A 56,068-nucleotide genomic window follows, 5' to 3' on the forward strand; every position below is an offset into this window, starting at 1 on the left:
TCGACCAGGTAGTGATCGGTCAGGATGATCGCGCCGTCGGCACCGACGGACTTGGAATGGGCGTCGGAAGTGACGGGGGCGCCGGACTGTGTCGTTGAAATGGCAGTCATTGTTCTCCTATTTTCGATTTCTTGAGTCGGACGATTGGAAAGCATTCGTTGGATTGCTGGCGGTCCCCACCCATTCCACAGTGCCGTCACTGAAAAATTGTTCTTTCCAGATGGGCACACGGGCCTTGATGCGGTCCACGAGGTCTGAACAAACTTCGAATGCCTGGCCTCGGTGGGCTGCCGAGACGGCACAGACGAGTGCGGAATCACCGACGCGGAGCACGCCAATGCGATGGGCTACCCAGATACGGATGGGGTGTTCGGTCCACATTCCATGCTCTGCGGCAAGCCCTGCCATTACATCGTTCAGGACTTGCTGTGCTGTGGGGTGTGCAGAGTAGCTGAGCCTGTCTACGGCTTTCCCGTCATCATGGTTGCGGACTACTCCGCTAAAGCTGACCACGGCACCGGCCTCGTTGCCCTCGACGGCTGATATCGCGCGGTCAACAGAGATGGGGTCTGCGCTAAGCCCGGCGAGGACAACATCAAAGCCGGGCATAGTTCTCCTCACGGCTCGACTTGCGCGGAGGGGCCAACCGCTCGCGTCCGGCGTAGACATTCAGGCTGTGTCCCCGGCTGAACCCGACCAACGTCACTCCGGTCTCAGCAGCCAGGTCAACGGCAAGACTTGAAGGTGCGCTCACCGCTGCCAGGGCGGGAATGCCGGCCAGCGCTGCCTTCTGGACAAGCTCGAAAGAAGCCCGTCCGGAGACTTGGAGTACGGTGCCGGTCAGCGGCAACAGGTCTTGGCGCAGAGCCCAGCCCACCACCTTATCGACAGCATTGTGGCGGCCTACGTCCTCACGAAGACAAAGCATTTCCGGGCTCGGGCCATCCACCCTAAACAGGCCCGCTGCATGAACACCTCCGGTCTTCTCGAACAGAGCTTGGGCCCCGCGAAGCCGCTCCGGCAGTTCGGCGAGTACATCCAAGGGAATCTGCAGCTCGTCCTGGGAAGGGTCGAAATGGAGTGTCTTGCGAACGGCCTCGATCGAGTCAGTTCCGCAGATGCCGCAGGAGCTTGAGGTGTAAACGTGGCGCATGGTGTCCGGCATGACCACATCCGACCGCAATTGTGCCTCGATCACGTTGAACGTCTGTGTGCCTCCGGTGTCCCCGGCACAGAAGCGAAGCGAGACGAGCTCGGACTGACTTCTGATGATGCCTTCGGAAACAAGGAACCCCGCTACCAAGTCAAAATCGTCCCCTGGGGTCCTCATGGTGACAGCGAAGGACTTGCCGCCGATGCGGATTTCCAGTGGCTCCTCGGCGGCCAGTACGTCTTCCTTGAACCGTATTGGGTGTTCGGTGCGTGAACCGTCGATACGAAAGCGATGAATCTTCCTACGCTGAGTCATTCGTGCCATGCGATGCTCCGTACTCGAGACTTTATGGAAGCGATGTTCTCGTTCGACTGTGTCCAGGGCAGCGGGAGCACCGGAATGGGTTCACCGGACAGGACGCCCTCGGGGGGAACGGCCATGACGCCGTCCGCCCAGGCAAGACCACGCATCATGCCCGGTCCTGTATGTGAGACAGGAAATGCCAGACCGTGGCTAAACGTGCAGGGGATGAGGCGCGTACGCCCCGGGTAGGGATCAACGTCAGCGCCCGAAATCACATGTCCAACTGCCCTCATGGACTTGTTTCCGAGCGCTGCCAGAAGCGGCTCTGCGAGTGTGGTTAGCGCCACCATTGCAGCGAGGGGGTTTCCGGGAAGGCCGAGGAGGAACCGACCGTCGGGGAGTTCGGCCAAGACAGCGGGGTGGCCAGGGCGCATGGCGACGCCGTCCAGCAACAGCCGGCCGCCCAGTGCGGCTACGGCGGCGCGGAAATGGTCTGTGCCGGAACGGCCGGTTCCCCCGGTGGTTATGGTTACATCCGGTCGCTGCCCGGTCAGGGATCCAGAATCTCCGAGGGCCGAGAGCCAGTCGTGGTAGGAGTCGCCAATGCGGAAGGGGCTGCCGGGCGTGGCTCCAAGGAGGGAAATGACCGACTCAAGTTGCGGACCGAACGTGTCCCTGACCTGTCCCGGGGCCGGAACGCCGGAGGTGACGACCTCAGAACCAGTCAGAACGATCGCTACCTTCGGTCTTCCGTGGACCTGCAGTTCGTCGTGGCCGGCCACGGCAGCGAGGGCAATGTGGGCGGGGTTCAGTAATGTACCCGCTGGGATCAACACCTCACCCGCCGTGGCCTCTTCGCCCGCATGGCGGATGTGCTGACCGAGCAGTGGCTCACCGTGCTTCGCGTGGTGGTTGAGCGTCAGCACTAGCTCGCCTTCCGCGTTGCGGGTGAGCTGGCCACTTTCTGTGCGGAGTATTGAGTCGGCGCCCGGCGGTACCAGTCCACCGGTGGCAATGGTGCTGGCTTCGTCGGGTGACAATGCGCGTCCCTGTTGGGAAAGACTCCAGGGACCGGTGCCATTGACGGCCCAACCGTCCATTGCCGAGGAAGCGTAGTGGGGAATGTTCTGCCGCGCGATGACGTCGCGGGTCAGTGTTCGGCCTGGTGCTGAAGAGAGCGGGACGCTCACGGGCGGGAGTGCTGATGCGCAAGCAAAGGCAATCTGGCGGGCTTCGGACCAGGTTGGGGCTGGCCTTCCGGCATGCTGGCGGGTAGGAGGCGACGCGGAAGCGCGACCGTCTGTGGCGATTTCATGAGTTGGCATCGCGGGCCTTTCTGACTGTCTGATGCGCTGGGGTGTGCGGTACATCGTGTGTCCGGAGATTTCTTAGCGCCCATGTATCAGGCTCAGCGCCTCAGCCCGGGCCGCCGGTAGACGGAGCTCCCCGCGGACGGCCGAAGTGATGGTCTTGGCCCCGGGCTTGCGGACACCGCGCATCGACATGCAGAGGTGCTCGCACTCCACTACCACAATGGCCCCCAGGGGCCGCAGCGAACTGACGAGCGCATCAACGACCTGGGTTGTCAGCCGTTCCTGGACCTGTGGCCTGCGTGCAAAGACATCGACCAGCCGGGCCAGCTTGCTCAGTCCCGTGACGAGACCCTCAGCCGATGGGATGTAGCCAACGTGGGCTACGCCGTGGAACGGCACCAGGTGGTGCTCGCAGGTGGAGTAGAAGGGGATGTCTTTGACGATGACCATTTCTCCGTGCCCAAGGTCAAAGGTCTTATCCAGCACGGCAAGGGGGTCCTCATGAAGCCCGCCAAATATCTCCGCAGCCGCGCGGGCTACCCGCGCGGGCGTATCCACGAGCCCTGGCCTGTCCGGGTCCTCTCCGATCGCAAGTAGATATTCGCGGACGGCCTGTTCAACCCGCGGCCCGTCCACACGTGTGGACGCTGTTGCCGTCGTCATGTCGGCGCTCACGCTTCGGCCCGTTCCAGCCGCACGATGACGGACTTGGATGTCGGCGTACCGCTGGTGTCGGCTACCGAATCGAGCGGCACGAGCACGTTGGTCTCCGGGTAGTAGGCTGCCGCACAGCCCTTCGGTGTCGAGTACGAAACGATCCGGAAGTTGTCCGCCCGCCGCTCTGTCCCGCGGAACTCGGAAATCAGATGAACCATGTCACCGTCCTTAAAGCCGAGCTCAGCGATGTCAGCCTCGTTGACAAGAACCACCCGACGGCCACCGTGGATGCCGCGGTAACGGTCATCCTTGCCATAGATGGTGGTGTTGTACTGGTCGTGGGAGCGAAGTGTTTGAAGGACCAGCCGCCCCTCGGGGATTGTGATGAATTCCAGCTCATTGCCGGTGAAGTGGGCCTTGCCCGACGCGGTCGCGAACTGTCTGGCGTCCCGCGGAGGGTGGGGGAGGACAAAGCCGCCAGGGTGCTGGATCCGCTCCTCGAAATTTTCGAAGCCGTCGATGACCGCCTCGATGTGTTTCCGGATCAGGGAGTAGTCGTCTTTCATCGAGAGCCAGGCGGCTTTAGGCGTGTTGGGCAGTGGGAGGTTGTCACTGTCGGTGAAGAGCTTTTGGGCGAGGTTGCACACTATGGCCACTTCCGAGTGGAGGTGCTCGCTTGCCGGCCTAATGCGTCCGCGGGACGCATGGACGGCGCTCATGGAGTCTTCCACCGTCACTCTCTGGTCGCCGGTGCGCTGCGCGTCCTTTTCGGTCCGACCCAGCGTCGGGAGGATCAGCGCGCGTCGACCCGTGGACACGTGGGAATGGTTCAGCTTCGTGGAGATCTGTACTGTCAGGTCTGTGTTGGCCAATGCCCGCTCCGTGACCTCGGAATCCGGGGCAGCCCGGACGAAGTTTCCACCCATTCCAATGAAGACGCGGACTTTGCCGTCCCGCATGGCACGAATCGCCGCAACGGTGTCGTAGCCGTGCTTGCGAGGGGAAAGGAACTTGAACTCCTGGTCCAGCCTGTCGTGGAACGCCTCTGGCATTTTTTCGAAGATGCCCATGGTGCGGTCGCCCTGGACGTTCGAGTGGCCGCGGACGGGGCATACTCCTGCTCCGGGCTTGCCGATGTTGCCTTGGAGAAGCAGCACGTTGACGACGTCCCGGAGCGTGGGAACCGAGTGTTTGTGCTGGGTTAGGCCCATGGCCCAGCAGACGATGGTGGCATTGGAGGCCAGCAGGCGTTCGCCCGTGGTCTTGATCTGCTCCAAGCTCAGGCCCGTGGCTTCGACTATTTCACTCCACTGGACCTTTTCGAGGTGCCGCAGGTATTCGTTGATGCCCACGGTGTGGTCATTTATGAATTCGTGGTCCAGGACCGTAGTCAGTCCCGGGGTTTTCCTCCCCTGCGCCTCCGCCTCGAGGAGGTATTTGCCAAGCCCCTGGAAGAGGGCCTGATCCCCGCCGGCCCGGATCTGCAGGAAGTCGTCAGTCAGCTGCGTGCCCACGAGCGTTCCGGAGATCGTCTGTGGATTCTCGAACCGGAGGAGCCCGGCCTCGGGAAGTGGGTTGACGGAGACGATGACGGCGCCGTTCTTCTTCGCTTTTTCCAGGGCGCTGAGCATGCGCGGGTGGTTAGTACCTGGATTCTGCCCGGCAACGAAGATCAGCGAGGCTGTCTCCAGGTCGACGAGGCTGACCGAGCCCTTGCCGATGCCGATGGTTTCAACGAGGGCTGAACCCGTGGACTCGTGGCACATGTTGGAGCAATCGGGGAGATTGTTCGTGCCCAGTCCCCGCACGAGGAGCTGGTAGAGGAAGGCGGCTTCATTCGAGGTCCGCCCGGAAGTGTAAAAAACTGCTTGGTCGGGATGGTCCATCTCTTTCATCTCCTGGGCGATCAGCTCATAGGCTGCGTCCCATTCGATGGGTGTGTAGTGTGTGGCTCCCTCGGCCAAAAGCATCGGGTGGGTCAGCCGGCCCTGCTGACCCAGCCAGTAGTCGTCCCGCGTTTTCAGGTCCTCGATGGAGTGTTTGGCGAAGAACTCGGGGGTGAGGCGGCGGCGGGTGCCCTCCTCGGCCACTGCCTTCGCGCCATTTTCGCAGAACTCGGCTGCGTTGCGCTTTTCGTGTTCGGGCCATGCGCAGCCCATGCAGTCGAACCCGTCAAGCTGGTTGACTGCCAGCAGCGTTTGGACACTGCGCAGCGGACCCATCTGCTCGAGGGAGATCTTCAGCGAGTTCACCACCGCGGGGATTCCGACGGCCTTGGTCTTGGGTTTGGTGACCGTCAGCTTTGACTCGTCGATGTTATGTAGGGGGGCTTTTGAAGCCATGTGATCTTCCCTTCAGATCTTGGCAGGAAACAGGGGGTGGGCGGCGACACTCTGGGGCAAATTGCTCTGCTGCTGCTGCGTCGGCAGGCTGGCCAAGAGGCGCGGAAGGCGCACCAGGTCGTTGAAGGTGTAAACGTGGAACCCGGCAAAGAGCGGATCCCCGCCCAGCTCGTGGTGAACTTGGCGGATCAGCTGGGCACTGTCGTAGTTAAAGTCACCGCCTCCCCATAGGGCCCCCGCCATTCCTGTTCCCCGGGCAAGCTTTAGCGAGCGGCCTACGCCGAGGCGGGCTCCCATCGACACCAGCTTCTTGATGGAGACCGGACCCGGGACGCCAACCCACACAGGAAGGTTGATGTCCCCTTCGCGGATCGTCCGGAGGTATCGGCTGATTGCCTGCGCTGAAAAGCACATCTGAGTAACCAGTGAGGAGGCCATTGGTGCCTTGGCCTGGAGGCTGCTCATCAGCTGCTCCTGGCTCAGCTCCGGGTGGCCTTCGGGGTATCCGGCAATGCCCAAGGAGAGCTCAGGTGAGTACGCCCTGATTGCCTCCAGGAGTTGTCCGCTCCATGAGTAGGGACCAGCAGGCGTGCGCCGGTCACCGGCAACGAGAAACAGCTCGGAGACTCCCGCGCCCTGCAGTTGCCGCAGCAGGGCATGCAGCTCGGCCTGGCTGGTAATGCTCCGGGCGGCGAGGTGGGGAACTGCGTGGTAGCCCAGTCCCGCGAGATTTGCGGATGCTTCTACGGTCCTTGCGGGACCGTGATGCGGAAGGCAGGTCACACTGACGGAACCCGGAGTGTCGAAGGCCAGGGGGAGTTGGGTGAGCAGATCGGCAGACGGCACAACTTCCAGCCGCACCCTTGCAGCAGCGTGCTTGCTCATTGCGCTCCGTTCTTTGGCGTACCCATGCAATGCCCGTGGGGAGGGCAGCATCCATTTCGGAATCCGTGGAAAGATTGACATTCCTATGCCCATATAGTGATATATCAGTTCTAGGAATACTATGTACGTGGAGCCTTCACGTCAAGGCTCAGTCGTACGGCGGGAGGGGGCTTGGAAATGGCAAGTGGCGGTGAATTATCGGTGGAGGCGGGGGGATCGTACCTGCCGGGGAGGCAGGAGGACGAGTCCTTCGCCGACTTCGCCTATAGGGTCTTGTGCGACGAATTGATCGTTCTGGACATCAAACCTGGTGAACCCCTCAACGATGAAGTCATTTCACGGCGCCTCGGTGTTGGCAGAACGCCGATCCGGGAAGCTATGAAGCGGCTCGAGAGCGACCATTTGGTGGTGGCCTATCCCCGGCGGGGAACATTCGCCGCTGGCGTGGACATCACTGATCTGGCTGAAATTTCCGAGATACGCCAACTTCTGGAGCCTGCAGCAGCAGCGCGCGCTGCGCGGATGGCGTCACCGCAGCTTCGGCAGGAGCTTCGGGACTTTGCCCGGGAAGTCGGGCAGCTTCTGCCGGTGATGCACTCGCAACGGGAACTCATGCGTCTGGACATGCGGGTCCACCGGATGATCTACCGGGCCACTGGAAGTCGGCACCTTGAAGAAGTCCTGATTCGATACGACAACCTGGCAACCCGGATTTGGAGCCTTGTGCTGGAAAAGCTTCCGCCAGTGTCGGAGCATATTGCCCAGCATATTGAGCTTCTCGAATGCATCGCGGATGGGGACTCCGATGCAGCTGCACGGCTGACCACCCAGCACGTCGCCGACTTCGAGAACCTGATCAGGGCTGTCCTGTAAACCCTCTGGCCTGGAGCTGCACGGCATGAGCTCAACCAGGAAAAGACGCGCCTAGAACGCCAAGGATGGCCTTGGCTTTAGTGTGGGTCTCTGCGAGCTCGTCGTCGGGGTCGGAGTCGGCTGTGATGGCCCCACCGATACCCACGGACAGCCGCTGCCGTTCCGCAGGAGGGGTGTGTACGACGGCGCTGCGAATGGTGACCGAAAGGTCCGCGGCGCCGTTGGGGGAAAAATAGCCGACCACACCTGAATAGGGTCCGCGCGGTTGGGATTCCAATTCGTCGAGGATGTCCATGCTGCTGATCTTGGGTGCCCCGGTCATGGAGCCGGGAGGGTAGGCAGCCGCAACAACAGCCGTCCTGGACCGGTCAGGGGCAATTGTGGCCTCTATGGTGCTGACCAGCTGGTGCACCGTCATGTAGGTCTCCACGTCGCAGAGCCGTGTCACGGAAACTGTTCCCGGTTCGGCATGGCGGGACAGGTCGTTTCGCATCAGATCCACGATCATGATGTTTTCCGCCCTGTCCTTTGCCGAGGTCATCAGGTCATGCTTCAGCGCCCTGTCTGCCCGAGGTGACGCGTCCCGCCGTCGGGTCCCCTTGATGGGTTCGGCACGGATGTGACCGCCCGCGGTGATACTGAGGAAGCGCTCCGGGGAGGAACTCGCGATGGTTACTGCACCAAGCTGGACGAGGCTTGCGAACGGCGCCGGGCTGGCCCGGCGGAGTCTGCGGTATAAGTCCCACGGATCCATGCTCTCGTGGAGGTTGGTGAAGATTTGGGTCGTGAGGCAAACCTCGTAGGAGTTTCCCTGCATGATTTCGTTCTGGGATGCGGCGATTTTTTGGAGGTAGGACTGGCCGGAGTCCGCTGCGCTGAACTGTACGGCCGGCAACCGGCTGTTGAGGCGCCCTGGCACAGGAGGCAGGCGCCGGATGCGTCGGACGACGTTCCTGCACCATTGCTGGCCTTCTGCGCCGGCTTCGGCAAGAAGGTACAGGCAACGTGCCTCATGGTCGAACACCACGGCCCGGCTGCAACGGATCAGTGAGGCATCTGGCAGGGGTGATTCCACCGCGTTGCCGCCACACTCGCGTTTGAGCTCGTAACCCAGGTAGCCCAGCCAGCCGAGGGCGAACCCCAGGCCCGTGGGAAGAGTGGGAACCGGTGCCTGGCTGCTGTCCCAATTCCTGTCCAGCCAACTGAAGAAGGGACCCCGAAACCTCGCTACCACCAGCTTTGATTCCATGATGGTCACGCCGTTCAGGTGCTGTGCCCTCATGCCGCGGCTGCCGGAATCGTCAGCCATGATGCTGTAGCGGTTGCGTCCGGCCACGGGGTCCATGGCCGCGTTCGAGCTGTCCAGCCAGACGCGGTGGCTGGACAGCCCGTAGAGCTCGTGGAAGGCTGCTTCCGGATCCGGGTACGCCGCAAGCGGCACACAGTGGAGGGCAGGGGTGGCGGGCAGCGTCCGGAGACCGCGAACTGCGGCCAGAGCGGGAAGCTGCGCCAGGGCCTCGGCAGCGTGAACGGGTGCTTCAGGATGCGAGGGGTCCAAGACTGTGATTTCAGCAGGCACCCCGGCCCTGCCGTTATTCGGCCCGGCGACTATGCGGAGCAGGCAGTTCCGGGGCCGCCCCGGCTGGTTACGAGGACAACTTCGGGGCATTCGCCGGGGGCGTGCCGCACATCCCGGTCGGTTTGAGTTCGCACCGTGCAGAAGGAACTCAGTACCCGTTCGAGCGCGGAAACGAAGGCTAGCCCATCAGGGGTATCCAGGCCTTCGACGGCCACGACAACGGATTCCCGGTGCTGGCAGGTGGGCCTGCCGTGGATCATCCGGCAGTTCCAGGGACCAAGGTACGCGACTGTTTCCGCGCGGCCTCGGTTGTGTGCAGGAGAAGCAGGGATGTGGTGACGGAGCCGACGCCGCCGGGGACAGGTGTCAGTGCCGCGGCAACGCCGCGCACGCTGGCTTCGTCGACATCCCCCACGAGGGAGCCGTCGGGAAGGACGTTGGTGCCGACGTCGATCACTACGGCAGCGGAAGAAACGTGGTCGCCGTTTAGCAGGCCGGTCCGCCCGGCAGCGACGACCACGACGTCGGCGGTCTTGGTGTATTTCTCCAGCGGACCTGACCTGGAGTGGCAGACCGTAATGGCGGCGTCGCGTTCCAGCAACAGCAGGGACAGTGGCTTTCCCACGACGGCGGAACGGCCAATGACGACGACGTTCCGGCCAGCAAGTGGGATGTCAAAGTGGTCAAGGATCTCGATTACGGCCCGGGCCGTGGCGGGTGCGAATGCGGACTGGCCGACGGCCAGTCGGCCAAGACTCAACGGGTTCGCGCCATCGATGTCCTTCTCCGGGGCAATGTGCCCGACCAGCTCATCCGTCTGGACGCCGGGAGGCAGAGGCGTCTGGAGGATGATGCCGTTCACTGAAGCATCTGTGCTGAGGTCCTTCAGTGCAGCGGCCAAGACCTCCCCGGTGGCATCGTGGCCAAGGTCCACAATCCGGCAACTGATCCCGGCCCTTTCTGCGGCCCGTTCGATGGACCGGACATACCAATGCGTGGAGCCGTCGTCGGTGGCCACCACCACTGCGAGCATTGGGTGCAGCCCGTCAGCCTCGAGGCCCCGGGCCTCGTCATGGGCTTTCTGCTGAATGGTCTTTGCCAGTGTCTTTCCGGAGAGGAGTAAGGTGCTCAACCGAGGATCCTTCCGCGCACGCGCCCTACGAGGGAGTCCGCTGCCAGGATGACCTTTTCCTCAACGCCGTCGGTCTGGTCAGCCAGCCGTGAACGGGCCGCGGCGTCTTTGACGGCCACCACGTTAATGTCGATGTTCACCCGGGCGGTCGTGGCGGCTGCGCGGGCTGCGTCGGCGGCAGCAGCGATGTCGCTGATCACATTGGCGTTCGCGACCTCGAAAAGTTCCGTGGCAAGATCCACGACGGCGCCGGCGAGCTTGATGAGCTGTGCGGGGGGTTGCGCGGCCAGGATGAGGGCTTCCTGGATGGCTGCCGTTCGTGCGGCCCTGAGATCTTCCGTTCCGGACGGAAGTTTGTACGAATCGATGACGCCTTGGAAAGCTTCTTGGTCGGCATCGGCCAGGCGCAGGGCCTCGACTACCAGTCCGTCGGCGGCACTGATGACCCTTTGAACGAGTTCGGCGTGCTGCTCGTATTTCGCACCGGTGGTGTATCTGGCAACCATGGCGACGAGCGCTGCCCCCTGAGCGGCGTGGAGGGCCGCGGCTGCGCCGCCGCCTGGGGTGGGTTCGCGTGAGGCAAGGCGGGCGAGGTATTCGGTGATTGTTTCTGAACTGATCATGTGTCTTCCTGGGCTGAAGCTCGAGTCGACTGGGCGGGGTAGGGGACGAGCCAGGGAAGAGCGGCGGCCCGGACTCTGGTTCGAGGCCATGAGTCCGGGCCGCGTGCTCTTTAATGGTCCGGCGCGTGGTTAGCCGCGGAGCCTGGTCATCGTGGGGTCGTAAAGCGGATCTGCGGTGACTGTGGCCTGGATGCGCCGTCCGAAGTACTCGATCTCGACTGAGTCACCAACGGAGACAGCGGCCGGGAGGTACGCGTAGGCGATCGGTTTGGCGACGGTGTAGCCGTAGGCGGCACTGGTGACATAGCCGACCGCCTGGTCTTTGTAGAACACCGGTTCCTTGCCCAGCACGATGCTGCGGCCGTCGTCGACCGTCAGGCAGCGCAGGCGGCGGGCGGAGCTTTCCTCGGTGCGGCCTTCCAAAGCAGCCTTTCCGACGAAGTTTTCCTTGGTCATCTTGACGGCGAACCCGAGGCCGGCTTCCAGGGGGTCGTGCTCGGTGGTCATGTCAGTGCCCCACGAGCGGTAGCCCTTTTCGAGACGCAGCGAACTAAAGGCGGCCCGGCCTGCGGCGATAACGCCGTGAGGCTGTCCGGCCTTCCACAGGGCATCCCAGAGGCGCTGTCCATTGTCCGCACTGGTGTAGAGCTCCCAGCCAAGCTCGCCGACGTAGGACAGGCGCATCGCGGTGACGGTGACGCCGCCGATGACCACCTTTTTGGCACGGAAGTAACGGAGGCCATCGTTGGAGAAATCGTCGCTGCTCACGGTGCTGATGAGGTCCCGTGCCAGGGGGCCCCACAGGCCGATGCAGCAGGTGCCGCCTGTCGTGTCGCGCACCTGCACCCAGTCGCTGGCGGTTCCGCTTTCTGTCTGGTGGCGTGCCGCCCGCTCAAAGTAAGCAGTATCGATGTTTCCGTTGGCTCCGAGCTGGAAGGTGTCTTCGCTCAGGCGGGCAACGGTGATGTCGCTTCGGATGCCGCCTGCGTGGTCCAACAGGAGGGTGTATGTGACTGCGCCGGGCTTCTTTGCCATGTCCGCGGTGGTGAGTTCCTGCAGCAGCTTCAATGCTCCCGGGCCGGAGACCTCGAGGCGCTTGAGCGGAGTCATGTCGTACATGGCCACTGCCGTGCGGGTCTTCCAAGCTTCCGCGGCGGCAATGGGCGAGCTGAACATCCCCGACCAGGCATCACGGGCCGGGGGCTGCCACTCAGCCGGCATCTCCTTCAGCAGTTCCGCGTTGGCTTCGAACCAGTAGGGGCGTTCCCATCCGCCGCCCTCGAGGAAGAATCCTCCCAAGGCCTTGTGGCGGGCGTAAAAGGGGCTGACTCGGAGGTTGCGGGGGGAGAGCTTGGACTGGAGCGGGTGGAGGACGTCGTAGATTTCAACGAAATTCTGCTGTGACGTTTCGCTGACGTATTCCGGGGTCAGCTGGACCTCTTCAAAGCGGTGAATATCGCAATCACCCAGATCGATCTCCGACCTGCCGGTGGTCAGCAGTTCGGCAACGGCGCGGGCGATACCGGCCGAGTGGGTCACCCAGACGGCTTCGGCGACGAAGAAGCCGTCCAACTCCTTGGACTCGCCCACCAGGGATCCGCCGTCGGGGGTGAAGGAGAAGATGCCGTTGAAGCCGTCCTCGATGTCGCTTTCCCGCAGCGCGGGCAGCATGCGCTTGGTGGCTTCCCATGCCGGGACGAAGTCTTCCAGGGTGAAATCGAGCCGGGAGGGCATGTTGTGTTCGCTGATCGCGGCCGGCTCGTAGGTGGCCAGGTCCGCAAGGTCCACGGGCATGGGGCGGTGGGCGTAGGAGCCGATTCCGTAGCGTTCGCCGTGCTCGCGGTAGTAAAGGTCCTGGTCCTGGTGCCGCAGGATGGGCAAGGAGGCGCCGTTGGGCAGGTCGTTCTTGCCCTTCAATGCCGGCACCGGCGTGGTCTTGACGTACTGGTGGGCCAAGGGCAGAAGGGGGACGGACATGCCGATCATTTCGCCGATCTTGGCCCCCCAGAAGCCTGCGCAGGAAACCACGATGTCCGCGGGGACAACACCTTCGGTCGTCTGGACGCCCGTGACGCGCCGGCCGGACTGTTCAATACCCGTGACCGTGGTGTTGCCCCGGTACTTGACGCCCGCGGCTTCTGTACGCTTGATCAGCAGCTGAACGGCGCGGGCGGCGTTGGCGAGGCCGTCGCTGGGGACATGGAGCCCTCCCAGGATGTCTTCCTCGTTCAGGAGCGGGTAGAGTTCCACGCACTCTTCACGCGAAAGGATCTTGCCGCTAATTCCATACGATGCGGCGTATCCGAGCTTCCGCTTCAGGTCCGCGAGACGGGTCTCGGTGGTGGCGACCTCGAGCCCGCCGACCTGGTTGAAGCAGTTGACGCCGTCCTCGGATAAGGACAGAAGCTTCTCCACCGTGTACTTGGCGAAGAGCGCCATGGATTTTGAGGGGTTGGTCTGGAAGACGAGACCGGGGGCGTGGGACGTGGAGCCCCCGGGCATGTTCAGCGGTCCCTGGTCCAGGACGGTGATGTTGTTCCAACCCCGGGTGACCAGTTCGTCGGCCAGGTTCGTGCCGACGATTCCAGCTCCAATAATGACGATGCTTGGCGTCGATGCCATGTGGTTTCTCCTGCTGAGTTTCGTGTGTCTTCGTTGCTGGTTTGGTGGTCGTGCTTAGCGGAACACGACGGTGCTGGTTTGGTGGTCGTGTTTAGCGGAACACGACAGTGCTGGTTTGGTCCAGCAGCACACGGTGTTCGCAGTGCCACCGCACGGCGCGGGACAGAGCCAATGCCTCGGCGTCCCGTCCGACTGTTGAAAGGGCGGTCGGTCCGTAGCTGTGGTCGACCCTGATGACTTCCTGTTCGATGATTGGCCCCTCATCCAGTTCCGCGGTTACGTAGTGGGCCGTGGCGCCCACCAGCTTGACTCCACGGTCGTAGGCCTGGTGGTAAGGGCGTGCACCCTTGAACCCGGGGAGGAAGGAGTGGTGGATGTTGATAGCCCGGCCTTCCAAGGAACGGCAGAGGTCGTCGGACAGCACCTGCATGTACCGGGCGAGCACGACGAGGTCGATGTCATGCTCATCCACCAGTTCCAGGAGGCGACGCTCGGCATCTGACTTTGTCTCAGGGGTCACCGGGAGGTAGATGAAGGGGAGGCCCGCGGCCTCGGCCATGGCCCTGTGGGTTTCATGGTTGGAAACGATAAGGGCGATGTCGCCACCGAGGCTTCCGCCCCGCCAGCGGAAGAGCAGGTCGTTAAGGCAGTGGCCGAACTTGGACACCATCACAAGGATGCGTTGCTTGGTCTGGTCATGGAAGCTGAATTTCATGTCGAACCGGTCAGCGATCAAACGGAATTCTTCCTGGAGCCTCTCCGGGGTGTGGTCCGCCGAGCCGGAGAAGGCGGTCCGCAGATGCAGCGTCTGGCGGAGGCCGTCGTCGAACTGCTGGTGTTCGTCGATGTTGAAGCCACGCTCAAAGAGAAAGGTGGTGACCGCCTGGACGATGCCCGCGCGTTCGCCGCACGACAGTGTGAGCACGAATTTCTGCGTTTGGTCTTCCACACGTTCCTCTGACTGAGTCAGCGTGCTGGTAGATGAGTCTGCCGCCACTAGGGTCATGTCTCCTCCTTAGATATATTTCAAGATTCACTACTGATATATTAGCGTGGCATTCAGCGTATACTGGTCAATGGGTGGGGTCAATAGCCTTCTTGGCTTGAATGAAAAGGGGACCACGTTATGGCTTTTGAAGTTCTGGCAACCGCCGACGATGCGGCAAAGAGGTCGTTGGCTGACGTAGCCTACGAGCGCATCCGGGACAGGCTGCTGATGCTTGACATCAGGCCCGGCGATCTCGTCAATGACGACGACCTCGCCAAGGACCTCGGCGTCGGGCGGACTCCGGTACGTGAGGCCTTGAAGCGGCTGGAGCTCGATCGCCTGGTAGTTTCCTATCCGCGAAGGGGAACTTTCGCGACGCGAGTGGAGGTCACCGACCTTGCGTTCATCTCCGAAATACGCACCCAGCTCGAACCCCTTGCCGCCTCCCGGGCTGCGCGGGTGGCGACGGAGTCGACGAGGGAGCGATTGCGGGATGTTATGCGCGCTGTCGAGTCTTTCGACACCAGTACGGCATCCGTGGTCGAAACCCTGCGGCTGGATGCTCGGGTGCACCGGGGCATTTACGCCGCCGCCGGCAATCCCCACCTCGAGGACGTTCTGATTCGCTACGACAACCTCGCGATACGAATCTGGTGCATGGTCCTGGATCGCCTTCCCGACCTTTCGCGCCACGTGCATGAGCACGTGGACCTGCTCCGTGCGGTTATCGACGGGGATGAGACCCAGGCGGCGGAGCTCGCGCGCATCCACGTCAGCGGCTTCGAGCACGCTGTACGCGAAGCTCTTTTCGCCGTCTAGGCCAGATCTCCAGCGGCCTGGAGCTGAAGCGCAGCCCGAGGGGCTGCGCTTCAGGCGCTTAAGGCCCCTTGGCCCGATTGCGGCCCTTGGCTCAGCCGGCCAAAACCGGTCGGAAAATCTGTTGACACCCACCGGAGCGGATAGCATACTTGAACCACGAAACTAATATATCAACAGGATATTAGATAGCTGACTTAGGAGAAATGATGGTCGACGTTCTGACCCGCTCGCTCGCAGAGACGGATCCGCTGGTCCACGCCGCTATACAGCAGGAACTGCTGCGCCAGCAGGGGACCCTGGAGATGATCGCCTCCGAAAACTTTGCGCCGACTGCCGTCATGGAAGCGCAGGGTTCTGTGCTGACCAACAAGTACGCCGAGGGCTACCCGGGCAAGCGCTATTACGGCGGCTGCGAGCACGTCGACGTCGTAGAGCAGTTGGCAATCGACCGCCTCAAATCACTCTTCGGTTCCGAATTCGCTAATGTCCAGCCCCACTCCGGCGCTCAGGCCAATGCAGCGGCGATGTTCGCCCTCATCCAGCCCGGTGACACCATCCTGGGGCTGAATCTCGCGCACGGCGGCCATCTAACCCACGGTATGCGCATCAACTTCTCCGGCAAGCTCTACAAGGTAATCCCGTACGGCGTTCGCGAAGACACCATGCAGATCGACATGGCCGAGGTGGAGCGCCTCGCCGTCGAGAACAAGCCGCGCCTGATCGTGGCCGGCTGGTCCGCCTACTCCCGGCAGCTGGACTTCGCGGAATTCCGCCGGATCGCGGATCTGGTCGGCGCGTACCTGATGGTGGACATGGCGCATTTCGCCGGTCTGGTGGCAGCCGGGCTGCACCCGAACCCGGTGCCGCACGCTCACATCGTAACGAGCACCACGCACAAGACCCTTGGCGGCCCTCGTGGTGGTGTGATCCTGACAAATGACGGCGACATCGCCAAGAAGATTAACTCCGCGGTTTTCCCCGGCCAGCAGGGTGGACCGCTGGAACATGTGATCGCGGCGAAGGCTGTCGCTTTCAAACTCGCGGCGGAGCCCGAATTCCGGGAACGCCAGGGACGCACCCTGGAAGGTGCCAGCATCATCGCCGAACGCCTGCTGGCGGCAGACGTCGCCGCATCCGGCGCGACTGTAGTCAGCGGCGGCACCGATGTGCACCTGGTCCTGGTGGACCTGCGAAACTCGGACCTCGACGGCCAGCAGGGCGAAGACCGCCTGCACCGGATCGGCATCACGGTCAACCGCAATGCTGTCCCGTTTGACCCCCGCCCGCCCATGGTCTCTTCCGGTCTTCGGATCGGCACCCCGGCCCTTGCCACACGTGGCTTTGGCAAAGCCGAGTTCACCGAAGTGGCCGACATTATTGCCGCAGCCCTAAAACGCGAGTTCAGCGAGGAGACGGCAGCCGAACTTCGGCAGCGGGTCGAAAACCTCGCCGAGAAATTCCCCCTTTACCCGAATCTCGCGGACAAGGATGGAGGCCAGTAATGACCACGGAACACCTGCCGGAGCACCCGGACTTCCTCTGGCGCAATCCGGATCCCAAGTCCTCCTACGACGCCGTGATTGTCGGCGGCGGCGGACACGGACTGGCCACGGCGTACTACCTGGCCAAGAACCACGGGATGACCAATATCGCCATCCTGGAAAAAGGCTGGCTCGCCGGCGGCAACATGGCCCGGAACACCACCATCATCCGCTCCAACTACCTCTGGGACGAGAGCGCGGCGATCTACGAGCACGCTTTGAAGCTGTGGGAGATCCTGCCGGAGGAACTCGAATACGACTTCCTGTTCAGCCAGCGCGGGGTCATGAACCTGGCCCACACCCTGGGCGACGTGCGCGAGAGCATCCGCCGCGTCGGCGCCAACAAGCTCAACGGCGTGGATGCCGAGTGGCTGGACCCGCAGCAGGTCAAGGAACTCTGCCCCATCCTGAACATCAACGACAACATCCGCTACCCGGTCATGGGCGCCACCTACCAGCCGCGCGCCGGCATCGCCAAGCACGACCACGTCGCCTGGGCGTTCGCCCGCAAGTGCGATGAGCTCGGCGTGGACATCATCCAGAACTGCGAAGTCACCGGCTTCGTGAAGGACGGCAACAAGGTGGTGGGCGTCAAGACCAACCGCGGCACCATCAACACCGAAAAAGTCGGCCTCTGCGCCGCCGGGCACAGCTCGGTGCTGGCGGAAATGGCCGGATTCCGGCTCCCCATCCAGTCCCACCCCCTCCAGGCACTGGTGTCCGAGCTCCACGAGCCCGTCCACCCCACCGTCGTCATGTCCAACCACGTCCACGTCTACGTCTCCCAGGCGCACAAGGGCGAACTGGTCATGGGCGCCGGCGTGGACTCCTACAACGGCTACGGCCAGCGCGGATCCTTCCACGTAATCGAGCACCAGATGGCCGCAGCCGTCGAACTCTTCCCGATCTTCGCCAGGGCCCACGTGCTCCGGACGTGGGGCGGGATTGTGGACACCACCCTGGATGCCTCCCCGATCGTGGGCACCACCCCGGTGGAGAACATGTTCGTCAACTGCGGCTGGGGAACCGGCGGGTTCAAGGGCACACCGGCGGCCGGACTGACGTTCGCGCACACCATCGCCACCGGAACACCGCACAAACTCAACCAGCCCTTCGCCCTCGAGCGCTTCGAAACAGGCGCCCTGATCGATGAACACGGCGCCGCCGCCGTTGCCCACTAGAAAGAGGTTGGACATGCTCCTGATTTCCTGCCCCAACTGCGGTCCCCGCGACGAGACCGAATTCCACTACGGCGGCCAGGCCCACGTGCCCTACCCGGAAAACCCGGCAGAGCTCACGGACCGCGAATGGGCCGAGTACCTGTTCTACCGCGACAACACCAAGGGCGCCTTCGCCGAACGCTGGCTGCACAGCACGGGGTGCCGGCAATGGTTCAACATGCTCCGCGACACCGTCAGCTACGACATCCAGGCCGTCTACCCGATGGGCGCGCCCCGGCCTGCAACTGCCATTCCTCCGGCGGCCGAAGCCGGAACTGCCAGCCTCGCCGCGGACAGCACCACCACTGGCAGCTCCGCACCCAGCATCTCCGCAACCAGCACAGCCTCCAGCACCACCGCCCCGGAAGGAGCAATCAAGTGACTTCCCAGAACGCCCGCCTCGACGCCGGCGGACGCATCGACCGCACCGTCTCCTGGCGCTTCACCCTGGACGGCGAGGAATTCACGGGACACCCCGGCGACACCCTCGCCTCGGCTCTGCTCGCCAACGGCCGGATCACCGCCGGCAACTCGCTCTACGAGGGCCGGCCCCGCGGCATCATGTCCGCCGGCGTGGAGGAATCCAACGCGCTGGTCAAGGTCGCCGCCCGGTTCCCGGGCCACGTGGCCGAGTCCATGCTCCCCGCCACCACGGTGACCCTCGTGGACGGCCTCAGCGCCGAATACCTCAACGGACTGGGAAAGCTGGACCCGGACGAGGACCGCGCCGAATACGACAAGAAGTACGTCCACACCGACGTCCTGGTCATCGGCGGTGGACCCGCCGGCCTGGCCGCCGCGCGCGAAGCGGTCCGCACCGGCGCCCGCGTGATCCTGATGGATGACCAGCCCGAACTGGGCGGATCGCTCCTGTCCGGACCCAGTGCATCCGGACTCGCTGGGTCCATCGAGGGCAAGCCTGCCCTGGAATGGGTGGCGGACGTCGAAGCGGAACTCGTCTCGGGCGCCGAATCCACTGTCCTGAACCGCACCACCGCGTTCGGCGCCTACGACTCCAACTACGTTATCGCCGTCCAGAACCGCACCGACCACCTCTCCACCCCGGCCGCCCCCGGCGTGTCCCGGCAGCGGATCTGGCACGTGCGTGCCAAGCAGGTGGTGCTGGCTCCCGGCGCCCACGAACGGCCGCTGGTCTTCGAGAACAACGACCGGCCCGGCATCATGCTCGCCTCCGCGGTGCGCAGCTACCTCAACCGCTACGCTGTCGCCGCCGGGCGCCGCGTGGTCATCGGCACCACCAATGACAGCGCTTACGACCTCGCCGCGGACCTCCGTGCCGCCGGCGTCAAGGTCGCAGCCGTCGTGGACGCACGCCCCCGGCTCACCAAGGCGGCGGCCGCCGCTGTCGAAGCCGGCACCCGGGTGCTGATCGGCAGCGCTGTGGCCGACACGGCTTCCGGCAGCTCCGACGGGCGGGTTGAGAGCGTCACCGTCCGCAGCATCAACGACGCCGGCGAGCTCACCTCGGGCGTCGAAGAGATCGCCTGTGACTTGCTGGCCGTCTCCGGCGGCTGGAGCCCGCTGGTGCACCTGCACTCCCAGCGCCAGGGAAAGCTTCGCTGGGACGAGGACCTGGCAGCGTTTGTGCCGAGCACCGTCGTTCCCAACCAGCAGAGCATCGGCTCCGGCCGCGGCAGCTTCGAACTCGCCGACTGCCTCGCCGAAGGCGTCTCCGCCGGGGCCGCGGCATCCATCGCCGCCGGCTTCAAGTCCGCTACGCAGCCGTCCGCCATTGGCGAACCGAAGGCGTCGGGGCCCACCCGCCAGCTGTGGCTGGTCCCCGGCCAGGCCGGGACACCGGATGACTGGCACCACCACTTCGTGGATTTCCAGCGGGACCAGTCCGTGGCCGACGTGCTGCGGTCCACCGGGGCGGGTATGCGCTCCGTGGAGCACGTCAAGCGCTACACCTCGATCAGCACCGCCAACGACCAGGGCAAGACTTCCGGGGTGAACGCGATCGGCGTCATCGCCGCCGCGCTCCGGACAGCCGGGGAAGCGTCCCGCGGGATCGGCGACATCGGCACCACCACCTACCGGGCTCCCTTTACCCCGGTGGCGTTCGCGGCACTCGCCGGACGCCAGCGCGGAGAACTCTTCGACCCCGCCCGCGTCACCTCGATCAACCCGTGGCACGTGGCACAGGGTGCGCTGTTCGAAGACGTGGGCCAGTGGAAGCGGCCCTGGTACTACCCGCAGGACGGCGAGGACATGGACACCGCCGTGCTCCGCGAGTGCGCCGCCGTCCGGGAATCCGTGGGCTTCATGGACGCCACCACCCTGGGCAAGATCGAAATCCGCGGCAAGGACGCCGGTGAATTCCTCAACCGGATCTACACCAACGCGTTCAAGAAGCTCGCCCCGGGTTCCGCCCGCTACGGCGTCATGTGCATGGCGGACGGCATGATCTTCGACGACGGCGTCACGCTCCGCCTCGACGAGGACCGGTTCTTCATGACCACCACCACCGGCGGCGCCGCGAAGGTCCTGGACTGGCTGGAGGAATGGCTGCAGACTGAATGGCCCGAACTTGACGTGCACTGCACGTCGGTGACCGAACAGTGGACCACCATCGCCGTCGTCGGGCCCAAATCCCGTGCGGTCATCGCCAAGGTGGCACCCGAACTCGCCGCTGGCGGCGGGCTGGACGCGGAAGCCTTCCCGTTCATGACGTTCCGCGAAACCACCCTGGCCTCCGGCGTGCAGGCGCGGATCTGTCGGATCTCGTTCTCCGGCGAACTGGCCTACGAAATCAACGTGCCGTCCTGGTACGGGCTGAACACTTGGGAAGCCGTGGCCGCCGCCGGGGCTGAATACAACATCACCCCCTACGGCACCGAAACCATGCACGTGCTCCGGGCCGAAAAGGGCTACCCGATCGTCGGCCAGGACACCGACGGCACTGTCACCCCGCAGGACGCCGGCATGGAATGGGTGGTGTCCAAGGCCAAGGACTTCATCGGCAAGCGCTCCTATGCCCGGGCCGACGCCCGGCGCGAGGACCGTAAGCACCTGGTAAGTGTCCTCCCCGTGGACGGCAGCATCCGGCTCCCCGAGGGCACCCAGCTGGTGGAAAAGGGAATCACGACGAACCCCGCCGACGGGCCCGTCCCGATGCAGGGCTTCGTGACCTCGAGCTACCACAGCGCGGCGCTGGGCAGGTCGTTCGCCCTGGCCCTGATCAAGAACGGCCGCAACCGCATCGGCGAAACTTTGGTGGCCGCTGCCGGGGACCAGCTGGTTGATGTTGTCGTTGCCGAAACCGTACTTTTTGACCCCGAAGGGACCCGCAAAGATGGCTAACACAGCAGCACTCAATGGCATCAATGGACTCCGGGCAATTCGCCGCAGCCCCGCCTCCCACCTGGCCGCCGCAGTGGAAGCCGGCTCCATCCAAGGAAAAGTGGTCCTGAGCGAGGGCCCGTTCCAGACCATGGCGGGCGTCCGCGTGGACCCCCGCTCCGAGGAAGGCTCACGGATCGCCGCCGTGGCCGGCAGCCTGCCGGCCCGCAGCGGCGAGGTGGGCGGCGGCAACGGCGTCAGTGTCCTCTGGCTGGGGCCGTCCGAATTCCTGGTGGTCGCACCGGAAAATGCCCACGATTCCCTGGGCGGAGACCTCATCGGCTCCCTCGTGGAGGCGCTGGGTGACGCGCCGGGCCAGGTCGTGGACCTGTCCGCCAACCGCACCACGTTCGAGCTCACCGGCCCGCGCGCCCGCGCGGTCCTGGAGAAGGGGTGCGCCCTTGACCTGCACCCCCGCAGCTTCATTCCGGGAACGGCCGTAAACACCGAGGTGGGCAACATCCCGGTGGTCCTCCAGAAGACCGGGGACGAAAGCTTCCGGCTCTTCCCCCGTGCCTCGTTCGCCGAGTTCCTGGGCCGGTGGCTTCTGGACGCAATGAGGGAGTTCGCTTCCCCTGAGGTGCCCTGATGGCCCTTAGCGTCCTTGACCTCTTCTCCGTTGGCATCGGGCCGTCTTCCTCCCACACGGTCGGCCCGATGCGGGCGGCCAAACTGTTCGCCGACGGGCTCAAGGGCGGCGGGCTCCTGAGCTCTACGACGAGGGTGCAGGCCGAACTGTTCGGCTCGCTCGGTGCCACCGGCCGGGGCCACGGTTCGGACAAGGCGGTGGTACTGGGCCTGCAGGGCCTGGACCCGGAAACCGTGGACACCTCCACGGCCGACGACCAGGTGGCGGCCGCCGCGCTCGACGCCGAACTCCTCATCGGCGGGCACCACCGGGTGGACTTCAACTGGGACGAGGATGTGGTTCTGCACCGCCGCAAGTCCCTGCCGGCCCACCCCAACGGAATGACGTTCCGGGCCCTGGACCACACCGGTGCCGTACTCAACGAACGGAGCTACTATTCGATCGGCGGCGGCTTTGTGGTGGACGGCGATGCCGACGCCGACGACCGCGTGGTGGCCGACACCACGGTGCTGCCCCACCCGTTCACAACAGCGGACGAGCTCCTGGAAATCTGCAGGCGCGAAGGAATGAGCATCTCCGACGTCATGCTGGCCAACGAGCTCACCTGGCGCAGCGAAGCGGACCTCCGCGAAAAGCTGCTGGCGCTCTGGGCCGTCATGCGCGAATGCGTGGACAATGGCTGTGCCGCCGAAGGGATCCTTCCCGGCGGACTGAACGTCAGGCGGCGCGCACCGTCGTTATTCCAGACCCTGACCGCGGACACGGGCGTCACCGACCCCCTGCGGGCGATGGAGTGGGTGAACCTCTTTGCCTTGGCCGTCAACGAGGAAAACGCCGCCGGCGGGCGCATCGTCACTGCCCCCACCAACGGCGCAGCGGGAATCGTCCCCGCCGTCCTGCACTACTACGTCAAGTTTGTGCCCGGAGCCGACGACGACGGCGTGGTCCGCTTCCTGCTGACCGCGGCCGCCGTCGGGATCCTGTTCAAGATCAACGCCTCCATCTCCGGCGCCGAAGTAGGCTGCCAGGGCGAGGTGGGCTCTGCCTGCTCGATGGCAGCCGCTGGCCTGTGCGAGGTACTCGGCGGGACACCTGAACAGGTGGAAAACGCCGCCGAAGTGGGGATAGAACACAACCTCGGCCTGACCTGCGACCCGGTGGGCGGCCTGGTGCAGATTCCCTGCATCGAGCGCAATGCCATTGCCAGCGTCAAAGCCATCAACGCCGCGCGGCTGTCCCTGCACGGGGACGGCTCGCACAAGGTCTCCCTCGACAAAGCCATCAAGACGATGAAGGAAACCGGTGCGGACATGAAAAGCAAATACAAAGAAACCTCCCGCGGGGGGCTTGCGGTCAACGTCATCGAGTGCTGACCCGGTGAAGTACCCGTGGCTCCAGGTGCGAACGGAAATCCAGGGTTCATCCCATTAGTAAAACGCCTGACTTCGCAGGCAGCGCGCCCCATTGGAGCAAAAAGTGTCCCATAGACCACTCCCGTACGAACACGTCACAGTCACGGGCAGCAACCGCGTGAAGCGCGGCATGGCGGAGATGCTCAAGGGCGGCGTCATCATGGACGTCGTCAACGCCGAGCAGGCCCGCATCGCCGAAGACGCCGGTGCCGTGGCCGTGATGGCGCTGGAACGCGTTCCGGCCGATATCCGCGCCCAGGGCGGCGTGTCCCGCATGTCCGATCCGGACATGATCGACAAGATCATCGCGGCCGTGTCCGTGCCGGTCATGGCCAAGGCCCGGATCGGCCACTTCGTCGAGGCGCAGGTCCTGCAGTCCCTCGGCGTGGACTACATCGACGAGTCCGAGGTCCTGACCCCGGCCGACTACACCAACCACATCGACAAGTGGAAGTTCACCGTTCCGTTCGTCTGCGGTGCGACCAATCTCGGTGAGGCCCTGCGCCGCATCAACGAGGGCGCGGCGATGATCCGGTCCAAGGGCGAGGCCGGCACCGGCGATGTCTCCAACGCCACCACGCACATGCGCCAGATCCGCGCCGAGATCCTCAAGCTCGCGGCCCTGCCCGAGGACGAGCTCTACGTCGCGGCCAAGGAACTGCAGGCCCCGTACGAACTGGTCAAGGAAGTCGCCGCCATAGGCAAGCTCCCGGTGGTGCTGTTCACCGCCGGCGGCATCGCCACCCCGGCCGACGCCGCGATGATGATGCAGCTCGGCGCCGACGGCGTGTTTGTCGGCTCCGGCATCTTCAAGTCCGGCAACCCGGCCCAGCGTGCCGCCGCCGTCGTCAGAGCAACCGCGTACTTCGATGACCGGGACGAGATCGCCAAGGCCTCCCGCGGCCTGGGCGAGGCCATGGTCGGGATCAACGTCGACGAGATCCCGCGGCCGCACCGCCTCGCCGAGCGCGGCTGGTAAAGCGGATCATGGTGGGTATGAGCCCAAGCCAGACCTCGGCCGGGCGTGGGCCGCGAAGCGACTGGGCCCGGCTGACGGGTCACACGGTGGAGGTGTGGCTTTCGGGGGAGCACATCATGACCGGCGTGGTGGAACAAGCAGCTGATGACGACTCCGTCCTCTGGATTGCGGCCGCCGGAAACAGCACACGAAGGCTCTTCGATAAGCCGACGGGATACCGGATCCGGGCCTAGCCGCCCCGTCCGGCGGGAACACCGGCCCGACGATGTCGTTCAGCTGCCAGGCCGATTCGAAGTGGTGCCCGAACGGATTTTCAATCACCATGCGGCCAGTTGTCGCCCGGGGCCTGGGCCAGACCGTGCTTGGAGAGCTGGCGGCAGACCTGCTCGAACGCCTTCGGCGGAATCGAAAAGTCGAACGCGTGGTTTCCCCGCGTCCCACGGTGCTCGTCGAGCTCATCGATCGTCTCGCCACCGCTAGAACGCGTCGTCGTCGAACTCGCCGTGCACGAACCGGATGGCCTCGGAGAGCTGCTTCCAGACCGTTTCATCGAACGGGTGCGCACGCAGGCCTTGACCGACTCCTTGCGCGGCGAAGCCCTCCTTCTCCCACTGCCGGCGGGCAATGCCAACCAGGGCAAAGCTCGGCGGCCGGAACACGCCGCGGTTCGCAAGGTCGTACACGGCCGGCATGAGCTTCTTGCGGGCGAGGTCACCGGTTACCCCGAACAGGACCAGCCCTGGCCGCCCGACAATACGGTTTGGACGCCGGTCCTGCGGATCCCGGAGCGGATTGCGCCCCCGACGTGACCGGATGAAGGCACCTTGCATGGGCCGCTTTCAGGAGGGCAATCAGGATCTGTCAGGAGGCGCCACGACCACCGCATCTGCCAAGACTGCGAGGCGGGACCCGGGGTTGGTGGTCTCAGCGGCCACCTTGGCGCCCGCTGAGGGGCTGTTTCAGCAGCCTTGCCGACGCCGGACGTGGTGCCTGTGCCAGATGCCACCTAGAGCAGATCGCCCGCACGATTTGCGGGGTTGTGGTGTCACCGGCTACGTGTACGTTCAGGCCAAAATGCATCAGTCGCAGCGCTGCCATCCGCAGGACCAGCCCGCTCCGGCGAGATTCGAGGCGGAATTATCTTGCAGCGGGGCTTTGTGGGTAGGCCACGAAGCGCCAGATCGGACTCATCCGAGTGGATCAGGCGGTCTCCTTCTGGGCCGTCACGAGTGCGTGTGCCTCAGCCATCGTGTCCACGCTGGGCATTGAGCCGGGGAGCGCACGGCGCGCCGACTCGGGCAGGAAGTAAATGGCGATCGCACCTATCACCGAAGTGCCGATCAGATAGTATGCCGGAGCCATGTCATCGCCGGTAGCATCGATCAGCCCCTGCACGATGAAGGGAGTCGTGCCACCGAAGATGGCCACGGAGAAGTTGTAGGCGATGCCCATGCAGCTGTAGCGGCTCGAGGTCGGAAACAGCGCCGGGAGCGCCGAAGCGAGATTGGCCACGTAAAACGTCACGGGGAAGGCCACCAGGGCAAGGCCGGCCAGAGTGGACCATATGCCTCCCATGCCGATCAACATGAATGCCGGGACGGCGAACAGGATGGTGCTCCCGGCACCGATCCAGAGGACCGGCCGGCGACCGATGAGGTCGGACAGCCTGCCGGTCAAGGGAATGCAAAGGGCCATCACCACGAGCACGGGAATGGTGAGCAGCGTCCCATGGACGGGGTCATACCCTTTGGAATCGGTGAGGTACGTCGGCATGTACGACGTCAGTGCATAACCTACGGTATTGGCAGCGGCGGCGAGGATCATAGCCAGCACGATGGGGCGCCAGTAAGCCTTTACAGCGGACAGGGGGCCCTTGGCCACGGCTTTGTCAGCGTTAGCCGCGTCCGCGGCAACGGCCCCTTGGGCATCCAAGGTGGCCTGAAACTGCGGTGATTCCTCGATCTTGTTCCGGAAGTAGATAGCAATCAGGCCGAGCGGTCCAGCGATCAGGAAGGGCAGCCTCCAGCCCCATTCCTCCATGGCAGCCTGGCCGAGCGTCAGTTGGAGCACGGAGACTACCGCGGCTCCCAAGGCGAAGCCGAGGTACGAGCCCATGTCCAGGAAGCTTGCGAAGAAGCCGCGCCGCTTGTCGGGTGCATACTCACAGACGAAGGTGGTGGCGCCGGCGTACTCGCCACCGGTGGAAAAGCCTTGGACAAGCTTCAGAAGCACCAGGAGCACCGCCGCCCATATGCCAATCTGCGCGTAGCCGGGTAGGAGACCGACGACGAACGTGCTTGCGGCCATCAGCATCAACGTGGCTGCCAGCACTTTCTGGCGGCCGATCCTGTCACCGAGCCAACCGAACACAACGCCGCCCAAGGGACGGGCGACGAACGTTGCGGCAAACGTGCCGAGCAGGAAGAGTGTCTGCACGGACCTGTCGGCTTCTGGGAGGAAGACGGGGCCCATGGTGGTAATGAGGTAGCCGAACACACCGACGTCGTACCACTCCATTGTGTTGCCCACAATCGTCCCGCCGAGGGCTTTCTTGAGCATCGGCTTGTCGACGACGTTTATGTCGGAGACCTTGAGCCTACGCCGTAGCAGGTTTGGTCTCTCCGCGCCCGGCGGTGTGATGGACGTTTCGAAGGCGTTACTGGCGCCTGCTGGAGAGTCGGTCAGGCTTCTGTGCGGGGACATTTGGGATTCTCCCAGGGGTATTGGTTTGTTCGCCTTTGTTTTGCCGGCGAGGGGTTCACATGGCCATCGGCCAGTGAGGCGTCTCGGTGGGTATGCGATTCGGGACACGGACAGGAAAGCCACTCTCGCAAGGATTTTTAGCTCGTTACGCGTGCTTGGCTAAAGCTACTGGTCGGTCGACGCACTCGCGTGGCATGCATCACACTGTTGCACATAACGATACATGTTGCGTGTCAGGCAATTCAAGAGTGGTTAACCAATGCATGCGCCTGCGAACGCTGCCAGCCCGCCGTGGGATCAAAGACCTGCGCGAAGGACGGGAGTACTGGGAATCCAACACCCCTGCTTCAAGGCCAGGGCGGTCCGGAATGAGGGCCACCCACCCACGGGTGACCCGTGGGTGGGTGAGTTTACCGGACCCGTACCTGAAATAAGTGAGACAGCACCGGGAGGACCTGCCGTCGCATAATCTCGACGGACTGGCCTAGGTGAGCCAGGCGTTCACAGCATCCTGGTGGGCGTCCACCCACTTCTTGGCCGCAGCCTCGGGCGTCATGCCGCCCTGGATGTCCGTGGCAACCGCGTTCTGGTCCTCGTTGGTCCATTTGAAGGATTTCGCCAGCTTGGCTGCGGGTGAGCCGCTGTCGGCGAACTTCTTGGAAATGATCTTGTTCAGCGTGTATGTCGGGTAGTCGCAGGCTACCTTTTCCGCGTTCGCGTCGCAGCCCTTGGTCCACTCCGGAAGTTTGACTTTCTTGAGCGGGACTTGGGAGAGGAACCACTGCGGCTCGTAGAAGTAGCCCAGCAGCGGCGTCTTGTTTTGCTCCGCTGTCCGGAATGACTGGATCAGGGCGGCCTCTGAACCGGAGAACACCACCTTGTAGTCCAGGTTGAGGTTCTTTACCAGGGCCTCGTCGTTGGTGACGAAGGCGGGATCGCCGTCGAGTACCTGGCCTTTGCCTCCGGATTCGGAGGTGGCGAGCATGGAGGCGTACTTGTTCAAGTTCTTCCCGTCGGTGATGTCGGGGTACTTTTCCGCCATCCAGGGCGCCACGTACCAGCCGATGTGGCCTACGTTACCGGTGGGTCCGGCGTCGACGGCGACTTTCTGATCGGTGATGTATTGCTTGGCCAGATCATCGTGGCCCCAGTTTTCGATGATGACGTCCACTTCGCCGGAGGCAAAGCCCTGCCAGGAGATCTGCTCGTTCAGGTCCTTCTGCACCACGGTGCAGCCCAGCTTGTTCTTCGCCACGTAGCTGTATACGGCGGCATCGGCCGTATACCCCACCCAGGCGTTCATCGCGACGTTGACACTTCCGCAGGGCGCCTCGGCGGTCCCGGAGGCGGCAGCCACCTGGTTCACCGAGGCGCCGCCGCAGCCTGCGAGCAGCAGGGCGGTGGCGGCAGCTCCAGCAACTGCCGGGACAGTTCGTTTCAACAGCAGTCCAGCTTTTTTCATGGTTAGGTCTCCTTGTTGGGGGAAATGCGGGGGTCCTCCGTGCCGTGCGCGGGCGCAGGGCGGTCATGCGGTTAGGTTGTCGAGGTTTTGGGCGAGGGGATTTTCCGCGCCGGGGTGGCTGCGGCAGCCTGGGTCATCCTGTCCAGCAGGATGCCAAGGAAGACAATGGCAACGCCTGCGGCCAGGCCCTTGCCAAAGAGTGCGCTTTGGACAAAGCCGGCCACGACGTCGTACCCGAGGCCGCCTGCGCCCACAAGCGCACCGACCACCACCATGGCCAGGACATAGATCAGGCCCTGGTTGGCAGCGAGGGCCAGGGTCTGCCTGGCCATCGGCAGCTGGACCTTCGTGATGACCTGCCAGGGAGTGGAGCCACTGGCGACGGCGGCTTCGACCACGGTGGGGGAGATCGCCCCGATGCCGTCAGCCGTGATCTTGATGGCTACGGGGGCGGCGTAGATGATACCGGCGATGATCGCGGTGAAGCGGGTGGCGCCGAAGAGTCCCAGGAACGGGACCAGGTACACAAAGGCCGGCATGGTCTGCCCTGCGTCCAGCATCGGCCGCACGATCTGGTCTACCCGCCCGGACCGGCCCATGGCCACTCCGAAGATGATGCCCAAGACCATGACCACTGCTGTGGCCACCAGGGTTCCGGCCAGCGTGACCATGGAGTCGCTCCAGAGGCCGAGGTAGATGATCACACCCAGGCAGGCCGTGGTCAGGACCGCGAGCTTCCAGCCGCCGAGGGCGTAGGCGGCGATGGCTATGACGGCGACGAGGATGTAGAAGGGAGTGTCCGTGAGCAGGGACTGGAACGGGTTGAGGATCCCCGTGGTGATGGCTTCCCGGAAGGATACGGTGAACAGCGACAGGTTGGCCTGCATCCATTGACTGGCCGAGCTGACGGCCTGGACGATCGCCGGGCCGATGTTGAGCTCTTTCGGGAACGCCGCAGCCCACAGCTGGGTCCGGGAGAACTGCACCATGGCCAGGGCCAGTACCAGGGTGGCGCCGAGGAGGATGTGCCTGGTTCTGCGGGGTACCGCGCGGTTCCGGGCCGCCCCCGGTTCCGCGCGGCGGCTGGCGGCGGTGGTCACCCGGTCCAGCATGATCGCGAGCAGGACGATGGAGAGCCCGGCGTTGACGGCCGTGCCGACGTCCAGCGATTGCAGCGCGCGGACCACCACCTGGCCAAGCCCGGGAGCCGCGATGAGTGCCGCGATGGTGACCATGGACAGGGCCGCCATGGTGCTCTGGTTGATTCCCATGACGATGGTCCGGCGGGCCATGGGCAACTGCAGGGTGAGGAGCCGTTGCAGGCCTGTCGTGCCTAGCGAATCGGAGGCTTCGCGGGTGTTCTCCGGGATGCCCCGGATGCCGTGCGCCGTCAGCCGGATCACGGGCGGTGCCGCGTAGATGACGGTGGCGATGACGGCCGATGCCGGGCCGATGAGGAAGATCAGGGCAAGCGGGGCCAGGTACACGAACGTGGGCAGCGTCTGCATGAAGTCCAGCACCGGCGTGATCACCTTGGCGACCCGGCCGTAGATGCCGGCCAGGACACCCAGCGGGATACCGACCAGCAGGGTCAGCAGCACGGCGGTGAGCACCAGGGCGAACGTGTACGTGGCCTCGAGAAACAGGCCCTGGAAGCCGAAGAACATAAAGACGGCCACGCTGAGCAGCGCGACCCGGGCGTTGCCGATCGCGAACGCGATCCAGCCCAGCAGCCCCACGGTTCCTAGCCAGCCGATCTCCGGCAGGCGCAGGCCCGTAGAACTTGCGGCGAAGAGGGTGATGAACAAGCTGGCGACGGCGTCGACGGCGGCACGCAGGGGCGTGAAAACGTAGAGGAAGACAGGGTTGTCCTCCCGGTTGGCTGCCACCCAGGCGTTGAACTGGTTCAGGGACCGGTGCAGGTCCGTCAGCTCTGAGGCAGGCAAGGCCAGGGTGGAGGTTCCGTGCAGGACGAGGAATCCGAGGATCCAGACGGCGGCGGCGCCTCCCAGCAGGAGGGTGCGCCGCCTGGGCCTGCGGCGGGGTTCACGGGCGGGCGTGGGGGCGGCCTGCGCCGTGGCCCGATCCCGGACGAGGGTAGACATCAGGCCGCTGCTTCCGCGGGCTGCAGCACCGAAAGGATGCTGTCGCGGTCGATCTGCCCCGTGATCCTGCCGCCATCTTCCACCAGGACGGGGCAGGAGGAGTCCATGACCGCCGCGATGGCATCCCGGATGATCATCCCGGAGCTGAGGACCGGCGCGTCGCCCGGTGTTCCGGCCGCAACGGGGCGGGTGATCCACTTCAGGGTCAGGACGTCCGCGCGGGGGACTTCGGACACGAAGTCTTCAATGTACTTGTCCGCCGGGGACCCCACCAGTTCGTCACCGGTGCCGCACTGTACCGTCTCGCCGTTGCGCATGATCAGGATGCGGTCTCCGAGCTTGAGCGCCTCGGAGAGATCGTGGGTCACGAACACCATGGTCTTGCCCATTTCCTTATGCAGCCGGATGACTTCGGCCTGCATATCCCGGCGGATGAGCGGATCCAGAGCGGAGAAGGGCTCATCGAAGAGTATGGTGTCCGGATCGCCGGCCAAAGCCCGCCCCAGGCCGACGCGCTGCTGCATTCCTCCGGACAACTGGTCCGGGTAATGCTGTTCGTAGCCTTTGAGGCCAACCAGTTCGATGATTTCACGGGCCCTGGCGTAGCGTTCGTTCTTGGCAGTCCCGCGGATCTGCAGACCGTAGGAGACGTTGTCCAGCACGGTGCGATGGGGGAGGAGGCCGAAATGCTGGAACACCATGGACATCTTCCGCCGGCGCAGTTCGCGGAGCTCGGCAACGCCGGCCTGCAGGACGTCCTTGCCGTCCACCAGGACTTGCCCGGAAGTGGGCTCGATCAGCCGGGTCAGGCAGCGGATCAGGGTGGATTTGCCGGATCCGGAAAGTCCCATGACCACGAAGACCTCGCCCTTGGCGACGTCGAAACTCAGGTTGCGGACGGCGGTCACGCAGCCGGTTCGCTCCAGCAGTTCCGCGGAGTTGAGGGCCGAGAGTTGTGGATTGCCGGGGATCTTGTCACCCCCGGGGCCGAAGACCTTCCAAAGGTTGCGCACTGAGATATCGGGTCTTTTCATTGCTGTACTCCTGCCTGTGGAGGCTTGAACCAGTGGCTGGGTCTGGGGTTGATGTTTTCGTTCGTCATGAGGTACATCTCCTTGGGCGTGGTCTGGGAGTCATTTCGAAGGGCCGGCAACGGTGAGGACGAACTGCGTCCCCCGAATGCCCGGACAATGTCCATGACTGCCCGGCGGGGGACCGTGGAACGGGTCCGTTCCTGCAGCTTGTTGCTCAGTTGTGGCCTCAAGAGTTCCGCCTCTTAGCTTGGAATGGAGTACTGCCTGGTGGAGCTAGGCGTCGCCGTTGATCTCAGGCAGCCATGCATCCTGATGAGTGCAGGTGTCGTCGAGAGCGAACTGCTCGCGATCCTCTGGGTGGAAGACGTTGACCCATGGGGTCGAGTCGAGAAGGAGGGCGTTTCCGCGGGCCGGTACCGTGAGCGGGCACGCAGTGTGCCGATAAACCTCCCTCCCACTTAACGGGCTCAGCGCTTTCCACCGGTTGTGTCATCACCAACTTGGATCACCATACGCAACAGAGTGATGTACGCCACCACCATTGTCAAGGATTCCGCCCGCACTAAATCTGACCCCGTGACAGCCCTGTCGCACCGCGTTTGCGGCACGTCTCTCGTATGCAGATTTTGCTATCGCGTGATGCGCAACTTGTTGTTGCATCTTCAGAAAGTCTCATCCTGATTGGCATAAGGAACGGGGGCCCTATGACTGGCCGCATGGTGAATGTCTCCGCCCTGCGGACTTTGGAATCGCGCAGGATGCGGGCCCCGATCGGGTAGGGGAGACTAGGCCCGTCGTCGTGGAGGCCGGCTTCGTCGGCCCCTGAGGTTGCAGCCCCCGCCCGCGCCCGCTCGGGGGCCCATCCGGTGAGGAGATGGCTGTGACCTTGGCCGCGTTACATGGAATTAACGGGGCGGAGCTGATTTGTGACGCTACCATCGAGTCCTATTACGCGGAGGGGGCCTGGACAGGCGGCTCCGCCTCGATCGCGGAGGCTCTGTGCCTGCCGACGTCGTCCTGGTGGCCACCGGTGCCGTGCCCGACATGGTCCAGCGGCTGCTCCGGCCTCGCGGGGCCGGCGAAGGGGTCCAAGATCTACGCCAAAAGCGAGTCTTGGTCCAGAGAGAGCACCGCATCGCCTTCCACGACTCGATCCGGGAGGAGGTGGACGCATCACGCCAGTTCGATCGCTGTCTGTGCTGACAGGCTGTCGAACTTAGTTCAGCAGCCCAATCCGGCGGAAGCAGCTAACCCGCCGGAACTGTGCACCGAGTGGGCTGGCTACCGAAGGGTGTAGCCCATTTTGGCACTTATCCGCAGCCCTGCCTGCTTCAGTGCTTCGAGAAGTCCCGGCGTCGTTTCGGGATCGAAGCGGAAGGACGGCCCGGAAATGCTTATTGCACCGACCACCGTTCCGGTGTGGTTGTAGACCGGCGCCGCTGCGGCGTTCAATCCGATCTCGATTTCATCCTTCGTCACTGCGTATCCGTTGCGTGAGACGTCGAGAAGCTGGTTTTCCAGTTTGTCGCGGCTGGTGATCGTCCGCGGCGTCCTTGCAGGCAGCCCTGTTTCCTCTAATATCCTGCCCCGTTCGTCGGCTGGAAGGGCTGCGAGTAGTACCTTTCCACTGGAGGTGGCATGCAGCGGCGTCAGGCTACCCACCCAGTCGTAGATGGCAAGCATTGAAGGTCCCATGGCCTGGTCGACGTTGACGGCAAAGTTGGAACGGAGCACGGCAAGGTTCACCGTCTCCTTGTATTCCTCGGCCAGGCTTTCCAGAACCGGACGGGCTTCATAGACCAGGCTCAGCCTTCCGGGGATGGAGCTTGCGAGCCGCAGGATGCCGAAGCCCAGCTGGTACTTGCCCCGTCCACTGTTCTGCTGGACCATGTCCCTGCTCGCGAGAGATGCCAGCAGCCGGAAGACCGTCGATTTGTGGAGGTGAATCTCCTCCGCTATCTCGCTTACGCCGGCATGGCCGTCCCTTGCCAGGATTTCCAAGACTGCAAGTGCGCGGTCAACGGACTGGACGCCCCCTTGCTGGCCTCTGTCTGCTTCAAAAGCAAGTTCGGCATCATTGTTCGAAGGCATGCTGCATTCTCTCGAGTAGTTTCGTGGTCCGCAGCTTCATCGGCGCGGGATGCATATCAGGTTCGGGAGTTGGGACTCATATACCAGTTGTAGTCCTATAAGATACCACCGAGCGTCTTTCTTCGTAAGCGTCCAATGCGGCCTTCGCACAAGGAGTTGTCTGACGCCGCTGCCAAAGGATTTCAGGGGGACGGGATCCATCCATACGCGGGGAAACGTGAACGTCACACGGCATCAAGGCCGTGACCGGCAGAATCGGTGTGATCGCCGCCTAATGCCTGTGACGGGCGCCGTCGGAGACGGAACGGGCTCGGCGAGTGGCTGAAGCCGCAGAACACCTCCGGCAGTCGACCGGTGAAGTACTCACCGTGCGTCACCGGTAGATCAGAGAAGGGGCCGGATCATCCGAGTGGACGCTGTCCGTCAACATCGCCATAAGCGGAACCAGTGAGGGTCTCAACAACTGCTAGTTGGCCGGTTGTGTCAGGAAGGCCGGGGAATTGAACCGTCTGGGTATCGACGGCTGCCTCCGACGGCAGGCCTGCCGAACGCATCCGAAGAAGAGCGACGGCGGAAATCAGGAACCACGCTATATTCGTGACCACGGAAGGCCACGCTTCGTGGAATGCGCCGTTGACAATGAAGGCACAAGCACCGACGAGGTTTGCGGTCTGGAAGCGCTTGCCCGCCCTCACCCAGCCCATGGAGACAGCCAGATACGCACTTAGGATCGCAGCCGCCCCTGCCCAACCTGCGATTTCCCACAGCAGTTCCATGGTGTCCTTTCAGGAATGCGTTCCCGTCTTGCTGTCTGCCGTGCGGGGTGGTGGTGGATGTCTTGAGGAGTTTACTTGCGTTCGAGGCGGCTTTCGAATGGATCAAGCATTATTGACTGATCCTTCGACGCCGACATCGGATCTTTATTTGCCGCGCCAGGGGGCATCTTATGCTGCGGCCGGCATTCCGATCCGGAAGACTGCTCGCGCAGAACACGAAAGAGCCGTACCCCGGCCTGGGAAGTTCGGTGGCAATGCTCTGAACCGGCCGAATGGTGCGTGTGTACATGCGGATCGTCCGGATGGCGTGGGGCGTCCTTTGGGCTAGAGCATGGGGGCTGCGCTCGGGCTTCCTTTCTGGTGACGCCCAGGAATGATGCTGTCCGCGACCAGCAGGGAGATTGGAGAGTGGGAAGCCGGAAAGCCGTCCACGGCCAAGACTGGGCAGAGCGATGTCACCAGCCCGCTGCCGGTAGCCATGACGGGCAGGGCGAGTCCTGCGAACGCGGCGGTCGGTGACAAGCCGGTTTTTGCGTATGTTGCCAGCCTGCCGCAGCCGCAGCCGCAGCCGCAGCGGCATCGCTGAAGCGGTCGATGCGCTGGCGGCAAAAGCGCTGCCGGGCCTGAGGCGCTCGGTGAAGTGGGGCACGGCCTACTACGGCGTAGGGGATGGGTGGTGCTTTAGCTGCGGCGGCTGTGTCGGCCACGTCAAGCTCATGTTCATCAGTGGCGTGGCGCTGGAGCCTGTGCCGCCGGTGACACCGGTCGGGATGGGTAAGCCGACGCGGGGTGTGGAGCTCGGATCAATTGCCGACGTCGACGAACGCCAGATCGCTGAATGGATGAAACAAGTCGCGTCCGTGCCGGGTGTCGGGGCAAGAAGCGTTGAACCCAGGGTGAGACCCAAATCTGTCAGGACAAAAGATGCAGGCGCCGCTTCTGGGTGACATGACCTTCGGCTTGGTTCTTGCCTTCATTTCCTAGGAGTCATGGCCTGTCGGCCTCCGAATGCTCGGGCGGCCTGCCCTGGATTGCGTCGATTGTGCCAGAAGCTTTCGCGGCATGGCGGTGGAGGCGGCCTTCTACCGCCCTTGGCCTTGGCGACCTGCATGCCTTCGCGGGTGCGGGCGCGGATGAGGTCGGATTTGACCAGCAGGGTGTCGTCGGCACGGACAGCGGGAAGGCTTTGGGTGTGTGTCAGGAGCGTTGCGGCAGGTGCCGCCGAGAGCGTCATGGGGGCCCGGGCGGTCACGAAAGCAACGCGTTCCGGCGTGGCTCAACGTCCAGTAGGGCCCGTGCCGGGTCTAGGGCCGGGTTCCGTAGATGAATTCCTTGGCGTGGCTGACGGCCTTTCTGAACGCGTCGTTGCGCAGGGTGATCTGGTCATCTGTGTCTGTGGTGCCCGGTTCGGTGTAGGCGGTGAGGCCGGGGTGGAGCACCCAGATGTCTCCGGCGGGCGGGAGGTAGAAGACGCCGAAGGAGCGGTGACGGGGGTCGTCGGCCCAGATGGGGACGACGGCGACGGCGGCGCCGGTGTCCGGGTTGATCCATTGGGCCCGGGGCAGGGGGTGTTCGTGGACTTCGGGGTCCAGGAACGGGGCCGTTCCCTTGCCCCAGCGTTGTTCGAAGCGTTCGTAGAACGCCGGCATCAGATGGGCATCGTAGGGGTGCCAGGCACTCATGGGGGTTTCCTTGTCCGGGTCGGGTTTTTGTCAGTGGCGGCGCCCGGGGGCTGGTCAGAACCGGATCCACCACAGGACCTGCCGTCCCGGGGCCGGTGTGCCCGGTGTCGGGCTTTCGCACCGGAGCGGGCCGATGATCAGGTCGGGGCCGGAAAGTCCCGGCTCCCGCGGCGGCGCTGGCTGGGGCGTCGTCGGCCGTTGCCGGTCGTAGGCGGCCCGCTTGGCCGGGTCGCCGAGGACGGCGTAGGCATCCATGATCTCCTGCAGCTCCTGCCGCTCCTGCCGCTCTTGCGCTGTGGAGTCCGGGCCGGCGGGAACGGCGCCCGCGGGACGGGTGTCGGGATGACGGGTCCGCACCATGGCCCGGTATGCCCGGCCTACCTCGCGGGCCGTCGCCGCACGGCCCAGGTGGAGAACCTCGTAGGGATCGGGGCTGCGTCCTTTCATGGTCCGGACTCCCGTCGGCTCGGCTGTTCCGGTCCGCCCAGGCGCCCCGGCGGGGCGGGAGGCGGGGGTGTGCGGGTGGTCCCCGGCCCGGAGGCCGGGGACCACCGTGCGGGAGGCGCCGTCGGGGCCGCTTTTCGCTGCGCAACTGGCGCGGTGGCGTGGCTGCTCTGCATCGCCCTTTACTTACTGGCGGCCGGTCCCGGTGCTCCCGGTCCTGCGGGCCTGACCTTCCCCAGGGGTGGGTCAGGCGGCGTTGATTGCCTGTGGCTCGTTTTTCTCGGAGGTGATCTCGATGCGGCGCGGCTTGGCCTTTTCGGCCACGGGGATCCGCAGCGTCAGGACCCCGGCGTCGTAGCTGGCCTTCACCGCGTCGGTGTCCAGGGCGTCACCGAGGATGAGCTGGCGGCTGAAGACACCCCGGGGACGTTCGGCCGCGATCAACTCGGTGTCTTCACCTTTCGGGTCCTTGCGCTCGGCCCGGACCGTGAGGACGTTGCGTTCGACGTCGATGTCCACCGAGTCCGCGGCGACTCCGGGCAGGTCGAAAGCGACGACGAATTCCTCGCCCTCCCGCCACGCGTCCATGGGCATGGCCGCGGGCCGGGCCGTGGTGCCGAGGACCTGCTGGGCGAGCCGGTCAAGCTCGCGGAACGGGTCGGTGCGCATCAGCATGGTCTTCTCACTCCTTGCAGTCGATTTCTTCTCATTTCACCCGGCCACTTATGTGTCGTGGCTGGTATAGATTTTTTATAGCACCGGGTGCGAAACTGGTGCAAGAGGTTTTTCAGGGTTTTTCAAGGAGGGCCGGGATGGAGCGGAACACCGGGCGAAGCGCGGCGGTGTATGCCATTTCCGTGGCGGCGGAGCTGGTCGGGACCGGGCAGCAGAACCTGCGCCTGTATGAGCGCCGGGGCCTGCTGGAACCGGGCCGGACGGCCGGCGGGACCCGCCGGTACAGCGAACAGGACCTGGACACCCTGCGCAGGATCAGCGAGCTGCTCGATGACGGCCTGAACCTGGCCGGCATCCGCCTCGTCCTGGAACTTGAAGCGGCCAACCGGCGCCTCCAACACGAACTCGCGGCCGCCCGGACGCGGCGGCGCTGAGCCACCCAGCACCTCGGCCGTGTGTCCCTAAGCGTCGAAGTGCGTCCGGACTCTCGGGTCCTGCGATATTGACGCGACCACGGATGCGGCGATGTCCCGGAGTTTGACGTTCCGGGTGCTGGAAGCGATCCCCAGGATCTTCATGGCCGTCTCCTGGCTGCACCGGTTTTGCGCCATGATGGCACCGCACGCCAGGTCGATGGTGGTCCGGGATTCCATAGCTGCCATGAGGTGGGCTTTCGCCTCGGCCAGCTGGCTGATCCGCACGGCCAGGCGAAGCGCTTTGGACGCATGGTAGGAATACGTTTCGACCATGCCGATGTCATCACCGGAGAAACCATGGGACCGGGTGGAGTACAGGTTAAGGCCGGCCTCCGCTTCCCCCTCAAGGATCAGCGGGACGGAGAGACTGGAACCGACGCCCGCCTCCAGCGCGGCCGCCGTGTAGGCGGGCCAGCGGTGTTCGTTTTTCAGATCAGCAACATGCACGACGACCTGCTGGCGGATCGCCGACAGACAGGGCCCATCGCCGGAACTGTATTGGGTTTCATCGAGCCGGACGGCGCGTTCTTCGCTGCTGGCCACCGTCACTGGTCTCTTCCGCTGAATCAGCGTGATGCTGCAGAAGGCGATGGCCGGGTCGGCCAGGGTGACGGCTGAGAACTCGGCGAGTTCGTCCAACATCGCTTTTACGCCCTCGGTTTTCAGGACAAGATCCTGCAGGTGGTCGACGAGGCGTTCCGGAAACAGTAGGCGTATGTCGTCGGCCATGGCTGGGCTCGTTCCTCATTGGGCCCTGACAACGACCCTTGACGGGGGCACCGGAGGACGGCGAAGCAGCGCGTGCGGCTGTCCTTCGAGTATCCTCTGCTTCCGCTGCAAGAACCAGCAGGTCCCGCTACAGCCGCCCGGGAACATCGGAACCGGTCCGCCACCCGGGCCTTGGCGGAGCTCGGACCACTATCCGCTCTGGTGCGGGTTCCTGCCTGCATGACGTGCCCCCGGCGGGCCTGCCGGGCATCGGAAGCCCAGCAGGGAAAGCTCCTTGCCCCGTGGGTCTACGTGTCGGGACTTGCTGTGTCCGCGTGGCGGTGGGCGACTTTCCATTGGCCGCCTTCGCGGCGATATATCTGCGTGGCCCGCAGCGTGAAAGTGCGCGGTTCACCGTCCACCGACGTGGAAATATGTTCCAGGCCGGCTGTGTAGGCCATGTCGCCCACGACGTCCCAGACCTGCAGCTCGAAGTCGTAGGACGTGCAGTCGGAGAAACTCTCTCCCAGCTCGGTGAAGAGCCGGTCCAGCTCGTCGAGCCCATGGGCGTTGCGCCACGCTCCCAGAACGCTTACCGGTTCGTTTCGGGACCATATCCCGCGGCGTGGGCCGGGGTCACCGTTATGCAATGCCAGCTCCGCTTCGTGCAGTTCGGACTTGACCCAGTCCAGGAAGTCGTCGCGGAAGCTCATGCCTTTAGTATGCTCCTGGACCTGCGAGGTGTTCCGGATCAGATGCACTCGCATCGGCGGTTTCCTCGGTGAATTCTCGGCGCGGGCACAGTTACTCATCGCAGAAGAACCTCCGCGCGATGGGCAGCCGGCCTCGGCGGTGGCATCGACACTGACCCTTCGCTGCCCGAAGGCCAGGACCTCAGTATCGATGACTCGGTAGTCGGGCAGGTTGAAGATGGCGGTGGCAGCATCCGAGCGTGGGGAAGTAGTCCCTGGACTCCTGGTCGTACGGCGGCAGCTATGTTGCGGACGGCGTTTGTGGGATGTTGGAGCCGTGGACCCAGTAGTGGAATGGGGAAGAGGCACATGAGCGGTACAGGTCGTGAGGCCATTCCGGCGGAAGTCAGGAGGCAGGGACCGGAGACGGGGACCAGTAGCAGGTTGACTAAATGGCTGCTGGAGGACCGGGTCCAGCCCGTCGTCGGACCCGAAGCCCATGAGGACCAGGGCCGCCCCCAGGCCTGGTGGAAAGTCATGTGCCTGACAGGGGTGGACTACTTCTCCACACTGTCCTACCTTCCGGCGATAGCTGCCTTGGCGGCCGGGGCGTTGTCACCGCTCGCCACGCTGCTGATCGTGGCCCTCACTCTCCTGGGTATGCTGCCCATGTATCGCAGGGTCGCCGAAGAGAGCCCCCACGGACAGGGCTCGGTGGCGATGCTGGAAGATCTCCTGCCGTTCTGGCGGGGAAAAATCTTCGTCCTGATCCTGCTCGGGTTCGTAGCCACCTCCTGGATCATCACCATCACCCTCTCTTCGGCAGACGCCACGGTCCACATGCTGGAAAATCCGTACCTGCCCGGTTTTCTGCACGGTCAGGCCGTGGCAATCACGGTGGCGCTGCTGTTGATTTTGGGCGGTGTCTTCCTTCTCGGCTTCAGCGAGGCCGTAGTAGTTGCCATCCCCCTGGTGGCCGTGTTCCTGCTCCTGAACGCCGTCGTCATCGGTGCCGGAGTGATCAGGGTGGTCAATGACCCTGCCGCCCTGGCGGCCTGGACCGGGGACCTGTCCGCACTGGGTGGCCCCGGAGCCATCCTGGGACCGGCGCTGATTGCCTTCCCGCTGCTCGTCCTTGGGCTGTCCGGCTTCGAGACCGGCGTTAGCATGATGCCGCTGGTCGCGGCCCAAGGCAAGACCCCTGAGGAACGCCTCGCCTCCCGGATCAAGAACACCCGTAAGCTGCTGACAGCAGCGGCGGCCATCATGAGCGTGTACCTCCTTGGCAGCAGTTTCGTCACCACGGTGCTGATCCCCGCACAAGAGTTTGAGCCCGGAGGCCAGGCCAACGGACGCGCCCTGGCGTATCTCGCCCACGAGATGCTGGGCAGCACCTTCGGGACCGTCTATGACGTCAGCAGTATCCTGATCCTCTGGTTCGCCGGTGCCTCTGCCATGGCAGGGCTGATCAACATCGTTCCGCGTTACCTTCCCTCTTACGGTATGGCCCCCGAATGGGGCCGGGCGGTCCGGCCCGTGGTGCTCGTCTATACGGCCGTCTGCATTCTGATCACCATTGCCTTCCAAGCCGACGTCAACGCGCAGGCCGGTGCATACGCCACCGGGGTCCTGGCCATGATGGTCTCCGGCTCAGTCGCCGTGACCATCTCCGCCCACCGGCGCCGGCAACGCCGGGCAACCTTGGCCTTCGCGCTGCTTTGCCTGATCCTGCTCTATGCGTTGGTCGCCAACATCATTGAAAAGCCCGACGGACTCACCATCTCCGCCTTCTTCATCCTCGGCATTGTGGCTATTTCCCTGGTCTCCCGCGTCGCACGGACGACCGAGCTCCGGGCCGACGTGATCCGGTTCGATGACAATGCCCGACGCTTCATCGCGGACTCTCTGGACTACGACGGCGCGCTGGACCTGATCGCCAACCGCCGCCAGACCGGTGACGTGCAGGAATACGCGGAGAAGGAACGGGAACAGCGCGGCCAGAACGCAGTTCCCGGAACCGCGGACATCATCTTTGTCGAGATCGACATCATCGATCCGTCTAACTTCGGTGGCGCGCTCGACGTCAAAGGGGTCGAAGTGAACGGTTTCCGGATATTGCGCGCCGAAAGCCCGGCTGCGCCCAACGCCATCGCCGCCATACTCCTGGCACTGCGGGACACCACAGGGGTCATTCCGCACGCCTATTTCGAGTGGTCGGAAGGCAGCCCTTTGGCCCACCTGATGCGCTACCTCCTCCTGGGCCGCGGCGACACGCCGCCCGTGGTGCGCGAGATCCTGCGGAAGCACGAACCCGACCCGGCCCGCAGACCACGCATCCACGTCGGCTGACCCCGCCCGGCGACAGCCATAAGCGTCGCTCCATTAGTGGAAGGGCCCCTGTTCGCGGAGGCGTCCCTCTGACATTGTCTGATCGATGGCCGTACGGGACGGTTTGTTTAATGCAACCGTGAACTGTTCCGGACCTGTCCTGGTGACCAGGACGCCGAGGCTGCCTTCCGAGCTGGCCAAGTGCTCAGGTGACTGGGCGCAGCCTTTTCGAGAGCGTGACGTCCGGGTGCTGGCGCTGCGACGGCCGCGGGCGCTCGTTCGTCGGTTCCGGCGCCTGTATGTGCCTCGGCTGGTGCGTGGGGGAAAGGCACTCCCCAAGAGGAACAGGCTCCAGAGATCGGCTCATCGATCATGATGTTCCCCTTCTTTGAAGCGTGTGGCGAGGCATGGGATTGGCTCCCCGGCCTGGCCGAAGCCTGAGGCAGGGCGTGTCCAGGGCGTTCTCGTATCTGGGGCGGTCGGGCATGTGGGCTAAGTACGTCTATTGCTGTATCGGCGTCGCTCCCTCGCGCAGTCTGACGCGGCGCCCGGAATGCCTGTCAGGGTGGAGGGCGACCCGTCGTCTGCCTCGAGATCGAGGTGGACCAGGTGGTGGCGGCGGTGTTTGGCCACGACGGCGAAGCTGGAGTCGGCCAGTCGCAGGGTTTGTCCTTCGAGGACTTCGCGGAGCCTGCGTTCAGTGAAGGTTGAGGGCAGGGCGGGCTCGATCATGGTGTTCCATACCTTTCGGGGGGCGAATTTGTGGCAGTGCCGCTTCGTTCCCACGCCCTGCCCTCGCGGCGGGATTCCGGCAGGTACGGTTTGAGGACCCCTGAGATCCGGGTTTGGAGGAAGTGTCTGCAACCCTCAGGCGGGTGTCGCGGCGATGCGCCGCCGAGGACGGAGTGCAACAAACTGCCGGACGCCGATGGCGCCTCTGAAGCTTTATTGCAATAGACCAGCAAAGTTTTTTAAGCAAAGTCTTCTATCTGCGGCGCCAAAGGCATTGGCCGGCCCAGGACTGGTGAGGGAATGACAGAAGCTCCCCGCAAGCGTCGCTGTGAGTTCCAGAGGCGGCCCGTGCCGCGGGAGGGGGTGCGAGGCTGAGGCCCCGCGGGGAATAAGAAGCCCCGCCACCATGTTGGTTTCTTGTGTGAAAAACATCGGATTCCTGTCCTTCGGCCATTGGACCGACCACCCGGAGTCCGGCACGCGCAACGCATCGGACGCGCTGTTGCAGGCGATCGATCTCGCGGTCGCGGCCGAGGAGCTGGGGGCGAACGGCGCCTACTTCCGCGTCCACCACTTCGCGCAGCAATACGCCTCCCCGTTCCCGCTGCTCGCTGCGATCGGGGCACGGACAAGCCGCATCGAGATCGGTACCGGCGTGATCGACATGCGCTACGAGAACCCGCTCTACATGGCGGAGGACGCCGGCGCGGCCGACCTGATCTCGGGCGGCCGGCTGCAGCTGGGCATCAGTAGGGGTTCACCCGAGCAGGTCATCGACGGATGGCGTCACTTCGGCTTCGCCCCCGCCGAGGGCGAGTCGGACGCCGACATGGGTCGCAGGCACACCGAGCGTCTGCTCGAGGTGCTCACGGGCGAGGGCTTCGCAGCGCCGAGCCCCCGCCCGATGTTCCCGAACCCTCCGGGCCTGCTGCGCGTCGAGCCGCACTCGGAGGGCCTGCGCGAGCGCATCTGGTGGGGTTCCGGCTCGAACGCCACGGCCCTCTGGGCGGCGAAGCTCGGCATGAACCTGCAGAGCTCCACGCTCAAGGATGACGAGAGCGGCAAGCCGTTCCACGTCCAGCAGGCCGAGCAGATCGAGCTCTACCGGCAGGCCTGGAAGGAGGCGGGGCACGAGCGGGAGCCGCGCGTCTCGGTCAGCCGCAGCATCTTCGCACTGACGGACGAGCGCGACTGGCAATACTTCGGCCGCGACCGCCACAGCTCCGACCAGGTGGGCAACATCGACGAGAAAACGCGCGCGGTCTTTGGCCGGTCCTACGCGGGTGCCCCGGACGAGCTGGCCGCAAAGCTGGCCGAGGACGAGGCGATAGCCACGGCAGACACCCTACTGCTCACGGTCCCGAACCAGCTCGGTGTCGACTACAACGCCCACGTCATCGAGTCGGTCCTGAAGTATGTGGCGCCGCAGCTCGGCTGGCGCTGACTTCGCGTGGCAGATTCCCCCAGGAGACTGCTGAATAAGTGGCTTGGTTGGCCAATGCATGGGTGGCTAAGGCGTGTCGGGATGGGCTTAGCCTTCCTCCACCGGGGTTCCGGAATCCGGTGCCACCGTGTCGTTGGCCAGGGCTTTACGCCGGCGGTAGATCTGGATCCCGATGGCTACCGGTATCACGGCTAAGGCAGCCGCCCGCATCCAGGGCCGGTCCAGGACATGACCGGTGAGCGAGTCAAGGGAGAAGGGTCCGGGCCCTCCGATGGTGAACGATGCTGCCGCCAGGCCCAGCACTGCGGGGTACTCAAGGCCGCCCTCTGTGGCGAAGAAGCCGTTAGGGGCATGGACGCTGGCCGCGACGCCCATCGTGGTGGCAGCGGCGGCGCCGGCGGCCGGAGTGGCCAGTCCCAGAGCCAGGGCAACACCGGCTCCTGCTTCACCCACGCCTGCGAGGATGGCACTGGGTTTTGCTGGGCGAAAGCCCATAGCGTGCATGCCCTTGCTGGTGCCTTCGATTCCTCCTCCGCCGAACCACCCGAAGAGTTTCTGGGATCCGTGAGCGATGAGCACGCCTCCGAGGGCGACCCGGAACAGGGTCTGTGCGGCGGCGGCAGCCTCAGGGCTGGTCGATGCATGACTCATAGGGGTCCTCCTTGGATAGGCCGTGGCGCTGCGCCGGCCGGCGCTCCTTGTCCAGCACGATTCTACGTCGGCGGGACGAGCCGGTCACGGGAAGGAACCTTTAGGAAGATTCCTCACCCGCGGCAGGCGGTAACAGGATTCACAGGTACTGCAAGAAAACGTGCAGGTTGAAGCGACACCGGCGGTGGGCAGGGTTGAAGCAATGGGCATCCGGTCCACGGCGATCAGTAACGCTGTCCAAATCCGTCGTTTGTGAGAGCCACGATTCAGATGTGGCCTGTTTCAGGCATGACAAAGCCCGTGCCGGCGACTCCTCCCGGGCTCAGCCGCGCGGCGCCGGCAAATCGAGGTTCCAGTGGCGCGAGACCATCAGCAGCCACCCGGTGTCGTCCTCGTCGTGGCCAAGGCCTGCGGGTCCAGGAGTGATGTAGAACCGCGAGACGACGCGCTGCGAGCCTTCGGCGTCTCCATAGAGCACGTCGACGGTGAAGCCCTCGCCGGCGGCTCCCTTCATGGCGTTACGGTAGTCGGCCGACTCCGGGTCCCGGATGGCGACCTGGCAGAAACCGGCGTCGTTGGACGGCACATAGATGTCGCGTGTCAGCCGGTGGAACTCCTCGACTGGTGCCAGCGGAGCCCTGGCGTCCGGTGGCAGATGCCAGCCGTGCAGGATCGCCACCCCTGCGCCGGCGTTACGCAAAGACATCACCAGGTACACGGTGTTGTCAGCGATCTCGAGGGCAGCGTGGCCACCCCGCACGACCATCCACTTGCCTTCCATAAACCGCACCTTCTGCGGGGCATCCGACCAGTTGGAAGGCAGAAGGATGGGGCGCAAACCGTTCAGCAGTGCGCGCTCGGCCAGCCGCGCCGACCGGTTCGCTGACCTCGTGGAGATGAACGTCGCGACGGCGAGCACCGTCGTACCGAGAGCGGTGCCGAGGTTGGAGAGGAGAAGCCAGTCGACCATAGGCAACATTCAACGCCATCCCCAGCCTCGCCAGCAATCGACGCCGGACGCCTGCAGGAACGGTAAAAATCATGCGTCGAAAACTTTCCTGAAACCCCGACCGTGCACTCTGTGAGCATGGGACGCCTCGGAAGGGACACAATCATGACCGCAATTAGAAAGAGCATTGTCAGCTCCTGCGAAGAGTTGGCTGTGGGGGATGAAATCGGTGCCCGGTACAAGGGAGTTCTGGTTCACCGGGGAGGGGCCACAGAAATTGCCCCGGACCACGGGCTGTTCTGGATCGTGGATGACCTCGGGGGCGGGTGACGGCTGCTGGACATGGCGGAACTGGAGATCGCCCTTGTCCAAAGCCCGGGCTTGCCCGATGCCGCGGGCACGGAATCGGGTGTGGCCTGAACGGTCGCGGCGGCGGTCCGGTCCCATGGCCTATGCGATCACACGTGGGCCTTTGTTCAGCAGACACGTGCCCAAAACCCTGCGCCGTACCTGGCCCCGCCGAATACGGTAGGTGTGGCCCCGTTGAGGCCGAGGCGCTGATTAACGCCCGGAACTCTACGGTCCCCGGCGGTGGTCCTGAACACGCCAGCCCGGCTGCCGGTCCCTGGCGGAAAAGCGGTGCAGCGGACCGTTAGTCCAGAGGCAGTGTTATCGTCACGCAGGTTCCCGCGGCGGCGGACGAATTGATGATCATCTCGCCGCCAGCGAGGACGACGGCCACTTGCATGAGGCGCAGTCCCATGCCGGTGTGCCGACCAACCATGGCGGCCGGCACATCGAAACCACGGCCGTCGTCGACCACTTTGAGCTGTACGCCGTGGCTCATGCCACGAGTGAGACAGCCCAGCCGGACCGTCACATCTGATGCCTGGGCGAACTTGTAGACGTTGCTGAGGAGCTCCTGCGCCGCTCGGTACAGAAGCGTCGCGGTTTGCCGGTCTACTTCCATCCTGTGGTGCGGAGTCTCCAGATGCACCACAGTTCCGCTCTCGCGGAGGGGAAGCGTCAAGCGGTCAATTGCACCGATCACCCCAAGGGCATGGAAGTCGACCGGGTGTGTATCGGTGAGGACGCCACGTACGGCGACGACTTCGTCGCTTAGCAGTGATTTCATACTCTTACAGTGCGCTTGTGTGGTTGGCATTTTCTTGTGCCGCGCCGAGGCCATTGAACCTTGATTCTGCAGGCCACACGGAGAGGCTTTGGCAGGTGCTACATTCGCGAAACTGGCGTTTGTCCGCAGGTGAGATTGGGGTCGACCGATCACTCAACCGGGTCCTTGCATACTTTGCCCTGACCACAGCAATTAATTCCTCTGCGCTGGACTATCCCTCTATAGGCGGCCACTATTTCCATTTGGATCGCGACGAAGGTGTGCTGCAGCTTTAGCGCAGTTTTCAATTACGAAGGACGTTCCTTGCTAGCTTGGATCTAGACGGTGGGGACGGACCCGGGACAGCGACTCTTCCGTCGCAGGCCAGGCCTGCACTGGCGGCTGCCCTCGGCGGCCATCGCCGCCTGTCTGGTCATCGCTCGCTCCCGGCGGGTGGCTCATTGGCGGCAGGTGTCGAAGCAGGTCATCGATTGCCGGGGACGGACGGGACCCGGTTGCGGTCGGCGCGAAAACGCTGGCTGCCGGAGTATGTTTACCAACGAAAGAGGGGGATGGCCGTGGTTGAAGGGAAAAGGGGTACGCCTCGGGCGCGGGGCCGGGATGTACTGGCGTGCTTTCTGGCCGTCCAGGCGGTATTCGCCATGACGGCCGGTGCGGTCCTCATTCTGGACCCCGTGGTCACCGCCCATCCAGGGCTCCAGTTACTGCTGGGCTCATTGATCACGATGCCCATTCTCATAGCCGGCCTCCTGGCCCTGCGGTTCCACAGGTGCCACCGCGCAGAGCGAGCCGGCGCCCGCGATGCCGCCCAGCTGATGGACACCGTCCTGACCACCAGCCACGAATGGTTGTGGGCACTGGACGCCCAGGGAAATTTCACCTTCTCCAGCCCCACCAGTACCGATCTCACCGGCTATCACCCCTCGGAACTGGTCGGGAAACACTTCAGCATCGTTGTCGATGTCGAGCACGTTCCGGAGGCGATCAGGTCACTGCTCCACGCGCCTGCGGTTGAGGGTCGCGCCCGCGGCATCGTCCGCTGCCGGCACCGGGACGGGAGCACGGTCTGGATCGAATCCTCCGCACACAACCGCTCCGTAAGGGTCGGGCAGCCGCCCGGTCTGGAGGGAACCAGCCGGAGGGTTCCCGTGGAAACAGCCCGGGAAGCATCCACCGCCCTCAGCCGGACCCGGATCAGGGCAGTGATCGACGGGAACAAGCTGCTGACGGCCTTCCAGCCGATCCACAACCTGGCCGCAGGACACATCATCGGCGCCGAAGCACTGACCCGGTTCCTCAGCGAAGACGGTCCCGAATGCTGGTTCAATGAAGCCGCCGCGGTGGGACTCTCGGAAGACCTCGAAATCGCCGCGCTGGAGACAGCCCTAAAGGCGGCACAGGGGCTGCCGCCAAGCATGTATGTGGCGCTGAATGTCTCCCCGTCCACCTGCCTGGACCCAAGACTGCCGGGAATTCTGGAACGGTCCGGCCTCGCCTTGCAGCGGGTCGTCCTGGAACTGACGGAGAGGCTCGAAGTGGAGGAATATCGTCCCCTCATCTCGGCCCTGGAACCGCTGCGCCGCCGCGGCCTGCGTATCGCCATCGACGACGCCGGCTCGGGTTTCGCCTCCATGCGGCATGTACTGCACATCCGGCCCGACATCATCAAACTGGACCGCACCCTCATTACAGGCATCCACGACGACGAAGGCCGGCAAGCATTCGGCGCCGCAATGGCGGAGTTTGCACGCCGGCTCGGCGCCACCCTTGTCGCGGAAGGCATCGAAACCGAGGCGGAACTGGCCGCTGTCACCGAACTAGGGATGACAGCCGGCCAGGGTTACCTCCTCGGACGCCCGACGATCGATGAACACGAATGGGAGAACTGGCGGTTGCAGACATGGGCTCCTTCCGGCCGGTTCAACTAAACCCGGTCACACTGGCTGGAGAAGGAGGATCAAGAAATCGATGACTGATGCGGCTCCCCACACAGTTCGTTGGACGCTCCTGGCCGGCAAAGATGAGGCACTGGCCCTTCTGGGCGTCGCCGCACGGAAGAACGGCTTCAGGCCGTTACACGAAGCGCCCGGCCTCATCCTCGAGATTCCGAGGTCGTTGCGCAAGAGGAGGCCGGCGTGCCGCCTGCCCGGAGCCGTGACGGAGACGGAACGGGGCACCGAAATCCACTGGACCTGCGGAGAGGACACGCACCGAGCATATGAACACCTGCTCGGCGTGGAAGAGGCCCTGCCGGATGGAAAAATGTACTACCACGGGATGGACGAAGCTTCCGCGGTATCAGGCGTGGTCTTGGAGGGACGGCAGGCGTTCCGCAGCGTGGTCCGCAACCTTGGCGGCGACGAATGGGTGCTCGCTGTCGCCCAAGGGAAGTTGGCCTCCGAAGCGGGCATCGTGGCACTGACGGACCAGCGTCTTCTGTTCGTGAAGGGTGACGTCCTCGGCACTCCGCGTCTCGACGCTCCCCTCGACTCGATCGGTGGGCTCGTCCTGGGCAAGAAAAGCAGCGGCGAAACCCTGCGGATAGGGGCCGGCCCAGCCACTGTCATCATCTCGCAAATGGGCCACGGTGAGGGTCACGGCATCACGGCAAAATTCAGGGAACGCATGAAAGAGGGCGCCCGCACGACCCCGATCTTCCCCACACAGGGATAACCGTCACAGGCATCCAGACAGGGAATGGGCCTCCGTCGCCGGGTCAGGACCGCAGGCTACCGTCCGGATTTGTTAGGGACTGTGCTTCCTGCGCTGCGGGGGTCCACCCGGTCCAGTCCTCCGGCCGGGTTGTGGGCGCGCCCAGCAAATAGCCCTGCCCGGTGGTCGTGCCCAGCCCCGTGGCGGCTGCCAGTTCTGGGCGGGTTTCGATGCCCTGGGCGATCACGACGGCGCCGATGTGTTCGGCGAACCCGATCATTGCCTCACACAGGGAGGAATGAATCGGGTCCGTAGCAATGCCGGCGACAAGGTTGCGGTCCAGTTTGATGATGTCCGGCCGGAGCTGCCTGAAATGCCGGATCGACGTGACGTACGAGCCGGCATGATCAATGGCAAGACGGACACCGCTCCTGCGCAGTGGAGCCAAAGCCGTGAGCAGCGCAGCAGGTTGCTCCCTGGTCATGGCCTCGGTGAGTTCCAGGACCAAACGCGCAGGGGCGAGTGCCGATTCCTCCAGGAACCCCGGCAGGAGAGGGTCCAGGCAGGTGGACGGGGAGAGGATTCTGGCTGCGGCGAGGGCCGATTCCATTGCCGCGAATTCAAGATCGCTTCCGAGTCGCGCATCCCTGGCTTCGGCGAACCAGTCCGCCGGCTGGTCGCCGGTATCGCCACTGAACCGCGTGAGGGCCTGCGCTCCGATGACTTCCCCGTTGGAGTGGTCACGGATCGGCTGGAAGGCCGTCAACAGCATCCTGTCCTGCAGGACAGCCTCGATCCGCGAACGGACGCTCCCGCGCGGGCCTGAAAACGTGGCTCGGCCGTCCTCGGGCGCATCGCTTCGGCCCCCCGGAGGAAATTTGGTCAGGGCGCCAAGGGCGATAAGCTGCTCCACGAGCGCTGCTTCCGGTCGGTCAGGATGGGCGGCAAGACTATGACGCAGCTGATCCCGGGCGGCCGCCTGCGAAACCGTCACTTAGGCTGAGGGGCTAATCGGCCAGCAGGCCAAGCCCGCCAATTAGCCCCTTCCGAGACCTTGCTGGCACCGCTGCGTATTATTGTTGGGCGTATTCGCCTTCAGAAGGGCTCGTCGCTGGGCAATGAAGGGCGCGCGACTCGGCACGTCGATGTGGACGGCAGCCGGTAGGCACAGGTCTGCTGTCGGCGGGAATCATTGATCTTGACAGCGTTAACGTGCGGCACACCGCGGGCGCTACCGGCGACGCGGCGCCTCTTTGCAAAGTCCTGTCAGATTGGACTCTAAGTTCTTCCCGCAGGCCGTGCCGGAACGCTGAGTAGACCCTATCCTGACGGTGTCCAACGGACCGCCTGACGTCAGATTGGGGTGTAGCTCATTCGGATATTGCTCCGGAGCACTGCGTGTGTTCCCGGCGCACGTGAAGTTTAGAGGTGTCCGGGACTCACTTTTTTGTCATCCACCAGACCATTGCTGGCCTGGCCGGACATGGGGTCGCCCTGACCTGGCCTTGGTCGAGGGCGATCCCCGAAGTGCGGGGCGCTACGTGGTGCTGCCGCGATGGCGAAGATCCACGGCGGGATGCCGGAGTAACCGGCTCCGTGGCGTGAGGGCATCGGTGCTGTTATGGGGTGCCGAATCCGGCGTCGGCGAGGACCTTCCTGCCCTCGGCGCCGGTCACCGCCATGATGAATGCATTGGCTAGGTCCTTGTTCTTGCTAGCTCCGACGGTGGCGATCGGGTACGTGTTCACGGCCTTCTCCGACTCGCTGAACGGGATGCCCTTGACCTTGTCCCTGGCGGTCTTCACGTCCGTGACATAGACCAGCCCGGCGTCTGCTTCCTGAGAGGTCACCTTACCCAGCACGTCGGTGACCGAGGACTCTTCGCTGACCGGGGTCAGGGCCGTTCCGGTGGCCTGTTCGACTTTGTCGGTGGCGGAACCGCAGGGAACCTGCGGGGCGCAGACGACGACCTTTACGCCAGGCTTGGCCAGGTCGGCGAAGGAGGCGATGTTGGCCGTGTTTGCCGGCGGGACGGCGATCTCCAGGACGTTGGTGGCGAAATTGGTGGGCTCGCCGTCGATGAGCTTCGCGTCGGAGAGCTGGGTCATGTTCTTGGTGTCGGCCGAGGCCACCACATCCGCCGGGGCGCCCTGCGTGATCTGGGTGACCAGGTCCGTAGATCCGGCGAAGTTCAGAGTGACTTTCGTGCCAGGATTCGCGGCTTCAAAATCAGAAGCGATCTTCGTGAAGGTGGCCTTCAGCGAGGCAGCGGCAAAGACGGTGATGCGGCCTGCCTGAGCGGGCGCTTCAGGGGTGGTGGTTGACGCGGGCGCAGCAGGTGTAAATGCGCTGCCGGATGCACAACCAGCCAGCGCTGCCAGCGTCAACACGCTGGCGACGTAAACCGGGGTGCGCTGCGTGATGGAGAAATTCATACGGTGCTCTTTCGTTGTTGGTTTCGATGCTGTCAGTGGTCGCCTAACCAGCGGAACCCGTTGATCCAGATCGCCTCTGGTCTCGATGCCCTGGACGGGTTAATCCGAAGAGTGATTCCCCGGCACTGGCTGTTACGTGACATATCCCCGCTGTTTCTGTTGCCAAGCCGTCGAATCGGTTCTGCTCACGCACACTCACAGGGCAGGCGATGTGGCTGGACCAAACAGGTCCCGCCACATTGGCTGCAGGCTGACGTCCGATGTTCCGAGAGGGCGCGAGCCCTGGACCACAGCCGTCTCTGCGACTGCGGACACTTGGGTGGGCGGGGATAGACCGGTGTTGGAAGTCGGTGCTGATCGGAGCCGCCGTTGCTGTTGCCCTTCGACCGGTGAAACCGTAAGGCTTGAGCGCTCATTGAACGAAAGCCTTCGACTCTTGACCGAACCGAGGATGCCCGCCGGAGCAGGAGTCACATCAGGGTGATGGCTTGTTGCCGTCCTGGCAGGGGCTAGGCGGAACCTGTCCATTCATGGCTGCCGTCAGGGAAGACCTGACGCTTCCATACTGGCAAGCGTCTTTTGATCTCGTCGACGAGTTCGGCGCAGGCGGCGAACGCCTCTGCACGGTGTGCAGCAGACACGGCGGCTGCAAGCGCAACGTCGCCAACACCGAGCCTTCCCACACGGTGCTGAACGGCGACAGCGTCGACGTCTGCGCGTGCGGCGATTTCCGCCGCGATCTGACCCAGAATCGCGGTGGCGTTGGGGTGGCCAACATACTCGATCTCAGTCACCGACCGCCCTTCGTCGTGGTTCCGGACAACACCACTAAAGGTGACTACAGCACCGGCCGCGGAGTCTTCCACCGCTGACGCACAGCGGGCGACGTCCGCATTGTCCTCGCGAACCTCTGCAATGGCCACGCGATGAGCAGCCGGCAACAGTCGAGTCAGGTTGGTCATGCGATTTTCCTCGATTTCAAGACAGTCAAATTGAAAGGCGGCTTATCTTAGCCGCCAGCGAATGGTGGAAGGACATCGATGCGCAGGTGGTCCTGGTCAGGCAGGGGCGCCGACCGGTCCCGCGATGTCACGCCGTCCACGAGTAGCGCACAGATGCCCAGTACTCGCCCGGCTTCCGGTCGAACAACCGTCAAAGTGGACATGACTGACTCAAGGCTTGCCCCTCTGGGGACGGTGACCGTCTCCTCGTGGCGACCCATGGATTCAGCTGCGGCAGCAAAGTAAAACAGATTGAGCGTAGTTCTGGCCGAGACGTTGTGTACTCCCGTCACCTCACCCTCCGATCGCGCTCATCAGCCGCTCCGGCTGGAGGAAACTGGGCTCGTCAATGCCATGGCCAGCAAGCTTCCCCCAGTGTGCGGAACGCCAGATTTGAGCGAGATCTTCATCCGGGGCTCCGGAACGCATTGGCGTGCGCAGGTCGTGCTCTGATGTGGCGAAAAGGCAAGTCCGTACTTGTCCGTCGGCGGTCAACCGGGTTCGGTCGCAGGCACCGCAGAAGTTTTCGGTCACGGCCGAGATGATCCCCACTGTGCCGACGATTCGTTCCGTATCGTCTTCGAGTACGTTCCATGTCTCCGCCGGGGCAGATCCCCGGTCGCCGGGATTCGTGCCCACCAACAGATAACGCCTCCGCAGAATGGAGAGGATTTCGTCTGCAGAGACCATCTGCTCCCTGTTCCAGGCGTCGTGGGGCCCCAGGGGCATCTGCTCGATAAACCGTAACTGATAGCCGCCGCCCAGCGCGTAAGTCAACAGGTCAATCGCGTGCTCGTGGTTGACGTCGCGCAGGAGTACGGCATTGAGTTTGATTGGCGCCATTCCCGCTTCTGCGGCCGCTTTGATGCCGGCCAGCACTTCCGGCAACCTGTCACGACGGGTGATTTCAGCGTATGTTGCTCTGTCGACGGAGTCCAAGGAGACGTTCACTCGGGCGAGCCCTGCTTCGGCCAGCCCGCGGGCTCTGTGCGCCAACCCCAAGCCATTTGTGGTTAGTGACATGGACGGCGAAATGCCTTCATCCGTGCGCAGTGAGGCCGTCGCTTCAACGATTTTCTCGAGCCCTTTGCGGAGGAGGGGTTCGCCGCCCGTGAAGCGGACTTCCCGGACCCCGAGATGTTCAACGGCAACTCCTATCAGCCTGATGACTTCGTCATCTGAAAGCAGCGATGAACCTGGCGCCCACTCCAGTCCCTCGGCGGGCATGCAGTACTGGCAACGCAGATTGCACCGATCGGTGAGGGAAACCCGCAAATCGCGTGCGGTTCGCCTGTAGCTGTCGACGAGTGCGGGTGAGTCCGGACGCTCATCGGCACCACGAAGGCCCACAGGCGCCGTCCGGCCTGGCACGATTGGGATGCCGAGGGCTACTGTTCCCCGGGTCGATTGCTTCATGTATTTCCGCCTTTCGCTGGAGCCCGAAGCGACTGCCGTTACGACTTGCGCGCGAGCCATTTGCTCCTCCGCAGCTGAGTTGGAGAAGGCCTCGTGCTTCGTATTTCAGGATTCCATGCTCTTGACTGGAAGCGCATGTGTGCCGGCACAGTCCTGGAAGGAACTGATGTGACCAGGACCATGTCGGGATGAGCGTACGGACTCCATACTGGGACGCAAGTCCTGTCGGGTCCACGAACGAACCGGAAGAAGTGAACTAACTATGATCAGTCACCTTCAAACCTTGGCCGCGCTTTTTGGCAGCAGCCTCTGCGATGACCTCAGACGGCGAAGCGCTGGTGGTCGGGACGCGCACTACCTCGTCATGCTGATCGGTTACGACGCTTGACGAACGAAGCGGCCAACCACGGAGAGCCGGACCTAGCTAGTAAGAAGCCGGTTCTTGCCGCGGCATGTCTTGCTGCCGCAGCCGCGGGCTGGGGTCTGACAGCCGCAGGTGCCGGCGCGGGCGCCCTTTCCGAGGTGTATGACAGCGACCTCATCACCATCGGGCTGCTCACGACGGTGCTCGCCATTCCATATGCGGCCATGCAGTTGCCAGCTGGCCACTTGGTAGACCGTTTCGGTGCCAGACACACAGCACTTTTCGGCCTCGCATTGGTCGTTTTGTCTTACCTTGCGGCAGCCGCTATCCCGGTGCTGCCTGTTGCTTTCGTGGCTCGCGTTTTGGGTGGGGCCGGCAGCGCCGTCGGCTTCGTGGTGGGTGCGGAGTTGGCGAGGAGAGCCCGTGTCGGGGCGGTCGGACTCGGCGCTTTTGGCGGCTTTGCGATCGGTTCCGGGGGACTCGCAATTGCTGTTATTCCTGCACTCGAACCGGCATTGGGCTGGAGAACTGCCTGGCTGACCTGCGCTGCCGTGGCGGCCGGTGCGTTGGCCTTGGTGTGGGCATGCGTACCGGCCCACATCCCCAGCAAGCCCCACCCAATGATTCTTCGGGCCCACCGTCCGGTGCTCCGTGACTGGGAATTGCACCGGCTGGGCGCCGTCCACGCGGTGACACTGGGGCTCGGTGTGGTCCTCGGCAACTGGGTCGCGGTCATCCTCCACACTCGTTGGAATCTTCCCTTCGGAACTGCGGCAGCGATAGCATCCCTCATCTTGCTCATGACGATCGCCAGCCGGCCGCTTGGTGGGTTCATCGCGAGTAAGTACCCCCACTGCCTCCGCTGGGTCGTGCCTGCTTCGCTTGTTGTTTGCGCCGTGGCAACGGCACTGCTGTACCTTCCTTCCACGTCGCTGGTGGCGGTAGCCGCTGTCCTTAGTTTGGGCGTGGCAAGCGGACTGCCATTTGCCGCGGTCCTGCGGGGCGCACAGCGATGGCGGCCAGACCGTCCGGCTGCCGCGGTCGGCCTCCTCAACGCGCTGGCAAACGCTCTCGTGGTCTTGGGCACGCCATTGTTTGCTGCCGCCATTCAGCACGAGCAGGTCGGGGCCGCCCTGTTCACTACGGCGGCACTGTGGCTGGCTCCTATAGCTGCGCTGCCCCGTTCGCTCCACTCGGCCGCGGGGAACCGGTAGACACCTGAACGACCTGGTCTGCCATAAGAGCCATGCCAAAGTGGATGAGGGACTCAGTATTCGCCAGCGAAACGTGAAGTAACTCTTCTGCTTTGCGTACACGAAGCCCGACGGTGTTGGCGGGAACGTGGAGGTCTTTCGCGGTCTTGGCCGTGTTGAGATTGTTTTGAAGGTAGGAGAACAAAGTCTGACGAAGAACCGTGCCTCGCCGTTCGTCGTAGTCCCGGTGGACTGAGCACGCGGTCTGCGAATTCGATCACCTCCTCTACATGCTCGAGCTGGAGCAGCAAACCCAGTGGCCCCAGGTCAGTGAGCGTCACTGTTTCGTCGGCACGTCCCCTTTAGCCGGATGAGTTCCAGGGCACCGCGGCCTAGCCGGAACGCGCCAGGGTACCCCTGAAGCGAACTGCACGGTTGCGAAACGGCCACGGAGAGAGTTCCGCGGTTGTCCGCGCGGTGGACGGCGTCCCGCAGCTTGTTTGCGACCGCGCCCACATCACTGTTGC

At 64.1% G+C, this 56,068-nt stretch carries 51 protein-coding genes and 3 pseudogenes (1 of these 54 cut by a window edge); 18 read left to right on the plus strand and 36 right to left on the minus strand.

All coding sequences use genetic code 11. The features are described 5' to 3' along the window. Positions 1 to 117: 117 nt before the first annotated feature. The 6 genes from ACFVTM_RS17755 to ACFVTM_RS17780 form a co-directional block, all read right to left on the minus strand. Positions 118 to 609 (minus strand): molybdenum cofactor biosynthesis protein MoaE, encoded by a 492-nt coding sequence (locus ACFVTM_RS17755; protein WP_390205098.1) that lies wholly within the window; start codon positions 607 to 609, stop codon positions 118 to 120. Further along, positions 596 to 1,477, minus strand: coding sequence for a formate dehydrogenase accessory sulfurtransferase FdhD (fdhD, locus tag ACFVTM_RS17760; protein ID WP_390205099.1), 882 nt, complete (start codon positions 1,475 to 1,477; stop codon positions 596 to 598). The genes ACFVTM_RS17755 and fdhD overlap by 14 nt, the downstream gene beginning before the upstream one ends. Then, positions 1,465 to 2,781: a molybdopterin molybdotransferase MoeA gene (locus ACFVTM_RS17765; protein WP_390205100.1), complete on the minus strand. Its 1,317-nt coding sequence runs from the start codon at positions 2,779 to 2,781 to the stop codon at positions 1,465 to 1,467. The genes fdhD and ACFVTM_RS17765 overlap by 13 nt, the downstream gene beginning before the upstream one ends. Before the next feature lie 63 nt (positions 2,782 to 2,844). After that, positions 2,845 to 3,432, minus strand: coding sequence for a GTP cyclohydrolase I FolE (folE, locus tag ACFVTM_RS17770; RefSeq protein WP_390205337.1), 588 nt, complete (start codon positions 3,430 to 3,432; stop codon positions 2,845 to 2,847). Between the two features lie 8 nt (positions 3,433 to 3,440). Next, positions 3,441 to 5,768, minus strand: coding sequence for an FdhF/YdeP family oxidoreductase (locus ACFVTM_RS17775; RefSeq protein ID WP_390205102.1), 2,328 nt, complete (start codon positions 5,766 to 5,768; stop codon positions 3,441 to 3,443). A gap of 12 nt (positions 5,769 to 5,780) precedes the next feature. Further along, the gene (locus ACFVTM_RS17780) at positions 5,781 to 6,653 is read right to left on the minus strand and encodes a methylenetetrahydrofolate reductase (RefSeq protein WP_390205104.1); all 873 of its coding nucleotides are present in this window, start codon (positions 6,651 to 6,653) and stop codon (positions 5,781 to 5,783) included. Between the two features lie 177 nt (positions 6,654 to 6,830). On the opposite strand from ACFVTM_RS17780, the gene ACFVTM_RS17785 reads away from it, so the two are divergent. Next, positions 6,831 to 7,526 carry a GntR family transcriptional regulator gene (locus tag ACFVTM_RS17785; RefSeq protein WP_390205338.1) on the plus strand — a complete coding sequence of 232 codons (696 nt, stop codon included), beginning with the start codon at positions 6,831 to 6,833 and terminating at the stop codon, positions 7,524 to 7,526. A 31-nt stretch (positions 7,527 to 7,557) separates the two neighbouring features. Here the strand turns inward: ACFVTM_RS17785 and pabB are convergent, their stop codons facing one another. The 5 genes from pabB to purU form a co-directional block, all read right to left on the minus strand. After that, complete coding sequence (pabB, locus tag ACFVTM_RS17790; RefSeq protein ID WP_390205106.1) at positions 7,558 to 9,105, minus strand: aminodeoxychorismate synthase component I; 1,548 nt, start codon at positions 9,103 to 9,105, stop codon at positions 7,558 to 7,560. A gap of 256 nt (positions 9,106 to 9,361) precedes the next feature. Then, positions 9,362 to 10,237 (minus strand): bifunctional 5,10-methylenetetrahydrofolate dehydrogenase/5,10-methenyltetrahydrofolate cyclohydrolase, encoded by an 876-nt coding sequence (locus tag ACFVTM_RS17795; RefSeq protein ID WP_390205107.1) that lies wholly within the window; start codon positions 10,235 to 10,237, stop codon positions 9,362 to 9,364. Further along, positions 10,234 to 10,860 (minus strand): cyclodeaminase/cyclohydrolase family protein, encoded by a 627-nt coding sequence (locus tag ACFVTM_RS17800; RefSeq protein WP_390205108.1) that lies wholly within the window; start codon positions 10,858 to 10,860, stop codon positions 10,234 to 10,236. The genes ACFVTM_RS17795 and ACFVTM_RS17800 overlap by 4 nt, the downstream gene beginning before the upstream one ends. A 129-nt stretch (positions 10,861 to 10,989) precedes the next feature. Next, complete coding sequence (locus ACFVTM_RS17805) at positions 10,990 to 13,482, minus strand: FAD-dependent oxidoreductase (RefSeq protein WP_390205109.1); 2,493 nt, start codon at positions 13,480 to 13,482, stop codon at positions 10,990 to 10,992. Between the two features lie 91 nt (positions 13,483 to 13,573). Beyond that, positions 13,574 to 14,488, minus strand: coding sequence for a formyltetrahydrofolate deformylase (gene purU / locus ACFVTM_RS17810; protein ID WP_390205111.1), 915 nt, complete (start codon positions 14,486 to 14,488; stop codon positions 13,574 to 13,576). Positions 14,489 to 14,608: 120 nt separating this feature from the next. Between purU and ACFVTM_RS17815 the strand changes: the two genes are divergently transcribed. From ACFVTM_RS17815 to ACFVTM_RS17855, 9 genes are all read left to right on the plus strand, one after another. Next, positions 14,609 to 15,289, plus strand: a complete 681-nt coding sequence (locus tag ACFVTM_RS17815) for a GntR family transcriptional regulator (protein ID WP_390205113.1) — start codon at positions 14,609 to 14,611, stop codon at positions 15,287 to 15,289. Positions 15,290 to 15,495: 206 nt separating this feature from the next. After that, complete coding sequence (glyA, locus tag ACFVTM_RS17820; protein ID WP_390205340.1) at positions 15,496 to 16,791, plus strand: serine hydroxymethyltransferase; 1,296 nt, start codon at positions 15,496 to 15,498, stop codon at positions 16,789 to 16,791. Beyond that, entirely contained in the window at positions 16,791 to 18,011 is a 1,221-nt protein-coding gene (locus ACFVTM_RS17825; RefSeq protein ID WP_390205115.1) for a sarcosine oxidase subunit beta family protein, read from the plus strand. Before glyA ends, ACFVTM_RS17825 begins: the two co-directional genes overlap by 1 nt. Positions 18,012 to 18,024: 13 nt before the next feature. Beyond that, complete coding sequence (locus ACFVTM_RS17830) at positions 18,025 to 18,432, plus strand: sarcosine oxidase subunit delta (protein ID WP_390205117.1); 408 nt, start codon at positions 18,025 to 18,027, stop codon at positions 18,430 to 18,432. After that, a complete protein-coding gene (locus ACFVTM_RS17835) occupies positions 18,429 to 21,374 on the plus strand; it encodes a sarcosine oxidase subunit alpha family protein (protein ID WP_390205119.1) in 2,946 nt (981 codons plus the stop codon). Before ACFVTM_RS17830 ends, ACFVTM_RS17835 begins: the two co-directional genes overlap by 4 nt. Further along, positions 21,367 to 22,002, plus strand: coding sequence for a sarcosine oxidase subunit gamma (locus ACFVTM_RS17840; protein WP_390205121.1), 636 nt, complete (start codon positions 21,367 to 21,369; stop codon positions 22,000 to 22,002). Before ACFVTM_RS17835 ends, ACFVTM_RS17840 begins: the two co-directional genes overlap by 8 nt. Next, entirely contained in the window at positions 22,002 to 23,375 is a 1,374-nt protein-coding gene (locus ACFVTM_RS17845; protein ID WP_390205123.1) for an L-serine ammonia-lyase, read from the plus strand. Before ACFVTM_RS17840 ends, ACFVTM_RS17845 begins: the two co-directional genes overlap by 1 nt. 103 nt (positions 23,376 to 23,478) lie before the next feature. Next, positions 23,479 to 24,393: a pyridoxal 5'-phosphate synthase lyase subunit PdxS gene (gene pdxS, locus ACFVTM_RS17850; protein ID WP_390205124.1), complete on the plus strand. Its 915-nt coding sequence runs from the start codon at positions 23,479 to 23,481 to the stop codon at positions 24,391 to 24,393. A gap of 17 nt (positions 24,394 to 24,410) precedes the next feature. Then, positions 24,411 to 24,626, plus strand: coding sequence for a hypothetical protein (locus ACFVTM_RS17855; protein ID WP_390205126.1), 216 nt, complete (start codon positions 24,411 to 24,413; stop codon positions 24,624 to 24,626). Here the strand turns inward: ACFVTM_RS17855 and ACFVTM_RS17860 are convergent. The 9 genes and pseudogenes from ACFVTM_RS17860 to ACFVTM_RS17900 all read right to left on the minus strand — a co-directional run. Next, a pseudogene (locus tag ACFVTM_RS17860) lies at positions 24,622 to 25,223 on the minus strand (glucose-6-phosphate dehydrogenase); the annotation flags it as partial. The gene ACFVTM_RS17855 and the pseudogene ACFVTM_RS17860 sit on opposite strands and share 5 nt — an antisense overlap. A 36-nt stretch (positions 25,224 to 25,259) precedes the next feature. Continuing rightward, a pseudogene (locus ACFVTM_RS17865) lies at positions 25,260 to 25,512 on the minus strand (6-phospho-3-hexuloisomerase); the annotation flags it as partial. An 81-nt stretch (positions 25,513 to 25,593) separates the two neighbouring features. Continuing rightward, positions 25,594 to 27,096 carry an MFS transporter gene (locus tag ACFVTM_RS17870; RefSeq protein ID WP_390205128.1) on the minus strand — a complete coding sequence of 501 codons (1,503 nt, stop codon included), beginning with the start codon at positions 27,094 to 27,096 and terminating at the stop codon, positions 25,594 to 25,596. Between the two features lie 484 nt (positions 27,097 to 27,580). Then, on the minus strand, positions 27,581 to 28,558 hold the full coding sequence (locus ACFVTM_RS17875) for an ABC transporter substrate-binding protein (protein ID WP_390205129.1): 978 nt from the start codon (positions 28,556 to 28,558) through the stop codon (positions 27,581 to 27,583). Between the two features lie 71 nt (positions 28,559 to 28,629). Further along, positions 28,630 to 30,663, minus strand: coding sequence for an ABC transporter permease (locus ACFVTM_RS17880; RefSeq protein WP_390205130.1), 2,034 nt, complete (start codon positions 30,661 to 30,663; stop codon positions 28,630 to 28,632). Beyond that, on the minus strand, positions 30,663 to 31,697 hold the full coding sequence (locus ACFVTM_RS17885; protein ID WP_390205131.1) for a glycine betaine/L-proline ABC transporter ATP-binding protein: 1,035 nt from the start codon (positions 31,695 to 31,697) through the stop codon (positions 30,663 to 30,665). Before ACFVTM_RS17885 ends, ACFVTM_RS17880 begins: the two co-directional genes overlap by 1 nt. Positions 31,698 to 32,645: 948 nt before the next feature. Next, entirely contained in the window at positions 32,646 to 32,789 is a 144-nt protein-coding gene (locus tag ACFVTM_RS17890) for a hypothetical protein (RefSeq protein WP_390205133.1), read from the minus strand. A 189-nt stretch (positions 32,790 to 32,978) separates the two neighbouring features. After that, the gene (locus ACFVTM_RS17895; protein WP_390205135.1) at positions 32,979 to 33,788 is read right to left on the minus strand and encodes an IclR family transcriptional regulator; all 810 of its coding nucleotides are present in this window, start codon (positions 33,786 to 33,788) and stop codon (positions 32,979 to 32,981) included. Between the two features lie 401 nt (positions 33,789 to 34,189). After that, a complete protein-coding gene (locus ACFVTM_RS17900; RefSeq protein ID WP_390205137.1) occupies positions 34,190 to 34,564 on the minus strand; it encodes a hypothetical protein in 375 nt (124 codons plus the stop codon). A 515-nt stretch (positions 34,565 to 35,079) separates the two neighbouring features. On the opposite strand from ACFVTM_RS17900, the gene ACFVTM_RS17905 reads away from it, so the two are divergent. Then, positions 35,080 to 35,511 carry a DUF1801 domain-containing protein gene (locus tag ACFVTM_RS17905; protein WP_390205139.1) on the plus strand — a complete coding sequence of 144 codons (432 nt, stop codon included), beginning with the start codon at positions 35,080 to 35,082 and terminating at the stop codon, positions 35,509 to 35,511. A 104-nt stretch (positions 35,512 to 35,615) separates the two neighbouring features. Here ACFVTM_RS17905 and ACFVTM_RS17910 read toward each other — a convergent pair. From ACFVTM_RS17910 to ACFVTM_RS17925, 4 genes and pseudogenes are all read right to left on the minus strand, one after another. After that, positions 35,616 to 35,711 (minus strand): annotated as a pseudogene (locus tag ACFVTM_RS17910) (recombinase family protein); the annotation flags it as partial. A 157-nt stretch (positions 35,712 to 35,868) separates the two neighbouring features. After that, positions 35,869 to 36,246, minus strand: coding sequence for a hypothetical protein (locus tag ACFVTM_RS17915; protein ID WP_390205141.1), 378 nt, complete (start codon positions 36,244 to 36,246; stop codon positions 35,869 to 35,871). A 54-nt stretch (positions 36,247 to 36,300) separates the two neighbouring features. Next, positions 36,301 to 36,693, minus strand: coding sequence for a J domain-containing protein (locus ACFVTM_RS17920; protein ID WP_390205142.1), 393 nt, complete (start codon positions 36,691 to 36,693; stop codon positions 36,301 to 36,303). 243 nt (positions 36,694 to 36,936) lie between these two features. Next, the gene (locus ACFVTM_RS17925; RefSeq protein WP_390205144.1) at positions 36,937 to 37,365 is read right to left on the minus strand and encodes an Hsp20/alpha crystallin family protein; all 429 of its coding nucleotides are present in this window, start codon (positions 37,363 to 37,365) and stop codon (positions 36,937 to 36,939) included. 137 nt (positions 37,366 to 37,502) lie between these two features. Between ACFVTM_RS17925 and ACFVTM_RS17930 the strand changes: the two genes are divergently transcribed. Then, entirely contained in the window at positions 37,503 to 37,799 is a 297-nt protein-coding gene (locus ACFVTM_RS17930; protein ID WP_390205146.1) for a MerR family transcriptional regulator, read from the plus strand. Positions 37,800 to 37,826: 27 nt separating this feature from the next. Here ACFVTM_RS17930 and ACFVTM_RS17935 read toward each other — a convergent pair whose 3' ends face one another. Both ACFVTM_RS17935 and ACFVTM_RS17940 read right to left on the minus strand, forming a co-directional pair. Beyond that, positions 37,827 to 38,570 (minus strand): GAF and ANTAR domain-containing protein, encoded by a 744-nt coding sequence (locus ACFVTM_RS17935; protein ID WP_390205148.1) that lies wholly within the window; start codon positions 38,568 to 38,570, stop codon positions 37,827 to 37,829. A 287-nt stretch (positions 38,571 to 38,857) separates the two neighbouring features. Then, positions 38,858 to 39,316 carry a YybH family protein gene (locus ACFVTM_RS17940; protein ID WP_390205150.1) on the minus strand — a complete coding sequence of 153 codons (459 nt, stop codon included), beginning with the start codon at positions 39,314 to 39,316 and terminating at the stop codon, positions 38,858 to 38,860. A 294-nt stretch (positions 39,317 to 39,610) separates the two neighbouring features. On the opposite strand from ACFVTM_RS17940, the gene ACFVTM_RS17945 reads away from it, so the two are divergent. Beyond that, the gene (locus ACFVTM_RS17945; protein ID WP_390205151.1) at positions 39,611 to 41,590 is read left to right on the plus strand and encodes an amino acid transporter; all 1,980 of its coding nucleotides are present in this window, start codon (positions 39,611 to 39,613) and stop codon (positions 41,588 to 41,590) included. Positions 41,591 to 42,061: 471 nt separating this feature from the next. On the opposite strand, the gene ACFVTM_RS17950 is transcribed toward ACFVTM_RS17945, so the two are convergent. Further along, positions 42,062 to 42,301 carry a hypothetical protein gene (locus tag ACFVTM_RS17950; RefSeq protein ID WP_390205153.1) on the minus strand — a complete coding sequence of 80 codons (240 nt, stop codon included), beginning with the start codon at positions 42,299 to 42,301 and terminating at the stop codon, positions 42,062 to 42,064. A 421-nt stretch (positions 42,302 to 42,722) separates the two neighbouring features. Here ACFVTM_RS17950 and ACFVTM_RS17955 point away from each other — a divergent pair, with 421 nt between their 5' ends. After that, positions 42,723 to 43,745 (plus strand): LLM class flavin-dependent oxidoreductase, encoded by a 1,023-nt coding sequence (locus ACFVTM_RS17955; protein WP_390205155.1) that lies wholly within the window; start codon positions 42,723 to 42,725, stop codon positions 43,743 to 43,745. Between the two features lie 87 nt (positions 43,746 to 43,832). Here the strand turns inward: ACFVTM_RS17955 and ACFVTM_RS17960 are convergent, their stop codons facing one another. Beyond that, positions 43,833 to 44,396: a DoxX family protein gene (locus ACFVTM_RS17960; protein ID WP_390205156.1), complete on the minus strand. Its 564-nt coding sequence runs from the start codon at positions 44,394 to 44,396 to the stop codon at positions 43,833 to 43,835. A gap of 322 nt (positions 44,397 to 44,718) precedes the next feature. Next, positions 44,719 to 45,366: a hypothetical protein gene (locus ACFVTM_RS17965; protein ID WP_390205158.1), complete on the minus strand. Its 648-nt coding sequence runs from the start codon at positions 45,364 to 45,366 to the stop codon at positions 44,719 to 44,721. Positions 45,367 to 45,510: 144 nt separating this feature from the next. On the opposite strand from ACFVTM_RS17965, the gene ACFVTM_RS17970 reads away from it, so the two are divergent. After that, positions 45,511 to 45,675 (plus strand): hypothetical protein, encoded by a 165-nt coding sequence (locus ACFVTM_RS17970; protein ID WP_390205159.1) that lies wholly within the window; start codon positions 45,511 to 45,513, stop codon positions 45,673 to 45,675. Between the two features lie 322 nt (positions 45,676 to 45,997). Here ACFVTM_RS17970 and ACFVTM_RS17975 read toward each other — a convergent pair whose 3' ends face one another. Continuing rightward, positions 45,998 to 46,480 (minus strand): sensor histidine kinase, encoded by a 483-nt coding sequence (locus ACFVTM_RS17975; protein ID WP_390205161.1) that lies wholly within the window; start codon positions 46,478 to 46,480, stop codon positions 45,998 to 46,000. A 641-nt stretch (positions 46,481 to 47,121) separates the two neighbouring features. Between ACFVTM_RS17975 and ACFVTM_RS17980 the strand changes: the two genes are divergently transcribed. Continuing rightward, positions 47,122 to 48,408 carry an EAL domain-containing protein gene (locus tag ACFVTM_RS17980; protein ID WP_390205163.1) on the plus strand — a complete coding sequence of 429 codons (1,287 nt, stop codon included), beginning with the start codon at positions 47,122 to 47,124 and terminating at the stop codon, positions 48,406 to 48,408. A 40-nt stretch (positions 48,409 to 48,448) separates the two neighbouring features. Continuing rightward, complete coding sequence (locus tag ACFVTM_RS17985) at positions 48,449 to 49,153, plus strand: hypothetical protein (protein WP_390205165.1); 705 nt, start codon at positions 48,449 to 48,451, stop codon at positions 49,151 to 49,153. A gap of 43 nt (positions 49,154 to 49,196) precedes the next feature. Here ACFVTM_RS17985 and ACFVTM_RS17990 read toward each other — a convergent pair whose 3' ends face one another. From ACFVTM_RS17990 to moaA, 4 genes are all read right to left on the minus strand, one after another. Next, positions 49,197 to 50,045, minus strand: coding sequence for an EAL domain-containing protein (locus tag ACFVTM_RS17990; RefSeq protein WP_390205167.1), 849 nt, complete (start codon positions 50,043 to 50,045; stop codon positions 49,197 to 49,199). A gap of 706 nt (positions 50,046 to 50,751) precedes the next feature. Beyond that, on the minus strand, positions 50,752 to 51,567 hold the full coding sequence (gene modA, locus ACFVTM_RS17995) for a molybdate ABC transporter substrate-binding protein (RefSeq protein ID WP_390205169.1): 816 nt from the start codon (positions 51,565 to 51,567) through the stop codon (positions 50,752 to 50,754). 509 nt (positions 51,568 to 52,076) lie between these two features. After that, positions 52,077 to 52,529: a molybdenum cofactor biosynthesis protein MoaE gene (locus ACFVTM_RS18000; RefSeq protein WP_390205171.1), complete on the minus strand. Its 453-nt coding sequence runs from the start codon at positions 52,527 to 52,529 to the stop codon at positions 52,077 to 52,079. A gap of 333 nt (positions 52,530 to 52,862) precedes the next feature. Next, on the minus strand, positions 52,863 to 53,984 hold the full coding sequence (gene moaA / locus ACFVTM_RS18005) for a GTP 3',8-cyclase MoaA (RefSeq protein WP_390205172.1): 1,122 nt from the start codon (positions 53,982 to 53,984) through the stop codon (positions 52,863 to 52,865). Between the two features lie 384 nt (positions 53,985 to 54,368). Here moaA and ACFVTM_RS18010 point away from each other — a divergent pair, with 384 nt between their 5' ends. Further along, positions 54,369 to 55,562 carry a nitrate/nitrite transporter gene (locus tag ACFVTM_RS18010; protein ID WP_390205173.1) on the plus strand — a complete coding sequence of 398 codons (1,194 nt, stop codon included), beginning with the start codon at positions 54,369 to 54,371 and terminating at the stop codon, positions 55,560 to 55,562. On the opposite strand, the gene ACFVTM_RS18015 is transcribed toward ACFVTM_RS18010, so the two are convergent. Then, a complete protein-coding gene (locus ACFVTM_RS18015) occupies positions 55,513 to 55,746 on the minus strand; it encodes a helix-turn-helix domain-containing protein (RefSeq protein WP_390205174.1) in 234 nt (77 codons plus the stop codon). The two genes, ACFVTM_RS18010 and ACFVTM_RS18015, sit on opposite strands and share 50 nt — an antisense overlap. 122 nt (positions 55,747 to 55,868) lie before the next feature. Next, positions 55,869 to 56,068: the 3' portion of a hypothetical protein gene (locus ACFVTM_RS18020; protein ID WP_390205175.1), read on the minus strand. It continues 82 nt past the right edge of the window; 200 of the gene's 282 nt are visible here — the last part of the coding sequence; the start codon falls outside the window, past its right edge; its stop codon occupies positions 55,869 to 55,871.

The organism is Arthrobacter sp. NPDC058130 (genome assembly GCF_042884475.1).
In the GTDB taxonomy this organism is placed as follows: domain Bacteria; phylum Actinomycetota; class Actinomycetes; order Actinomycetales; family Micrococcaceae; genus Arthrobacter.

Coding starts and splice junctions, on each gene's coding strand:
- ACFVTM_RS17875 (WP_390205129.1), bottom strand. CDS start 28,558: ATGAAAAAAGCTGGACTGCTGTTGAAACGAACTGTCCCGGCAGTTGCT.
- ACFVTM_RS17895 (WP_390205135.1), bottom strand. CDS start 33,788: ATGCCTTCGAACAATGATGCCGAACTTGCTTTTGAAGCAGACAGAGGC.
- ACFVTM_RS17755 (WP_390205098.1), bottom strand. CDS start 609: ATGCCCGGCTTTGATGTTGTCCTCGCCGGGCTTAGCGCAGACCCCATC.
- ACFVTM_RS17855 (WP_390205126.1), top strand. CDS start 24,411: ATGAGCCCAAGCCAGACCTCGGCCGGGCGTGGGCCGCGAAGCGACTGG.
- ACFVTM_RS17980 (WP_390205163.1), top strand. CDS start 47,122: ATGACGGCCGGTGCGGTCCTCATTCTGGACCCCGTGGTCACCGCCCAT.
- ACFVTM_RS17885 (WP_390205131.1), bottom strand. CDS start 31,697: ATGAAAAGACCCGATATCTCAGTGCGCAACCTTTGGAAGGTCTTCGGC.
- ACFVTM_RS17950 (WP_390205153.1), bottom strand. CDS start 42,301: ATGATCGAGCCCGCCCTGCCCTCAACCTTCACTGAACGCAGGCTCCGC.
- ACFVTM_RS17775 (WP_390205102.1), bottom strand. CDS start 5,768: ATGGCTTCAAAAGCCCCCCTACATAACATCGACGAGTCAAAGCTGACG.
- ACFVTM_RS17985 (WP_390205165.1), top strand. CDS start 48,449: ATGACTGATGCGGCTCCCCACACAGTTCGTTGGACGCTCCTGGCCGGC.
- ACFVTM_RS17925 (WP_390205144.1), bottom strand. CDS start 37,365: ATGCTGATGCGCACCGACCCGTTCCGCGAGCTTGACCGGCTCGCCCAG.
- ACFVTM_RS17845 (WP_390205123.1), top strand. CDS start 22,002: ATGGCCCTTAGCGTCCTTGACCTCTTCTCCGTTGGCATCGGGCCGTCT.
- fdhD (WP_390205099.1), bottom strand. CDS start 1,477: ATGGCACGAATGACTCAGCGTAGGAAGATTCATCGCTTTCGTATCGAC.
- ACFVTM_RS17970 (WP_390205159.1), top strand. CDS start 45,511: ATGACCGCAATTAGAAAGAGCATTGTCAGCTCCTGCGAAGAGTTGGCT.
- ACFVTM_RS17940 (WP_390205150.1), bottom strand. CDS start 39,316: ATGCGAGTGCATCTGATCCGGAACACCTCGCAGGTCCAGGAGCATACT.
- glyA (WP_390205340.1), top strand. CDS start 15,496: ATGGTCGACGTTCTGACCCGCTCGCTCGCAGAGACGGATCCGCTGGTC.
- ACFVTM_RS17965 (WP_390205158.1), bottom strand. CDS start 45,366: ATGGTCGACTGGCTTCTCCTCTCCAACCTCGGCACCGCTCTCGGTACG.
- ACFVTM_RS18000 (WP_390205171.1), bottom strand. CDS start 52,529: ATGACCAACCTGACTCGACTGTTGCCGGCTGCTCATCGCGTGGCCATT.
- ACFVTM_RS17960 (WP_390205156.1), bottom strand. CDS start 44,396: ATGAGTCATGCATCGACCAGCCCTGAGGCTGCCGCCGCCGCACAGACC.
- ACFVTM_RS17975 (WP_390205161.1), bottom strand. CDS start 46,480: ATGAAATCACTGCTAAGCGACGAAGTCGTCGCCGTACGTGGCGTCCTC.
- modA (WP_390205169.1), bottom strand. CDS start 51,567: ATGAATTTCTCCATCACGCAGCGCACCCCGGTTTACGTCGCCAGCGTG.
- ACFVTM_RS17815 (WP_390205113.1), top strand. CDS start 14,609: ATGGCTTTTGAAGTTCTGGCAACCGCCGACGATGCGGCAAAGAGGTCG.
- ACFVTM_RS17780 (WP_390205104.1), bottom strand. CDS start 6,653: ATGAGCAAGCACGCTGCTGCAAGGGTGCGGCTGGAAGTTGTGCCGTCT.
- ACFVTM_RS17880 (WP_390205130.1), bottom strand. CDS start 30,663: ATGTCTACCCTCGTCCGGGATCGGGCCACGGCGCAGGCCGCCCCCACG.
- ACFVTM_RS17935 (WP_390205148.1), bottom strand. CDS start 38,570: ATGGCCGACGACATACGCCTACTGTTTCCGGAACGCCTCGTCGACCAC.
- ACFVTM_RS17825 (WP_390205115.1), top strand. CDS start 16,791: ATGACCACGGAACACCTGCCGGAGCACCCGGACTTCCTCTGGCGCAAT.
- folE (WP_390205337.1), bottom strand. CDS start 3,432: ATGACGACGGCAACAGCGTCCACACGTGTGGACGGGCCGCGGGTTGAA.
- ACFVTM_RS17870 (WP_390205128.1), bottom strand. CDS start 27,096: ATGTCCCCGCACAGAAGCCTGACCGACTCTCCAGCAGGCGCCAGTAAC.
- ACFVTM_RS17785 (WP_390205338.1), top strand. CDS start 6,831: ATGGCAAGTGGCGGTGAATTATCGGTGGAGGCGGGGGGATCGTACCTG.
- moaA (WP_390205172.1), bottom strand. CDS start 53,984: ATGAAGCAATCGACCCGGGGAACAGTAGCCCTCGGCATCCCAATCGTG.
- ACFVTM_RS17915 (WP_390205141.1), bottom strand. CDS start 36,246: ATGAGTGCCTGGCACCCCTACGATGCCCATCTGATGCCGGCGTTCTAC.
- ACFVTM_RS17930 (WP_390205146.1), top strand. CDS start 37,503: ATGGAGCGGAACACCGGGCGAAGCGCGGCGGTGTATGCCATTTCCGTG.
- ACFVTM_RS17800 (WP_390205108.1), bottom strand. CDS start 10,860: ATGATCAGTTCAGAAACAATCACCGAATACCTCGCCCGCCTTGCCTCA.
- ACFVTM_RS17830 (WP_390205117.1), top strand. CDS start 18,025: ATGCTCCTGATTTCCTGCCCCAACTGCGGTCCCCGCGACGAGACCGAA.
- ACFVTM_RS17945 (WP_390205151.1), top strand. CDS start 39,611: ATGAGCGGTACAGGTCGTGAGGCCATTCCGGCGGAAGTCAGGAGGCAG.
- ACFVTM_RS17900 (WP_390205137.1), bottom strand. CDS start 34,564: ATGGAACTGCTGTGGGAAATCGCAGGTTGGGCAGGGGCGGCTGCGATC.
- ACFVTM_RS17805 (WP_390205109.1), bottom strand. CDS start 13,482: ATGGCATCGACGCCAAGCATCGTCATTATTGGAGCTGGAATCGTCGGC.
- purU (WP_390205111.1), bottom strand. CDS start 14,488: ATGACCCTAGTGGCGGCAGACTCATCTACCAGCACGCTGACTCAGTCA.
- ACFVTM_RS17765 (WP_390205100.1), bottom strand. CDS start 2,781: ATGCCAACTCATGAAATCGCCACAGACGGTCGCGCTTCCGCGTCGCCT.
- ACFVTM_RS17920 (WP_390205142.1), bottom strand. CDS start 36,693: ATGAAAGGACGCAGCCCCGATCCCTACGAGGTTCTCCACCTGGGCCGT.
- ACFVTM_RS17840 (WP_390205121.1), top strand. CDS start 21,367: ATGGCTAACACAGCAGCACTCAATGGCATCAATGGACTCCGGGCAATT.